We start from the raw sequence: 53,098 nt of genomic DNA, 5'->3' as shown, positions 1-53,098 counted from the left end.
CGGTGGTGACCCGCACCCGGCGGATGCTGGCGCGCGGCGGGCTCTTGGGGCTGGACGCGCGGGCCGAGGGCGTGCTGGGCTGGGTGGGCCGCCTGCGCCTGCTCGCGGCGGTGCTGGGGCTCGCGGCGCTCGGGCTGGCCGCCTTCCAGTTCGCCGAGGGCCCGCGCCTGACGGGCCTGTGGACCCTGATCGTCGGGGGGGTGGGGGCCCTGGCCCTGCTCGCCTTCGCGGAGGTCACCGAACTCGTCGTGGCCCTCGCGCGGGCCGTGGCGGTCGGGGTCGGCGAGGGAACGGCAGACCCGGAGGGCGCCGCCCGCGACCCGGATGCCTGACCGGGCCGGGAGCGCCCGCACCCTCGTCGCCGGGGCGGTGTCCATCCCCTCCCCGTCCGGAGAGGAGGCGGAGGTGGCGGCCTTCCTGACGGGCTGGATGGCCGCCCACGGCTTCGAGGCGCACGTGGACGCGGCGGGCAACGCCGTGGGCGAACGCGGCGAGGGGCCCCTTACCGTGATGCTTTTGGGGCACATCGACACGGTGCCGGGGGACATCCCGGTGCGGGTGGAGGGGGACGTGCTCCACGGGCGCGGCAGCGTGGACGCCAAGGGGAGTTTCTGCGCCTTCGTGGCGGCGGTGGCGGCCCTGCCGCAGGAGGCGCTCGCCGGGGCCCGCTTCGTGTGCGTCGGCGCGACCGAGGAGGAGGCGCCGAGCAGCCGGGGTGCGCGCCACGTCCTGGGGCGCGACCGCCCGGACCTCGTGCTCATCGGCGAGCCGAGCGGCTGGGCGGGGCTGACGCTGGGGTACAAGGGGCGCCTGGTGGTCCGGGTGCGGGTGCGCAAGGACAACTTCCACACCGCGGGCGAGGGCACGAGCGCCGCCGACGACCTCACGGAGGCGTGGTTCCGGGTGCGCGGGTGGGCCGCCGGGGAGGGGGGAGAGGGGGTCTTCGACGCCGTGCAGGCGACCATCCAGGACCTCCGGGCGGGCAGCGACGGCCTCGCCCAGGTCGCCGAGGGGACCTTCGGGCTGCGCCTGCCCCCCCGTGTGTCGCCGGGGGCCGCCGAGGAGGCCATTCGCGGGCTCCTCGTCGACCTGCCCGGGCCCGGAAGCGCGACGCTCACCTTTACGGGGCACGAGCCCGCCGTGCGGCATCCCCGGGACAACGCCCTCACCCGCGCGCTGCGGGTCGCCATCCGCGCGCAGGGGGGCACGCCCGTCTTCAAGGTCAAGACCGGCACGAGCGACATGAACGTGGTGGCGCGGGCCTGGCCGGTGCCCACCGTCGCCTACGGGCCGGGGGACAGCGCCCTGGACCACACCCCCCACGAACACCTCGACCTGCGCGAGTACGACCGCGCGGTCGCCGTGCTCACGCAGGCGCTGACCCGGCTCGCGGCGGGCCCGCCCCGGCCCTGAGGAACGTGCTTTAAGGGTCGCGCGGGCCGTTCACATGCACGGGCCTCCCCCCGGTGGGGCATAGTCCGGGAGGAGGACACGGGCCTCCCCGCACGGCGCCCCGCTGGCCCCCCCGTTGGCCGGGCGCGCGGCACGCTTTTTTCCAGCCCCGGAGACCTATGGACCCCGTGACGATCCTGCTCATCTTGTTCGCCCTCGCGCTCGTGCTCTTCGCCACCGAGTGGCTGCCCGTGGACGTGACCGCCCTGCTGCTGCTGGGCTCGCTGCTCGTGCTCGGGCTCCTGACCCCCAGGGAGGCCTTTGCGGGCTTCGGAAGCGACACCGTGATCACGCTCGCGGGACTGTTCACCCTGACGCGGGTGCTGCTCCGCGCGGGCGTGATCGAGTGGGTGGGCGTGGCCCTGAGCCGCCGCGCCCGGAACGCGGGGGGCATGATCCGGGGGATGCTCGGCGCGGTGGCGGGCGTGAGTGCCTTCACGAGCAACACCGCCACGACCGCCGTCTTCCTGCCCGTGGTCGCGGGGCTGGCGCGGCGGGCGGGGGTCGCGCCGAGCCGGGTGCTGATGCCCCTGGCCTTTGCCAGCATCCTGGGGGGGACGATCACCGTGATCGGCACGAGCACCAACCTCGTGATCTCCGGGGCGCTCCCCGCCACCGGGCTCAGGCCGCTGGGCTTTTTCGAGCTGGCGTGGGTGGGGGTGCCCGTCGCCGCAGCCGGGCTGCTCTACCTCTTCTTCGTGGCGCCCCGGCTGCTGCCCGCCCGGGACGCCGCGCTCGAAGAGTCCCTGCGCGCCTACCTCGCCGACCTGACGGTGGCGCCCGGCAGCCTGCTCGCGGGGCAGACCCTGCGCGAGACCGGCCTGGGCCGCGACCACGGCCTGACCGTCGTGGCCGTGCGCCGGGGGGGCGAGACCCACTACGCGCCCGGCCCCGACTTCCGCATCGAGGAGGGCGACACCCTCGCCGTGGAGGGCCCGCCCCACCGCATCCTGACGGGCAAGGGCACCCTGGGGGTCTTCAGCAAGAGCGAGCAAAAGCTCCAGGTCGAGGGGGCCGTGCCCGTGCGCCTCGTCGAGGCGGTCGTGATGCCCGGCAGCCCCCTCACCGGGCGGACCCTGCGCGAGTCGCGCTTCCGGGAGCGCTACGGCCTTTCCGTCCTCGCCCTGCACCGCCGCGCCCGCACCATCGAGCGCCTCGCCAGGGTGCGCGTGGGGGTCGGGGACGTGCTCATGATTCAGGGCCCCGCCGAGCGGGTCGCGGCCCTCGGCGACCACCTCACGGTCCTCGGCGACCTGACCGAAGCGCAGCGCGACCTGCGCAAGGCCCCCCTCGCCCTGCTGCTCTTCGGCGGGGCGGTGCTCGGCGGCGGCCTGGGGCTGCTGCCCCTGAGCGTGGCGGTGCTGCTCGCGGTCGCCCTCGCTTTCGCGCTGCGGCTCGTCACCCCCGAGGAGGCGTACCGCGCCGTCGAGTGGCCCGTCATCGTCCTCGTCGCCTGCATGCTCGCCTTCGGCACCGCCTTTCAGGACACCGGGGCGGCCCGGGTGCTCACAGGCGCGATCTCAGGGCTGCTCGCGCCGCTCGGTCCCTACGGCCTGCTCGCCGCCCTCTTCGCGGTGACGGTGGCCCTCACCCAGCCCATGAGCAACCAGGCCGCCGCCCTCGTCATGCTGCCCCTCGCCATCGGCACCGCCCAGGCGCTCGGCCACGACCCCCGGCCCTTTGTTATCGGCATCACCATCGCCGCGAGCAACTCCTTCATTACGCCCCTGGAACCCTCCTGCATGCTCGTCTACGGGCCGGGCCGCTACCGCTTTCTGGACTTCGTGCGGGTCGGCCTGGGCCTGACGGTCGTGACCTTCGCCGTGGCGATGCTGGTGATTCCGCGGGTGTGGCCGTTTTGAAGGGAGCCGTCGGGAGTCAGTTTTCAGCAAAAGGATCTTGCTGACGCCTGAAAGCTAGATAAACAGCGGCGCGTCCGGGTCGTCCGGCAGGGGGCGGTCCTTGCGGGCGAGCAGGGCGGCAGTCGTGCCGATGCCGATGGCGGCGCCCACGGCGACGATCACCAGGGCCCAGGTCAGCATCAGTTGGTGGCGGTCCACACTCATGCCCGCAGCATAACAGCCGTGCTCGGCCCCCGCCCGCGCTCAGTCGGCGGGAACGCCGGGGGGGTCCGCCGCGGCGGCGGGCGGCGTGATCCGGCGCGGCAGCCGCCCCCACAGGGCGAGCAGCGCCACCCCGCCGAGGGCGCTGAGGGTCACCAGCCCCCAGCGCGGCCCCAGCGGGCCCTCCCGGCCAATCAGGGTGCTGGCGAGCAGGGCGCCGGGCGGGCCCATCCCCACCAGCACGAAGGAGTACAGGCTCATCACCCGCCCGCGCAGGTGATCCGGGATCGTGAGCTGCACGGTGCTGTTCGCGCTGACGAGCAGCGTGAGCATCCCGAAGCCGCACGCCGCGAGCACGGGCGCGGCGAGGGCGGGTCCCGGCGTGAAGGCGAGCGCCACCGCCGAGGCGAGCAGGATGACGGCGCCGACCCGCAGGTTGCGCGCCGGGTTGGGCTTGCTCGCCTGCCACAGCGCCCCCGCCATCGCCCCCACCCCGAAGGCGGCGCTGAGGGTCCCGAAGGCCGCCTCCCGCGCCCCGAACACCACCCGCGCGTAGTAGGGAATGATCACGTTGAAGTTGATGACGGTGAGGCTCAGCAGCCCCACGAGCAGCATCACGTTCCGCACGGCGGGGGTGGCCCGCACGTAGCGCAGCCCCTCGCGCACGTCGTCGGCCACGCTGCCGTGCTGGCCGATCTCGCGCGGCGGGAAGGGGAGCGTGGCGAGCACGAACAGCACCGCGAAAAAGGACCCCACGTTGAGGTAAAAAGGCAGCGCCAGCCGCGAGAGCCGGTCCGGATCACCGCCCGCGAGCAGGCTCACCCCGAGTGCCGCGACCACCCCGAAGAGGGCCTGCCCAATGGTGCGCGACACGTTGAACGACAGGCTGTTGAGGGCCACCGCGTTGGGCACGTCGCCCCGGGGCACGAAGTCCACCACCATGCTCTGCCGGGCGGGCATGTCGAAGGCGTTCGCGGTGCCGCTCACGAAGGCAAGCACCATCACCAGCCCCAGCGAGACGACCCCCAGGTGGGTGGTCACCGCGAGCGCCGTCGCCGTCGAGAGGAGCACGAGCTGGGTGGTGATCAGGACCCGCCGCCTGGGCACCCGGTCGATCACCGCCCCCGCGAAGAGAGAAAGCAGCAGGCTGGGCAAGAACTGCGCGACCGTCACGTATCCCAGCGCCGCGCTGCTGCCCCCCGAGAGTTCGAGCACGAGGTACTGCTGCGCGGTCGCCTGCATCCACGACCCCACGAGCGAGAGCAGTTGCGACAACCAGTAGCGGCGGTAGTGGGGGTGGCGCAGCGCGCTGAAGGTCCGGGCACGCCACGCGGAGGCACGCGCGAACACCCCCCCAGGATAGGCGCGGGGGAGTGTGCCCCGTCGAAGTTCGCCCCCCATGATGGAAACGCCAATGGGCGATGAGAGGCTGGTCCAGACGGCGCCCCGTCCCGGCGGAGCGAGGCGCACCCCCCGCCCGCCTGAGGCCAGTGGGTCTCGTCCCCTTCCTTTAACGGGGCTCTCCTCATTGGAAGGGGGCGGCCTTCGACCCGCCGCAGAGAGTCGGCGCCCCTCCGTGTGGCAGAGAGGGGACCTGGGAATGTCGGCCCCTGTCAAGAGTCAGGACGGCGCGGGTCACCTCACAGCACGCCCGAAGACACCGCTAAAAAGTCGAAAACTCCACAGGAACGCCCTCGGCGGGGGTTGGCAAGTCGAGTGTGACCATGTTACGGTGCCGATGTTTCGATTCTTTTGGGGGGCCTCTCATGTGAGGCGTTCCTGACTCCGGCGCCGGACGGTGGTGCCGGACGGTCCCGCCCGTGTGTCTTCCGCGCCCTGCGAGTCCTGTGCATGTCCATGTCTGCCCGATGCCTGCTCCCGCTGACCCTGCTCACCCTCGCCTCCTGGGCGGGAGCAGCGATCACGACCGCGGGGGCCGGACCCCTGCCGCCCGCCGCCTCGGCTCCCGGTGAGGCGCCCCTGACCGTCACCGTGCAGCCCGGGGACACCGCCTTTGGGCTGGCCCGCGCCCACGGCCTGAGCGTCGAGGTCCTGCTCGCCCTGAACGGCCTGAGCGGTCCCGAGCTGCGCGCCGGGCAGGTGCTGCGCGTGCGGGAGGTCCCGCCGTACACCGTGCAGCCGGGCGAGACGCTCTATTCCCTCGCCCGCCGCTTCGGCGTGAGCGTAGACGTCCTGCTCGCCGCGAACACCCTGCCCACCGACACGGTGCTGCGGGCCGGGCAGGTTCTCCTGGTGCCCGCGCCGGGGCCCGGCGTTCCGGCCCCCGTGGTGGCGGTTCAGGCTCCTGTGCCCGTCGCCCCGCCGCTCCCCGCCGTCCCGGTGGCCCCGGCGCCCGACGTGCTCGTCCCCGAACCCCTGCCCGCCGACGCCGTGGCCGTGCCTCCGCCGGGCGACTGGCGCGGGGCGGCCCTGGCGCTCCTGGGGGTGCCCTACGTGTACGGGGGCACGACCCCAACCGGGCTCGATTGCAGCGGGCTGGTGCTTCAGGTCTTCGCGCCGCTGGGGTTGAGCCTGCCGCGGCGCAGCGCCGATCAGGCCCAGGTGGGCGAGCCGGTCTCTCCCGGGGAGCTGCAACCCGGCGACCTCGTTTTCTTCGACACCGAGGGGCGCGGGGCCGTCACCCACGTCGGCATCTACCTCGGCGAGGACGAGTTCGTGAACGCCAACTCGTACCGCGGGCAGGTCGTCGTGGACCGCCTCCTCTCCGACCGCTACTGGGCTCCCCGGCTCGTCGGCGCCCGGCGCGTGCTGTCGCCCACCACGTACGCCGCGGGCCGCTAGCGCGAGGGCCGACCCACGGGCGCGGGCCCGCGGTCCCGTCTGTTCTAGGCCTCGTCCTCTTCGGGGGAGTCGTCGAGGAGGGCGCGGTACTCGTCGATGTGTTCGCCCTCGCCGAGTTCGCGGGCGATCTTCTCGATGGCGAGCCGGACGACCTCGCTCTTGCTGATGAGACGCTCGGGGCTCGACAGCTCGTACGCCGTGCGGGTGAGCAGGGCGTCTTGCTCCTCGCTGATCACCACCTGCAAGCGTTTGCGTTCCTTTTTGGGCATCCCTCTCCCTGTCAGCGTGGCGGCTTGGTCTCCCGGGCAGCGTAGCACGGGCCATGAGTACCCACAACATCTGCCTCATGTCGCTCGGATGAGTACCCCCGGCCCCTCGCCTCACGCGCGCCACATCGTGTCAGGGTTAAGCGGACGTATGGTTCTGCGTAGACGTACAGTGAGCATCATGTGTAACATGCACTCTGCCCAGGCGGAGTGCGCCCGGGTCCCCTTCATGCCACCCCCCCGCGCCACGCGCGCGACCGAAAGGACCGCCATGCACCTGACCCCGCTGCACCTCCGAGGAGGCCGGACGCTTTCCGGCGACGTCGCCATTCAGCCCAGCAAGAACGCGGCGCTGCCGATTATCGTGGCGAGCCTCCTGAGCAGCGAACCCGTCACCCTGCATGGCGTCGCGCGCCTGAGCGACGTCTACACCATCCTCGACCTCGCGCACCACGTCGGCGCCCGGCACGCCTGGGTGGGGCCGCACAGCCTGACCCTGCACACGCCTGAGATCGTCAGCACCGTCGCGCCCTACAGCCTCGTCTCCAAGATGCGCGCGAGCTTCATCATTCTGGGAGCGATTCTGGCGCGGGCCGGCGAGGCGACCGTGAGTATGCCGGGGGGCTGCGCGTGGGGGCCGCGCCCGGTCGATCAGCATGTCAAGGCGCTGCGGGCCCTGGGCGCCGAGATCAGCGAGGACGGCGGCAACTTCTCGGCGGCGCGGCGCGGCAGCCTGGGCGGCACCTTTCTCTTCGAGCTGCTGACGGTGGGGGGCACGCACAACGCCATCCTGGCCTCGGTCCTGGGGGACGGCGTGGTGACGCTGGAAAACGCCAGCATCGACACCGACGTGGTGGACCTGATCAATTTTCTCAACAGCCTCGGCGCGCAGATCGAGGGGGCGGGCACGAACACGCTCACCATCCGCGGCGTCCCGGCGCTGCGCGGTGGGGAATACAAGATCATCCCCGACCGCATCGAGGCGGGCACCTTCATGATCGCCGCCGCCGCCACCCGCAGCCGCCTGACCCTGACGAACGTGCGGCCCGATCACCTGCGCGCGGTGAGTGCCAAGCTCGGCGAGATGGGCGTGGACATCCTGGAAAGCCAGGACCGGTTGATCGTGGACGCCCGTGACCGCGAGCTGCGGCCCGTCAACATCACGACCCAGAGCTTCCCCGGCTTCCCCACCGACGTGCAGCCGCAGATGAGCGCCCTGCTCGCCACCGTTCCCGGCACGAGCGTCGTGCAAGACCCGGTGTACCCGGACCGCCTGACCCACGTGGCCGAGTTGCAGCGCATGGGCGCGAACATCACCGTCAGCGGCTACACGCAGGTGATTCAAGGCGGCGAGCTGCACGCCGCGCCCGTCAAGGCCGCCGACCTGCGCGCCGGGGCCGCCCTCTTCATCGCCGCGCTCACCACCGAGGGCGAGACGGTGATCGACGGGGTGCAGTACCTCAACCGCGGCTACGAGCGCCTGGCCGAGCGCCTGCGCTCCATCGGCGCGAACGCCTGGCAGCCCCAGCCCGTGCTGGCAAACGCGATGGACTGAGGGAGGAGATAAGGCGGGCGCCTACTTCCGGGGAGGAGGTGGGCGCGTTCTTTTGGAGAGGATAGGAATGACTTCGCCCAGCGCCTTGGAAGCTGTTCACGACCGTACGACGTTTCTCGCGTTCGTGGCCGCTCTGCTCGAAGAGGTGGGCCAGGATAGGGGAGGGCGGGAAATCAACACCCGAACTGAGGCGTTTCTCGAAGCCGCCCTGGCCGCGACCGTCGACCGAGAGGAAGGAACGGACTTGCTTGACCAGCCTACATGGCGAGGGTTTGCGACGTTTCTCTACCTCGGTCTGATCGACGAGTAGCCCTTATACCTCCCCGCCCCACCCCTGCCCGTGCTCGTTCCACGCCGCCTCGATTCGCTCCAACATCTCGGCGGGCAGCGGTCCTTTCTCCAAGGCTGCCGCGTTCCTCTCCAGGTTTTCCACCCGCGCGGTGCCGACAATGGCGCTGCTCACCCCCGGGGCGAAGGCGGAGAAGCGCAGGGCGAACTCGTTCCAGTCGAGGTCGCCGGGGTCAAGCCGCAACGTCTGCAACCGCTCCCAGTACACCTCGGCGTACTGGCCCACCGGGCGCCCCGTGAACTGCCACGCGGCGTTGGCGATGGGGCGTTTGGCGATCAACCCCAGGCCGCGCGCCGCCGCGCCGGGCAGGACGTGGTGGAGGCTCCACTGGTCGGTGACGTTCACGCTCGTCTGGAGGCTGCCGAAGCGGCCCGATCCTGCCGCCCACGCCAGCGCCTCGTTCTCGCCGCTGTAGGCCGCCACGCGAATGAGTCCCGCCTCCCGCGCCCGGCCCAGTTCGGCGAGCAGGTCGTCCCGGCGCAGGGTGTCCAGGGGGCAGGAGTGCAGGTGGAAGATGTCGATGCGGTCGGTGCGCATTACTCGCAGGGCCCGCTCGATGCCCCGGCGAATGGTCTCGGGCGTCCAGTCCTCCACGCCCTCCACCCCGTACCCGCCCTTGGTGCTGAGGACGAACTCGTCTCGCCGGTGGGCGAGGTGGCGTCCGATCCGCTCCTCGCTCAGGCCGTAGCCGCGCGCCGTGTCGATCAGGGTGACGCCGAGGTCGAGGGCGCGGTGAAGCAGCCGCTCCGCCTCCGCTTCGGGCAACGCCTGGGCACCCACCTGCCCGGCGCCCAGGCCGAGGACGCCGACCCTCAGGCCCGTGGTTCCAAACTCCCGCTGTCGCATGGGGCGTACCATACCGCCATGACGGACCCCGGGCCGACCTTCTGGGAGATGAGCGAGGAGGAATACCTGCGGACGGAGCCGGACAGCCCGGTCAAACGGGAGTTCTTCGGGGGGTACGTGTACCCGCTGCATGGGCCGACGCTGGCTCAGGCGGGGGCGAGTGCCGGGCATGGCGAGGTGATCGTGAGCCTCACGCTCGCTCTGGCCCCCGTCGCGCGTCGCCAAGGTTGCCGCCTCTTCTCGGCGGACATGCGCGTCTACGCCACTCCCCCAACCGGGCAACGGGCCTACTTCTACCCCGATGTCGTGGTGACCTGCGAGGCCATCACCAGCGAGGCCACGAGTGTCCGTGAGCCCTGCCTCATCGTGGAAGTCCTCAGCGCGGGCACGGGCTTTATCGACCGGACGACCAAGCTGCTCGCCTACACCAGTCTGCCCAGCCTCCGGACCTACCTGATGGTGGACCCGACCCGGCGTCTGGTCCGCGCGCTCGAACGTCGGGCGGAGGGCTGGACCGACCGAGAGCTGTCGGGCACGGGAGAGGTGGCCCTCCCCTGCCTGAGCACCACCCTCACCCTCGACGACATCTACGCGGGCGTCCTCGACCGTTAGCGTCAGGCCAGCTCCGCCCGCGCCTCCTGCTCGCGCCGGAACTGGAGTTCGTAGAGCCCCCGGTACAGCCCGCCCACCGCCATCAGCTCGGCGTGGGTGCCGTCCGCCACGACCTCCCCCGCGTCCATCACCAGGATGCGGTCGGCGGTGCGAATGGTGCTCAGCCGGTGCGCGATCACGAAGGTGGTGCGGCCCCGCATCAGCCGTTCGAGCGCGGACTGCACCAGCGCCTCGGACTCGTTGTCCAGCGCGCTCGTCGCCTCGTCGAGAATCAGGATGCGGGGGTCTTTGAGCAGCGCGCGCGCGATGGCGACCCGCTGGCGCTGCCCGCCGCTGAGCTTGACCCCCCGCTCGCCGACCAGCGTGGCGTACCCGTCCGGGAAGGCGGCGATGAAGTCGTGCGCGTTCGCGGCGCGGGCGGCGGCCTCGACCTCCCCCGGGCCCGCGTCCGGGCGCCCGTAGCGGATGTTCTCCTCGACCGAGCCCGAAAAGAGCAGCGTCTCCTGGGGGACGAGGCCCACCTGGGCGCGCAGGTCGTCGAGCGCGTACTCCCGCACGTCCCGCCCGTCCACCCGCAACTCGCCCGCCGTCACGTCCCAGAACCGCGGGATCAGGCTCACCAGCGTCGTCTTGCCCGCCCCGCTGGGCCCCACGAGCGCGACGACCTGTCCGGCGGGCACGTCGAAGCTCACGTCCTGTAAAACGGGCGCGTCCCCGTAGCCAAACCCCACCCGGTCGAAGGTCACGCGGCCCTGCGCGCGGGCGAGGGGAAGGGGAGAGGCGGGCGCGGGGAGGTCGCTGCGCTCGTCGAGCAGCTCGAAGATGCGGCCCGAGGCCCCCAGCGCCTCCTGGAACTGGTTGAAGATTCCCGTCAGCGCGGCGACCGTGCCTCCGACCTGGAGGGCGTAGATCAGGAAGGTGACGAGGTTGCCGGGCGTGAGGTCCCCCGCCATGACCTGCCGCCCGCCGAACCACAGCAGCGCGGCGAGCGACCCGAAGGTCAGGAAGCTCATCGTGCCGCCCATCAGCGCCTGGAGGCGGGCCCGCTTGAGCGCGGCGCGGAAGCTGGCGAGGACGCCCCGCCCGTACCGCCCCCGCTCTACGTCCTCCGCCGTGAAGCTCTGCACCACCCGCACCCCGCTGATCGCCTCCTCGGCGCTCGCGTTCGCCCCGGCCACCGCGTCTTGCACCTCGCGGCTGACCCGGCGGATCCGCCGCCCGATGAAGACCGCCGTTCCGATCACGAGCGGAATCACGGCGAGCGTAAAGAGGCTCAGGCGTGGGCTCGTCGTGACGAGCAGGATGACGGCCCCGACGAGGCTGACCGTCTGGGCGGCGAGCTGCGCGAGGGCCGTGCTTGTCACCGCCTGAACCGTGCCCACGTCGGCGGTGAGGCGGCTGGTGAGGTCCCCGGTCTTGTGGTCGGCGAAAAAGCGCGGCGAGAGCGTGAGCAGGTGGGAGAAGAGGGCCCGCCGCAGGTCCGCCACCACCCCCGCCCCCACCCGGGCGAGCAGGTACGACTGCGCCGCCGCGAAGAGGGACGAGAGGGCGAAGATGCCGAGGAGGGCGATCACCGTCCGGTCGAGCGGCCCGGTGTCCGCGCTGCCCACCCGCAGGAAGGAGGCGTCGATCAGGCGCCCGAACAGCAGCGGGAAGATCAGGTTCAGGCCGCTCGACACCAGGGTCGCCAGCACCCCGACGACGAAGATGCCCCGGTAGGGCCGCGCGAAGGCCAGCAGCCGCGCGAGTTGCCGGGGGTCACGTCTCACGCGCGGGGAGGACGGGTCGCGGGCCGCCGGGGTCATGCGTGAGGGTCGGGAGAGCATGCGGGTAGGGTACGCCCGGGGCGTGAAGGGGATTTGCGCCCGAGTGGCTTTTGGCCGCCGGGGCTCAGCCCACTGAGGCACGAAGAAAGCGCCCCGTGAGGAGCGCGCGTGACTGAGGTGCGAGGATCAGGTTTGTCCAGCTCACAGAAGGGTGGGGGTTCCGGTTTGGCGCAGGCGAGCCTTGAAAGAAGGGGCGCCGTCATAACCAACCGCAAAATCCACACCGCCGACTTCGGATACCATCCGCACCCCGAGCCTCAAGGTTTCGCTCCTGCGTAACCGGATGCACGCTGAGCACGGGAAGATTCAAAGACGGCGCCAGGAGAAAGACGACCGCGACCCTGGTCCGGGTGACCTCTCGGTCTCAACCGTTTCCCTCCAGGTCCAGCTTTACGTCCTTGCCGGGGGGCGTCTTGCCACCGCTGGCGAGCGTCCGGGCGAAAGCCACGACCTTGCCGATGCCGCTGGCCGGGCCGTCCCAGTATTCGGCCCGCTGCGGCGTGATCTTGATCAGGGTCAGGTTGGGGTCGTCCACGCCGTCGGGAAAAAAGGCCTTGAGGGGCGGCTTCCAGAGGTCCCGCATCTTTTCCCGGTCGTCCACCTGCTCGGCGGTGCCCGACACATCGACCCACAGGTTCTTGTCGGGGTCGTTGTAGCCCAGGTGGACCTGCGGATTGGCCTGAATGTCGGTCACCTTGTGGCTGTCCCGGTAGGTGAAAAACCACAGGTCGCCGTCGAACTCGGCCTCCTGGGTCGCCATCGGCCTGCCGTGCAGGCTGCCGTCCTGGGAGACAGTCGTGAACGTGGCGAAGCGCACCCCCTTGATCTTCTCGGCGAGCAGTTGGGCGGCCTCCTGCGGATCGGTCACATGTTGCGGCTCGGTCATGTCGCCTCCTTCCCGGGCAGTGTAGGCGGGAGGGGACGGAAGCATTTTGAGCGGAGGTTAGGCCTCCCGTGCCCGTCCTCTCACGCGCGCCACTTCCCCCCGACCCTCTGCCATCATCCCGGCATGGAACAGTTCGCCCAGTTCAAGGTGGGCGCCCAGCGCGTCTACGGCATGCTCCACGTCCCCGAAGGCGAGCGGCCTGCCTCCGGGTGGCCCTCCGCCGTCATCCTCCACGGCTTCACCGGCAACCGGGGTGGCGACCACCGCCTGCTGCCGCTGCTCTCGCGCTTTCTTGCGGCCCGGGGCGTGGCGTCCCTGCGCTTCGACTTCCGGGGAAGCGGCGAGTCGGAGGGGGAATTCAGCGAGATGACGGTCGCCCGCGAGGTTGAGGACGTGGAGGCGGCCTTCGACTACGTGCGCGGGCTGCCGATGCTCGACCCCGAGCGGGTGATGCTGCTGGGCTTCTCGATGGGCGGTCTCGTCGCTGCCCTCGCCGCCGAGCGGGTGCGGCCCCACCGCCTCGCCCTGTGGGCCCCCGCCCTCCCGGAGCTGTGGCTGCCCCTCCTGCGCGGCGGCTACGCCCCGCCCGTGATTCTGGATTACGGCGGCTGGCCCGTCGGGCGCGAGTTCCTGCTGGAGATGCCCCGCCTGAGGCCCCTGGAGGCGGCGGCCCGCTGGGGAGGCGTGGCCCGCGTCTTCCACGGCGACGCCGATCAGGTCTGCCCGCCCGCCTTCGGGGTCCGCTACGCCCAGGCCCTCGGCTGCGACGCCATCGCCATCCCCGGCGCGGGCCACACCTTCGACTCGCTGGACGCGGTGGAGATGTTGTACCGGGAGACGGCGCGCTTCCTGACGGGGGGGTAGGGGTGTTCGAGTTTCACGGGTGGTTCGCCCTTCGAAATTCGACCTCTGAGGAAGACGATCAGGCGATGTGGGGCATCGTGGTCCGTCTTCGGGAGCGCATCAGGAGGCTGGGGTGGGAATCCTCCGCCTCCGCAGAAGTCCGGCCCATGAACGGGACGTACTTTCTGTTCGTCCACGGCAACCTCAACCGCAGGGGGTTTTACGGTCCAGAGTTGGATGATCTGCTCGCCTCGGTTGCGGCGGAGGCGCCCGGCTCATATGGGGTGATGTACTGGCGCGACTCGGAACGGGGCGACGATAACTTCACTGTCAGGGTGATGGCACGAGGGCGACTCGTAGACCACCCTGATCCTTTCCTCTCACCTGTCGTCCCCACCGTCGAGGACGCCTGGGAACCTGGCATGGAGTAAACGAGGTCGAGCCTCAGGGCCGCGTATCCAAATCCGTCCCGAATTGCTGATTCATAAACACGGCCAGTTCCCGGGCAAACCGCTCGTGCGCGAAGCTGCTCGGGTGCACGCCGTCGAGGCTGAACGACCGCCCGAAGGGGGACGACGCCGTGGGGATCAGGGGCCGCCCCGGCAGCGTGCCCAGCACCCGGGTCACGTCGAAGACGGGCACGCCCCGGGCGGCGGCGGTCTCGCGGATGGCGGCGTTGTAGCCCTCCACGGTCCGCTGCGACTGCGCGTACTCGGCGGCGGTCAGCGCCTCGGGGGAGGTGCAGGAGAGAGGATTTTCCCGGCTGGCCCGGCCCACGACGATGCTCCCAAAGTACACGTCCTGCCCCCGGCAACTGTCGTCCACCAGCCCGGCGAGGCGCAGTTGCCGCACCGGGATCAGGGCGGGCACCCGCGTCACGTCGGGCACCGTCATCACGACGAGGTAACGGGCGCCCCCCGCCAGCAGCCGGTCCACCAATGCCGTGTAGTCGGCGCGGAAGCTCTCCAGCGGCGTGGACTGGTCGGGCCGCCCGCGCAGGGTGGGCAGGAGCACGTCGTTGTTGCCGATCCACACGGTGACGAAGAGGGGCTTCCTCGCCAGCGCCGCCTGAAGCTGGGTGGTGTTCGGGCCTAGGATCGCCCGGTAGAGTTCGGCGTCGTACAGTTGCGGGTCGGGGTCGGTCACCTGCGTGTCGGTGCTGCGCAGAACGTCGCCCACCTTCGCGCCGGGCACGGCCACCACCGGGGACACGACGCCCGGCTGGCGAAGGGCGCAGTTTCTCTGCCCCGTCACGCCCACCGGGGGAGGGCAGCCCGGGTCCTGCACCTCGGGCATGGGCACGTTCAGCCCCGCCCGCTCGCCCAGCAGCCGGGGGTAGGCGGCCCGCTGCGACTCCGCCGTCAGCCCGCCCGACTGAAATCCGGCGGTGATGCTGTCCCCCACCGCCACATAGCGGGTAAAGGGCACAGCGTCCGGGCGCGGTGTGTGGGCCGTCTGCCTCGGGGCACAGGCCGCGAGCAGCAGCAGGGCGAGGGGCAGGAGTCGTTTCATGGCACCACCTTTTGGGCGAGGAGGGACGGGTCGAACGCTCCGCGGGGAAGAGTCTGCCGCTCTGCTGCCAGGTCTTCTCTCGGAGGTTATCCTTCCCCGGCGCTCTCCGACTGCACGCAGGAAGACACCCGCCACGGCAAAGGGCGCGGGAATACCACGTCCCACGCCCCTCGCCTGTGCCCTACAGCGCCAGGTACGCCTCCCTGACCTTCGGATCGGCGAGCAGGGCCGCCCCCGTCCCCGTGTTCACCACCTGCCCGTTTTCCAGGACATAGGCGCGGCCAGCGAGCTTGAGGCTCAGCCCCACGTTCTGTTCGACGAGCAAGACGCTCACGCCTTCCTGATTAACGGCTTTCAAGGCCTCGAAGACCGTCTGGGTCATCAGCGGCGAGAGGCCCAGGGAGGGCTCGTCCACCACCAGGACGCTCGGGCGGGCCATCAGCGCGCGGCCCACCGCCACCATCTGCTGCTCGCCACCGGAAAGGGTGCCCGCCAGTTGCCCCTGCCGTTCGCGTAACCGGGGAAAGAGGGTGTAGACGTGTTCCAACGTCTGCGCCTGCGCGGCGCGGGCCTCGGCACGCATCGCTGCCCCGAGTTCCAGGTTCTCGCGCACGGTCATCAGGGGGAAGAGTTCGCGGCCCTCGGGGACGTGCCCCAGCCCCAGCCCGACGATGCCGCTCGGCGCTGAGCGGGTGATGTCCTGTCCGCCGAGGAGGATACGACCCCCGGTCGGTTTCACCACCCCGCTGACCGCGCGCAGGGTGGTCGTCTTGCCCGCCCCGTTCGCCCCGATCACGGCGACGAACTCGCCGGGCTCGACCCGCAGGCTCACCCCCCACAGCACCTGCACCTTGCCGTACCCGGCAGTGAGGTTCTCGATCACGAGTTCCTGGCCCTGAGTGCGAGAGGACGTTGGATTGGCTTGGGTCGCCGTCATGCGTGGAGTCCCTCCTCGGTGCCCAGGTAGGCGGCAACGACCTGCGGATTCGCCGTCACCTCGCGGTAGGTGCCCTGGGCCAGCACCCGCCCCTGGTCCATCACGACCACCCGGTCGGCGAGGTCGCGCACCACGGGCATGATGTGTTCGATGAAGAGGACGCTGATGCCGCTGTCCCTCACGCTCCGCACGAGAGAGACGGCCTCCTGCGCCTCGGCGGGGCGGAGGCCGGCCATCACCTCGTCGAGCAGCAGGACGCGGGGCTGGGTGGCGAGGGCGCGGGCCACCTCCAGCCGCTTGTCCTGAAGGAGGGTGAGCTCGTGCGCGGCCTTGTCGGCGTGCGCGGCGAGCCCGGTGCGGTCCAGCAGGTCGTAGGCCCGCTCGCGCGCCTCGGGCAGTCGCATTCCCCGCTTGCCGAAGAGCGCCCCCACCGTCACGTTCTCGTAAACCGTCATCTCGGGAAAGGGCCGCACGATCTGGAAGGCGCGGCCCAGCCCGGCGTGGCAGCGGGCCTCCATGCTCTCCTGCGTCACGTCCCGCCCGAGGAGGTGCAGCCGCCCGCTCGTAGGCCGGTACACCCCGGAGAGCAAGTTCAGCAGCGTCGTCTTGCCCGCCCCGTTCGGCCCGATCACGGCCAGAATCTCGCCCGCGTACTGGCTGAAGCTCACGTCCTGCACGGCGAGCAGCCCGCCGAACCGCTTGCTGAGCCCCTCGGCCCGCAGCACGACCTCCGTTCTGGGCAGGACGGGTTGACTGGGCGTCACGGCGGTCACAGGTCCCCCCCGTGCTTGCCCTTCCTCAGCAGCCCCATCAGCCCGCGCGGCAGCCACAGGATCGAGAGCATCAGCACCAGGCCGTACACGACGAGGTAGCCGTTCTTGATGGAGTTGTGCAGGATTTCCTCGGCCACCCGCAGCACCGTCGCCCCCAGGATCGGCCCGAGGGTGGTGTAGAGCCCCCCGAAGATGCTCGTCGTGAGCGGCGCGATGGAGTTGGCGAGGCTGAAGGTCTCCAGCGGGTTGATGAAAAAGGTCTTCCCGGCGAACAGGACCCCGCCCAGCGCCGCCAGGAACGAGGAGATGAAGAAGGCGAGCAGCTTGTACCGCACGATGCTGACGCCCAGCACCCGCGCCGTCTCCTCCCCCTGCCGGATCGCGGCGAAGGCGTGGTGCAGCCGGGTAAACCGCACGGCGAGGCTCACGAGGGCAGTGAGGAGCAAGACGGCAACGGCCAGGAAGTACTGCGCCCGCGCATTGCCGCCGAGGAGCGCCGGAACGAGCAGCCCGTTCGCGCCTCCCGCCACCGACTCCGGCAGGTTCTGAATGATCGTCCGCACGACCTCCGTGAAGGCGAGCGTGGCGATGGCGAAGTACATCCCGCTCAGGCGCATGGTCACCGCACCCAGGATCAGGCTGAGAAGGGCGGCGATCAGGGCCGCGAGGGGCATCGCCAGGAACCAGGGCATCACCTTGACCAGCAGCGCGAAGCCGTAGGCGCCCAGCCCGTAGAAGGCGGCGTGCGCGAGGCTGACCTGCCCGCTGCGCGCGAGGATGTCCCACGACAGCGCCAGCACACCCGCCACGACCGTGAAAAAGGCGATCTGGAGCAAATACTCCGCCCGCGCCCCCAGCGGCAGGAAGGGAAAGGCGAGCGCGAGCAGGAAAAAGAGGGCCAGCGGCACGAGCGCCCGCCCGGTGAAGTCGGGCCTGCGCGTGACCGTGCGCGGCAGTTCGGCGGCCCGGCTCACCTGGAGCCCCGGAACGAACGGAAGACCAGCGTGGCGAAGATGAGGAGGAAGAACACCGCGTCGCTCCACCCGCCGCCGCCCGGCACGTAGGTCTGCACCAGCGCCTCCGACACGCCGAGGACCACCGACGCCCACAGCACGCCCGTGAGGTTGCCCAGCCCCGCCATGACGATGATCGCAAAGGCTTTCAGGGCGAACACCAGCCCCACCGTCGGTGAGGCGAAGAGCAGCACGGCGACGAGCACGCCCGCCACCGCCGCCAGCCCGCACGAGACCCCGAAGGCGATCAGGTACACCCGGTCCACGTCGATCCCGATGAGCTGCGAGCCCCGGCGGTTTTGCGCCACCGCCCGCATCTGGCGGCCCAGGGTCGTGCGGTAGAGCACCGCGTACAGCCCGGCCAGGATCGCCGCCGCGAATCCGAACGCGATGAGCTTGGGTCCGCCGACGCTGAGTTCCCCGAGGCTGATCGAGCTGCCCTGGTATCCCGTGGTGACCGTGCGGGTGTTGCCGCCGAGCAGCATCAGCGCGAGGTTTTGCAGCAGGATGCCCAGCCCGAAGGTCAGGAGCATCTGGTTGAGTTCGGGAGCGAGCAGGACGTGCCGGATGCTCACCCGGTAGGTCAGGGCGCCCACCGCGAAGACGGCGACGGCGGCCAGCGGCAGGGAGACGAGGGGATCGACGCCCAGGTACGTGCTCAGCCCCCAGGTTAAAAATGCGCCCAGCATCAGGAACTCGCCGTGCGCGAAGTTCACGATCCCGACCACGCCCACCGCCAGGGCCAGCCCCGACGCGACGAGCGCGTAGATGCCGCTTTGCAGCAGGCCGTTGAGGAGGGTCTGGAAAAAGAGGTCCATAGGGGAGGCTCCGTTGAAGTGGTGAGCCGCCTCGCGGGGGGAGACGGCTCGGGGGACGGTCAGCTCTCAGCTTTCAGCAAAAACTTAGGGGGCGGAGGCGTGGGCCTTCTCGGGCTGATGGCTGACGGCTGACCGCTGAGGGTTTACTTGTTCCACACCATCGGCTTCTGCGCGAACTTGATGGGGTAGACCGGCACGCGGCTGTCTCCCTGGAACTGGAAGTGCAGCCAGTTTCCGGCCTTGAAGCCCTGGTACTGGGTCTTGTTGCTCTTGGAGAAGGTCAGCGGGCCGAAGGGGGTGGGCGTGTTCGTCGCGGCGAGGGCGGCGGCCACCTTGTCCTTGTCGGTGCCCCCCGCCCCATTGATCGCGGCGGCGAGCGTCTTAAGGTTCACGTAGGCGAGGGGCGCGAAGTATTCCTCGGTCACGTTGCCGAACTTCTTGCGGTAGGCGGCGACGAACTTGCGGCTCTCGGCCTGCGGGCTGGAGGGGAGCCACAGGCTCAGGCCCGCGATGTTGTCGGCAAGCTGGTTTTTTTCGAAGCCCACCGGCCACGAGGGCGGCGTGCCGTAGACCAGCCCGACTTGCAGGTTCTGCTGCTTGATCTCGGTGGCGAGGGGCAGCGCGTCGGTGTCGTAGCCCACCCAGTAGAAGATGTCGGGCCTGGCCGCCTTCGCCTTGGAGATGATCGGCCCGAAGTTGCCGCTGCCCGTCTTGAACTTTTCGGTCATCACGACGTTGAAGCCCGCCTTCTTGAAGGCCGCCACGGTGTCGTTGATGCCCGCCGAGCCGAAGGGGCCGTCCTCGTAGGCGATGGCGATGTTCCGCGCCTTCTTCTGCGTCTTGAGCGTCTTGAAGTAGCCCAGGATCGCCTCGAAGTTGTAATAGGACCAGGGGTGGTAGTGGAAGAAATATTTGTGGTCCGCGAAGGCGTCCTCGACGGGCACCGCCGCCGCGCCGATCCAGGCCATGAAGGTGCCGTACTGCTTGGCCGGGCCGCTGATGGCGATGCTCGTGGCGCTGCTCACGCCCCCCGCCATAAAGTCCACCTTGTCCACGGTCACGAGCTTGACGAACTCGGGCACGGCCTTGGCGGGCGAGGAGCCGTCGTCGGCGAACTCCAGCTCCAGGGGCTTGCCGAGCACGCCGCCCGCCCGGTTGATCTCGTCCAGCGCGAGGAGGTAGCCGTTCCTCGCCGCCTGCCCGGAGACGCTGCCCGATCCCGAGAGGGGAAGCAGCACGCCCACCTTCACCGCGCCCGCGCCGGAAAGCGCGAGCAGAACGCCCGTCAGAAGCATCTTTTTCATGTTCGCCTCGGAGTGTAGGGGAGGGGCGTCACACGGGCGTTACAGCAGAAGGAGGAAGGCAGAAGGCTGAAATAAGGCGGGGGCTCCAGCAAAGGCCATCCTGGGCCATCTGCCTTCGACCTTCCGCCATCTGCCTGCGTCCCTGTGACCGCCCCGTAACGCCCCCCGCCTACCCTCTTCGGTAATGCGACAAGACGAAGAGGGCCGGGAAGGCGGGGCGCCGCCGGGGGCATTCACGCTGGAGGTGACGGCCCCGCTCGCGGGTGAGGCGGTGCCCGTGCGGCTGGGCGTGCAGACCTGGGGAAGGCTGGGCGCGGCGCGGGACAACGCCGTCCTCGTGTGCCACTACTACACGGGCACGTCCCAGGCGGCGGGGGTGGGCGCGGACGGGGTGTCCGGCTGGTGGGATTCCCTGATCGGGTCGGGGCGCGCGGTGGACACGGACCGCTTTTTCGTGGTGGCGATGAACACCCTCTCCAACGTCCAGGCCCTCGACCCCCGGGTGGTGACCACCGGGCCGGACACCGGGCACCCACAGGGCGGCGCGTGGGGGGCCCGCTTCCCGGCCTGGACCTTCGCCGACCTCCACGCCCTGCAACTCGCGCTGCTGCGCCACCTCGGCGCGGAGCGGTGGCACGCGGTGATCGGCCCCAGCTTCGGGGGGATGCAGGCCCTCCAGTGGGCGGCCCGGTCGCCGGACCTCGCGCCCCGGGTGGCCGCCGTGGGGACGAGTCCCTGCGCGGGGCCGGTGCTGCGCGGGGCCTTCGGGCCGCTGCTGCGCGACGTGGCCGCTTCCGGCGGACTCACCGGGGCGCTGCGGCTGATCTCCCTCTTCGGGCTGGGGGCTGACGCCCTGGAGCGCACCTTCCGGGAAGCCGACTTCGAGGCGTACCTGAGAACGCGGGCCGGAACGGCGAGCCTCGCGCACATCCTCGACATTGCGCGGGTGGTGGAGACGCACGACCTCTCCGACGTGGCCCCGCGCCCCGACCTCTTCGCCCGCTGGCGGAACGCGGGCCTGCGGCTCCTGACCGTGAACATCCGGGGTGACCTCTTCTTTCCCTTCCATGAGATGCGCGCCTTCGCGGGGGCGAGCCGGGCGGCGGGCGTGCCCCACACCCACCTGGAGTTCGACTCGGCGCACGGGCACCTGGGCTGCGTGGCGGACACGGCGCCCTTCGCCCCCCTGCTGCGCGGGCTGCTGGAGGACACCCTGCCCCTCGTGCCGCTCCCGCCCGAACCGCTCGGCGCCGGGGACGTGCCCCATGCCTGAGCCGGAAGGGACCCTCGTCGCCCTGCACGGCAACTTCGCCTCGGCGGCGTGGTGGGAGGACCTGAGCACCCACCCCCCGGCGGGTTGGCGCGCCCTCGCCCCCGACCTGCCGGGCTTTGCCGGAACCGCCCATGTGGGCGAGGTCGGCGTCGGGGCGTATGCGGACTGGCTGAGCGGGTGGCTGCGGGAGCGGGAGGTCACCCGGCCCGTGCTGCTGGGGCACAGCCTGGGCGGGGCGGTCGCGCTGGAGGTTGCCGCCCGTGAGCCGGAGTCCCTTTCCGGGCTGGTCCTCGCGGCGAGTGCCCCCCTCACCGGGCTCGTCACGCCGGAGGAGAATTACCCGGTGCTCGACCTCCTGCGGACGAACGCGGCCCTGCGCGAGGTCAGCCTGGGGGCGCTCTTTCCCTCCGCCCGGCCCGCCAACTTCGCGCGGCTGGTGGAGGACGGCGGGCGGATGGCGGACACGCACTATGCCGGAAACGCCCGCGCCCTCGCCGCGTGGAGCGTGGACCCCGCGCGGCTCGGGGGGCTGCCCGTCCTCGTGCTCGGCGGGGAGCTCGACCCCCTCGTCACCCCCGAGATGGTGCGGGCGCAGGCGGCGGCGCTGGGGCGGGGGGCCCTCATCCTCCCGGGGCGCGGGCACGGCTTTCCGCAGGAGGACCCGGGGGCGTTTCGCGGTCACCTGGAGGCCTTTTTGAGGACATTGCCGGGGGTTGGCCTTACAGTGGAGGCTCGATGAACAAGGTGTATGCGAGCGCGGCGCGGGCGCTGCGGGACGTGGTGCGAGACGGCCAGACGGTCGCGGTGGGCGGCTTCGGCCTGTGCGGCATCCCCGAGCAGCTCATCCTCGCCCTGCGTGACAGCGGCGTTCGCGAACTGACCGCCGTGAGCAACAACGCGGGCGTGGACGATTTCGGCCTGGGCCTGCTGCTCCAGACCCGCCAGATTCGCAAGATGATCTCGTCGTACGTCGGCGAGAACAAGGAGTTCGAGCGCCAGTACCTCAGCGGCGAACTCGAACTCGAATTCACCCCGCAGGGCACCCTGGCCGAACGGATGCGCGCGGGCGGCGCCGGGATTCCCGGCTTCTACACGAAGACGGGCGTCGGCACCCTCGTCGCCGAGGGCAAGGAGCACAAGGACTTTGGCGGCGAGACGTACATCCTGGAGCGCGGCATCGTCGCGGACCTGAGTCTCGTCAAGGCGTGGAAGGCCGACCGGGCGGGCAACCTCGTCTACCGCAAGACCGCGCGCAACTTCAACCCGATGGCGGCCACCTGCGGCAAGGTCACCGTCGCCGAGGTCGAGGTGGTGGTGGAAGTCGGCGAACTCGACCCCGACGAGGTGGACACGCCCGGCATCTTCGTGCAGCGGGTGGTCGTGAACCCGCACCCCGAGAAGCGCATCGAACAGCGCACCGTGCGCAAGGTCGAGGCCCCGGCGACGCCCGCCGCCACCGGGGAGGAGGTCTGACATGGGTGGCCTCAACCTCGGGGGCGGCCCCTCTCCTACGGAGCTGTACCAGGCGTTTCTCTTGTCGGAGACTGTGCGTCTCTGGAGGTTGTGATGCCCTGGACCCGAGATGAGATGGCCCGCCGGGCCGCGCAGGAATTGCGGGACGGCTACTACGTGAACCTCGGCATCGGCCTGCCCACCCTGGTCGCCAACCACATCCCGGAAGGGGTGAGCGTGTGGTTGCAATCCGAAAACGGGCTGCTCGGCATCGGCCCTTTTCCCACCGAGGACGAGGTGGACCCCGACCTGATCAATGCGGGCAAGCAGACGGTGACGGCGCTGCCGGGAGCGAGCTTTTTCAGCAGCGCCGACTCGTTTGCCATGATCCGCGGCGGGCACGTCAATCTCGCCATCCTGGGCGCGATGCAGGTGAGTGAAACGGGCGACCTGGCGAACTGGATGATTCCCGGCAAGATGGTCAAGGGCATGGGCGGGGCGATGGACCTCGTGGCGGGGGTGCAGCGCGTCGTGGTGCTGATGGAACACGTGGCGAAGGGGGACGCGCACAAGATTTTGCGCGAGTGCACCCTGCCGCTGACCGGGCAAGGGGTGGTGGACCGCATCATCACCGACCTCGGCGTGCTCGACGTGACGCCGGACGGGCTGAGACTGGTCGAACTCGCCCCCGGCGTGACGCCCGACGAGATGCGGGCCAAGACCGGGGCGGAGCTTCGGGGCTGATCCCGGCAGGGACCGGCCCGTCCTTTCATCCGGTCAGCGAGGAACGGGGGAGACGCCTGCCACCACGGGCCCGTCCGGTTTCAGGGTGACCCCCGCCACCAGCCCCGCCGGGCCGCCGCCCGGCACGTCCAGGGTGAAGTCCCGCAGCACGAGCGCGGCGATGATCGTGGCCTCCATCAGGGCGAGGTGGTTGCCGATGCACATCCGCGCGCCCGCCCCGAAGGGCATGAAGGCGTCCGGCGTGCGCCCGCCGCCCAGCCACCGCTCGGGCCGGAAGGCGTCGGGCTCGGACCAGTAGCGCGCGTTCCGTTGCAGCAACAGGATATTGACGCTGACGTTGGTCCCCTCGGGAAGGGGCACGCCCGCCACCGTGACGGGCCCCGTGGCCTGCCGGGGCACCAGCCACGCGGGCGGGTACAGGCGCAACGTCTCCTGAAGGCACGCGTTCAGGAGCGGCAGGGTGCGTGCGTCGGCGGCGGTGGGCGCGCGGTCGCCCAACACTTCCCGCACCTCGGCCTGCACCCGCCCGCGGACCCCCGGGTGACGGGACAACGCCAGGAACAGGAAGGTCAGCAGCGTGGCGGTGGTCTCGTGCCCGGCCAGGAAGAGGGTCATCACCTCGTCGCGCAGCTCGGCGTCGCTCAGGCCGCTTCCCCCCTCCTCGTCGCGGGCCGAGAGAAGCATTCCCAGCAGGTCGTCCCCCGCGGCGCCCGAGGCCCGGCGCTCGCGGATGATGCGGTGCACCACGGCGTCGAGGGCCCGCGCCGCCGCCCGCTCGCGCCACAGGGCCGGGGTGGGCAGGCGCCAGTCCACGGGCGACCGGACGCGGTTCGTCGTGCTCGTCAGGAGGGGCGGCAGTTCGCGCTCGACCACCCGCAGGTCACGCTCCTCCAGCGCCGCCCCGAACAGCACCGCCGCCACCGCCCGCAGCGTGACGTGCATCATCTCGGAGGCCACGTCCACCTCGCCGCCCGGGCCCGAAGCCTCCCCCAGCCGGGCGAGCAGGGGCCGGGTCGCCTGCGCGATGTCCCCCGCCATCCCCTCCAGCGCCGCGCGGTGGAAGGCGGGCTGCATCAGGCGGCGGTGCGACCGCCACACCTCGCCCTCGGCGGTGAGGAGGCCGCTTCCCAGAAAATCCTCCATCTTCTGGATGCCGCGCCCCTTGCGGAAGTGGCCCGCCTTGGTCACCAGCACCTCGCGCGCCGCCCCCGGCTCGGCCACCACGAGGACGTCGCGCGGCCCGAAGCGCAGGCGGAACACGTCCCCGTAGGCGGCGCGGCTGTGGCGGAGGAAGCCCACTGCGTCCCGCCTGAGCTCCGGCAGATTGCCCAGCACTCCGTGTCCCCGCGGCCCCTGCGGCCAGCCTGTGAGCGGTGTCATCGCCTCATTATTCTCCTTCCGGGTGGGCGGAACCGGAGGGCGGCCCCCAAGCGAAGGTCGAGCCCGGGGCGTCCACCCCAGGCTCGACGGGATCAGGCTGGGGCAGGCGACCTACGACCGCACCAGCTCGCGCGGGGTGTCCAGGCCCAGCAGCAGCTCCTCGCTGAGGGTCTTCTCGCGGGCGACGGCGTAGATCATCAGGCCGTAGAAGACCTTGGCGCAGATGTCGGCGACCGAGTGCCCGACCTGCCCGAGCACGAAGGCGGGGGCGCCCGTGAGGCCCAGCAGCGGGAGGGCGTACACCAGGGGGTGCAGGCTCCACGAGGCGACCAGCAAGACGCGCAGCCGGGAGAACAGCCCCCGCACGCGCGGGGTCTCGAAGCTCAGCACGCCGCGCAGCTCGCTCCACAGCACGAACAGGATGTACGCGAAGGGCACGCACGAGGCCGCGCCCCACACGGCCCGCAGCGTCATCTCGCGCTGCACCTCGCCGACGTACCCCAGGGCGATCATCAACACCGCCGCGACGGCGAGCCGCGCGACCAGGCTGGCACTCTTGCGCCGCCCGATGTCGAGCACCAGCATCAGCGCGGCCAGGATCAGGGGGACCGTGCCCAGCCAGTCGGCGTAGCGCGAGGCGTCGTTGAAGGGCTGGCCCGTGGGCACGTACGCGCCGCCCTGGAGAACGTAGGCTGCCCTCCAGCCGCCCAGGATCTGCCAGTAGTGGTAGCCCGCCATGCCGACGGCGGCGGCCATCAGGCTCAGCGCGAGCCGGTAGGCACTCGCCACCTGCGAGCGCAGCAGCACGAACAGCAGCGCCGCGCCGCCCATGAAGGCGGTCGTGAGGTTCAGGGCGTTGAGGATCAGCAGGTGCTGACCCGGGGTCAGGGGCAAGAGGTCGTTCATTCGCTCTCCGCGCGCGGGGCGCCGTGGGACAGGAGGGTGGAGGGGTCTTGCCGCGAGGCGGAGCCCGCCACGCGCCGCAGGTGTTCGGCGAGGACCTGCCGCAGCTCGCCCGGCTCGGTGGAGGCGTGCTGGTCGCGCAGCAGGGCGAGCAGCCGGGGGGCGCGCTCGTCGAGTTCCTCGTGCAGCTCGCGCTCGAAGGCCCGCCACAGCTCCTCGGCAGTGACGGGCCGGGGCGGCAGGGCGTCCACCACGGGGGCGACCACCGGGTCGGGCGCGGGCGACTCGTCGGCGTACAGCAGCGCGGGCAGGGGCCGGGGCGCCCAGGCGAGCACCGTCTTGCGGTACCCCGCCGTGCTGTCGGGCAGGGCGGCCCTGGGCGAAGCGCCGCCGCTCAGGTGCCAGATGTGGTGGTGCGTCGCGCCCCGCTCCAGCAGCACCACACCCTCGAACCCCCGCGCCCCGAGGTCCGTGAGCAGCGTGGGCTCGTGGGCGGGCATGGGCTGGGCGAGTGTTACGACCCGCCCGTCCACCGAGGCCAGGGCGAGCGCGGCGGAGTCGTCCCCCAGCGCGAAGACGTGGACCGTGCCGTGGCGGGCCGAGTGCAGGATCGTCCGGGCCGCCTCGGTCGGCGCGAGGCTGCCGTACACGGCGTGCACCAGGCGCCCGTGGTGCAGCAGCAGGTAGCCCCGGGCGCCCCCGGGCAGGTCCACCTCGAACAGCCCCGTGAAACGCTGCGCCCGGCGCTGGGCAAAGGTGGCGGCAAAGGTCGAACTCGGCAGATACTCCCCCGCCGTCCGGCGCCGGGTCAGCAGCCGAAACACGTGGGTCACGGGGGAGGACACGTCCGCGGTCACGTCCGTCTCCCCGGAGCCGTCTTCTCCGGGCGGAGGCCACGGCGGCGCCACAACCGACTTCCGTTCGTCTCAGGTGCGCTCGTCATACCCCCTTGTAGAAGGGTGGTCATCACAAAAACCTTTACCCGCGAAGGTAAGGTAGCCGCGCCCACAAAAAGCGGACGTCGCAGACCTCGGCGTCAAGGATCGGCCCGGGTCCAGGCGCCCTTCCGGAGACGTAACCTCAACCCTTCCCTCTCCCCAAACTAACGAACGCTTGTTAGACTCTGGCCACCGATGACGTCCTCCCAGTCTCCTGCCCAGGTTTCCGGCGCCGCCCCCGTGTGGGCGGACGCGCTCGCCCGCCTCGCCGCCGATCAGGCCCGGGTGAGGGCGGGGGGCGGGGCCAAGGCGCAGGCGCGCCAGCACGAGCGGGGCCGCCTGACCGCCCGCGAGCGCGTCCAGCGGCTGGTGGACGCGGGGACCGTGTTCGACGAGCTGATGACCTTCGCCGGGTGGGAGATGTACGGGGAGGTGGGCGGCTGCCCGGGCGGCGGCACGGTCACGGGCATCGGCCAGATTCACGGTCGCCCGTGGATGATCGTCGCCAACGACGCGACGGTGAAGGCGGGGGCCTTTTTCCCGATCACCGCCAAAAAGGTCATCCGGGCGCAGACCATCGCGCTGGAAAACCACCTCCCGGTCGTCTACCTCGTGGACTCGGCGGGCGTGTACCTGCCCATGCAGGACGAGATTTTCCCCGACCAGGACGACTTCGGGCGCGTGTTCTACCTCAACGCCCGGATGAGCGCGAAGGGCATTCCCCAGATTGCCGCCATCATGGGCAACTGCGTGGCGGGGGGGGCGTACCTCCCCGTCATGTGCGACACCCTGATCATGACGGAGGGCTCGGGCCTGTATCTCGCGGGACCGGCGCTCGTGAGGGCGGCCATCGGGCAGGTCGTGGACTCGGAGGAGCTGGGCGGCGCGGCCATGCACGCCGGAATCGCGGGAACCGTGGACTACCGCGAGCCGGACGACGACGCGGCCCTGGCGCGGGTGCGCTCGCTCGCCGACCTGTACGCTCAGGGGGAGGTCGCCCCCTGGGCGCGGCGCCGGGCCGAGGTGCGCCGCGCCCCTGAGCGTGACCTCACCGAACTCGTCGGCTTCGACGGTTCCAGGACCTACGACGTGCGGGACCTGATCACGTCCATGACCGACGGCGGCGAGTTCCACGAATTCAAGGCCGAGTACGGTGAGACCCTCGTCTGCGGCTTCGCCCGGCTGGGCGGCTACCCGGTGGGGTTCGTGGCGAACCAGCGCACGGTGATCAAGAAGAAGCTCAAGGCGGGCGGCGAACCCGGCCTGCGCACCCGCATCGAGGTCGGCGGCGTGATCTACGGCGACTCCGCCGACAAGGCGGCCCGCTTCATCCTCGACGCGAACCAGGCGGGCGTGCCCCTCGTCTTCCTCTCCGACGTGACCGGCTTCATGGTGGGCCGCGACAGTGAGCAGGAGGGCATCATCCGCCGGGGCGCCAAGCTGGTCAACGCAGTGTCCAACTCCGTCGTCCCCAAGATCACCGTGATCACGGGCGGTTCCTTCGGGGCCGGGAACTACGCGATGAACGGCAAGGCGTACTCGCCCCGCTTCCTCTTCGCGTGGCCCAGCGCCAAGTACGCCGTCATGAGCGGCAACGCGGCGGCCAAGACGCTCCTCGACATCCAACTCGCCGCCCTGAAACGCGCGGGGCACGAGCCCGACGACGAGGAATTGCAGGCCCTTTTCGAGCAGGTCAAGGCCAAGTACGCCGCCGAACTCGACCCCCGCTACGCCGCCGCCCGGTTGTGGGTGGACGAGATCATTCCGCCGAACGATACCCGTGACCGCCTGATCCGCGCTCTGGAAGCCTGCGCGCAGAATCCGGTGCAAGAAGAGTTCAAAGTGGGCGTGTTTCAGGTGTAAACGCCCTTCTCCCTCTCCCCTTGCGGGACCTGCAAAGCTGCGAAGCAGAGAGGGCGCCCGCGAAGCAACGGGAGAGGGGGCGTGTGACCACCCCTACTGCTGACAAGATGCCCTGTCTCACCTTCCAGCCGCGCCGCATGTCGTTTGCGTTCCCCCCTCTGCTTCGCAGCTCCACGAGTCCCAGCCTCCCACCTCAAGGGGGAGGAGCAAAAAAAGGCCCTTCGTCCCCCTCTCCCGGAGGTTCTACCCATGACGAGCACCCTCGACCGTCCCGCCAACCCCAACGTCTCGCCCATGAACGACGACCAGCGCACCATCGTCTCGGCCCTGCGGAGCTTCCTGAAGGACCGGGTGGAGCCGGGCACTGCCGAGCGCGACCAGACGGGCGAGTTTCCCTTCGAGATCGTGCGCGAACTCGGCGACATGGGCATCATGGGCGCGCAGACGCCCGAGGAGTACGGCGGCTCGGGGCTCGACACCGCCACCTTCGCCATGATCATCGAGGAGATCGCGGCGGTGGACGGCTCGCTGTGCCTGACGGTTGCCAGCCACAACTCGCTGTGCCAGGGCCACATCCTGATCGGGGGCACCGAGACGCAAAAGCGCAAGTTCCTCCCCGACCTGGCGAGCGCGCAGAAGCTCGGCGCCTGGGGCCTGACCGAGCCCGCCAGCGGGTCCGACAGCGGCGGCCTTCAGACGCGGGCGGTGGAGCAGGCCGACGGTTCGTGGATTCTGAACGGCTCGAAGAACTTCATCACCCAGGGCAGCGTGGGGGGCACCTACGTGATCCTGGCGCGCACCGACGCCGCGCGGCCCGGTAGGGGCAAGAACGACGGCATCAGCGCCTTTGTCTTCAACCGCGACGAGGTGACGGGCTTTTCCATCGGGCGCAAGGAGGACAAGCTCGGCCTGCGGAGCAGCGACACGGCGCAGCTCATCTTCGAGGACGTGCATCTGCCCGCTGACGCGTTGCTGGGTGAGCGCGGGAACGCCTTCAAGGACGTGATGCGGGTGCTCGACGGCGGGCGGGTCGGCATCGCCGCGATGGGGCTGGGGCTGGGACGCGCCGCCTTCGAGTTCGCCGCGCGCTATACCGCCGGGCGCGAGCAGTTCGGCAAACCCATCGCGCACAACCAGGACATCGCCTTCCGGCTCGCCGACATGGACACCCAGCTTGAGGCTGCCCGGCTGCTGATCCGCAAGGCCGCCGACCTCAAGGACGCGGGGCAGAACTTCACGGCGGCGGTCGCCCGCGCCAAGCTCTACGCCACCACGGTCGGCGTCCACGCCTGCGACGAGGCGATCCAGATGCTCGGCGGCTACGGCTACATCAAGGAGTACCCGGTGGAGCGCTACTGGCGGGATAATCGTCTGACCCGCATCGGGGAAGGGACCGACGAAGTGCAGCGGCTGGTGATCAGCCGGGACGTGCTGGGGCGGTTCGCGGAGTAAGAGTTGGAGGAAAGGCGGGCGGCGTGGTGGAGGCCGCTCGCCTCTTTCTTTTGGAGGGTGACCCTGCCGGTCAGGACTCCGCCTCCCGCCCCTGGAACGCCCGCCGCGCCTCCATGATCCCCTCCCGGTGCTCCTCGGCCCACAGCCAGACCCCGCAGAAGGCGGCGCTCAGGCTGCGGCCCATATCCGTGAGTTCGTACTCGACCCGGGGCGGGATGACTGGAAACACTGTGCGGACCACCAAGCCGTCCGCCTCCATCTGCCGCACCGTCTTCGTCAGCATCTTCTGGCTGATGTCGCCGACCAGCTCGCCCAGGCGGGTGAAGCGCAGCCGCCCGTGTTCCTCCAGGGTCTCCAGCACGAGCATCGTCCACTTGTCGGCCACCCGCCCGATGATCTCGCGCACCAGGGCGTCCAGTTCGGGGTCGGTCTGCTGAGGAGGGGCCGTGCCTTCCCGCGTCAAGCTGCTCATCGCATTACTCTCCTTCGGGTAAGTATAGAACTTTTGGGTGCCTACTTCCCAAAGGGAAGTGCCACGCCTATCCTCCGAATCAGGAGGAAGGACCATGCAAATGACCGGCAACACCATCCTGATCACCGGTGGGGGCTCAGGGATTGGCCGCGCGCTCGCCGAGGCATTTCATGCCCGGGGCAATCGGGTCATCATCGCGGGCCGCCGCCAGCAGGTGCTGGACGAAGTGACGGCGGCGAATCCTGGAATGAAATCCGCCGTCCTCGACATCGAGGACCCGGAGGCGATTCGCCGCTTTGCCCAACGGCTCCAGGCCGAGTTTCCGGCCCTAAACGTGGTCATCCACAACGCGGGCATCATGCGCGCCGAGTCGGTGCGGGGCGGGGCGCTGGAGGACGCCGAGGCGACCGTGGCGACGAACCTGCTCGGGCCGATCCGCCTGACGGCGGCGCTTCTGCCCTTGCTGCTGGGCCAGCCACGCGCGGCGCTCCTCACGGTGTCGTCCGGCCTGGCGTTCCTGCCCCTGGCCGCGACCCCCACCTACAGCGCGACGAAGGCGGCCATCCACTCCTACACCCAGTCGCTGCGCCATCAGCTCCGGGACACGCCCGTACAGGTCATCGAACTCGTTCCGCCGTACGTGCAGACCGAGCTGATGGGTCCGGAGCAGGCCAGCGATCCCCATGCCATGCCGCTTCGGGACTTCATCGACGAGACGATGCACCTGCTGGAGACCTCACCGGACGCGACCGAGATTCTGGTCGAGCGGGTCAAACCGCTGCGATTCGCCGAAGTGAACGGGAACTACGACGCGGTGTTCGGCCAGATGAACGGCTCGGCTCACTGACGCTCAGGCCTGAGTTGAGGGTCAGGGCCTCCAGACCGCCCCACCCGCTCGACCAGCAGCCCGAAAAACCCGTCCGCGTCCACCTCCGTCATCACCTCGGCGTTGGGTGCCCTGCCGGTCACGCCCCACACGTCCGCCACCGTTCGCCCCCGGCTGGGGCCGTCGGTCAGGTCCATTTCGACGTGCGTAGGCCGGGTCTTGAACAGGTCCGGGCGCAGCAGCCACGCCACGGTCAGGGGGTCGTGGAGGGCGCCGCCGTCCCAGCCGTAGCGGACGCGGTGGTGCTCGGCGAAGAATTCGAGCAGCACGGCCACGAATTCGCCGACCTCGGTGCCCAGCCTTCGGAAGGCCGCCACGCGCGCCGGGTGGGCAATCGCCTGGTGCGAGGCGTTCAGGCCGATCATGGTGAGGGGCACGCCGGAAGCGAAGACGATGTGCGCCGCGTGCGGGTCGGCCAGCGCGTTGAACTCGGCGGCGGGGGTCCAGTTGCCGGTGTCGGTCGAGCCGCCCATCCAGACGATCCGCCGGATCAGGGGCACGATGTCCGGGGCGAGGCGCAGGGCCAGGGCGACATTCGTCAAGGGGCCGGTCGGCACCAGGGTCACGTCGCCGGGATGCTCGCGCACGGCGCGGATGATGAACTGGGCGGCGTGTCCCGGCTCCACGTCCCGGCCCGGGGTGGGCAGGTGGGGGCCACCCAGCCCGCTCTCCCCGTGCACGAGTTCGGCGCTGATGGGCTCGGCCACGAGGGGGCGGTCGGCGCCCCGGTAGACCGGCACGTCCGCGCGGGCGAGTTCGCGCACGACGAGGGTGTTGCGGGTCGTCCTGTCCAGGCCGACGTTGCCGAAGACGGTGGTGAGCCCCAGCACCCGCAGCTCGGGGCTCGCCAGCGCGAGCAGGATGTTCACGGCGTCGTCGTGGCCGGGGTCGCCGTCGAGGATGACGTTCAGGGGCATGGGGCAGTCTGGCACGGGGTGAATCGGGGGGGCGCCTCCATCCCGGCACAGGTCCGTCCCGGCGCAGGGCCACGCCCTCCCCCCACCCCCGTACGTTTGTCCCGGACTGTAGGCCCGAGCGTGAAGTCAACGTAAGATTCTGCGCATCTGCCCCACGTTCATGTCACTACACTGGGTCCATGAAGGGCCTGCGTGAATTCATCGACTGGCTCCGGGAGGCCCTGGGGGGCTCGCCCCAGCCTCAGCCGGTGCCTATTCCCGTCCGCGTCCGCGACCGCCGCTGACGGGCCTCTCCTCCCGAACCGACTTTCGATGCTCACCCCAGGGTGGGTGTTTTTTTGGCTCCGAGTTGGTGACACAGGGTCGCCGTCCAGGTGGGCACGCGCGCTATGCTGCCCCCCGTGCCCGGCCCGTCCGAACCCGTCTCCGAACACGGCATGGAGGAACTGCGCCCCCTGATCGCCGACCGACCGGCAGGGGAGCGCGAGCGCGTCGAGCAGGCCTACGGGTTCGCGCGGGACGCCCACGCGGGCGTGAGGCGCAGGAGCGGCGAGCCCTACATCACCCACCCCGTCGCCGTCGCCACCATCCTCGCGGGGCTCGGCATGGACACCGACAGCCTCCTCGCCGGGCTGCTCCACGACACGGTGGAGGACGTGGAGGGCGTGACCTTCGAGGAGATCGAGCGCCGCTTCGGCCCCGACGTGCGCCGCATCGTGGAGGGCGAGACCAAGGTCAGCAAGCTCTCCAAGCAGGGGAGCCAGGCCGCCCAGGTCAGCGACGCGGGCCGCGACGTGCAGGCCGAGAACCTGCGCCAGATGCTGATCGCCATGACCGGCGACATCCGCATTATCGTGGTCAAGCTCGCCGACCGCCTGCACAACATGCGGACCCTGGGCAGCATGAAGCCCGAAAAGCAGGTGCGGATCGCCCGCGAGACGATGGAAATCTTCGCGCCGCTCGCGCACCGCCTCGGCATCGGGCAGATCAAGTGGGAGCTCGAAGACCTCAGCTTCCAGTACCTCCAGCCCGACGCCTACGAGTACCTCCAGACCCGGCTGCGGACCCGTCAGGACGAGCGCCAGGCCCTCATCGAGCAGGCGGTGGGGCAACTGCGCGAGGCGCTCGAAGACGACCTCGAACTCCCCGAGTGGGTCAGCGACATCGACATCGCGGGGCGCAGCAAGCACCTCTGGAGCATTCACAACAAGATGCAGAAGGAGGGCAAGGCGCTCGAGCAGATCTTCGACCTCCTCGCCATCCGGGTGATCCTGACGCCCCGCGAACTCACCGTCCCCCCCGGCACCGACGAGAAACGCCGCGAGCGGGCCGAGGAGACGCGCGAAAAACGCATCTGCTACCACACCGTCTCCATCGTGCACTCGATGTGGACGCCGTTGCCGGGACGTTTCAAGGACTACATCGCGGTTCCGAAGCCCAACGGCTACCAGAGCCTGCACACGACCGTCATCAGCCAGAGCGGGCAGCCCATCGAGGTGCAGATTCGCAGCCTGCGGATGCACGAAATCGCCGAGTACGGGGTGGCCGCCCACTGGATGTACAAGCAGGGGAGCCAGCTCGCCCAGCGCGACCGCGAGAACTGGATCGCGCAGCTCCGAGAACTCCAGAACGAGATCAACGACGCCTCCGACTACCTCGACGCGGTGAAGACCGACATCCTCTCGCAGCGGGTGCGGGTCTTCACGCCCAAGGGGCTGGCGATCTCGCTCCCGGCGGGGAGCACGCCCGTGGACTTCGCGTACCACATCCACACCCGCATCGGCGAGACGACCGTGGGCGCGCGGGTGAACGGGAGCATCGTGCCTCTGAGCCACAAGCTCGGCAACGGCGACATGGTGGAGATCGTGACGAGCAAGAACGGCCACCCCAGCAAGGACTGGCTGAACTTCACGGTCACGCGCAGCGCCCGCGCCAAGATCCGGCACCACTTCCGCCAGCAGGAACGCGCCGAGGCGCTGCAACACGGCCACGACCTGCTGGAGCGGTACCTGCGCAAGCGGCAGCTCCCGGTGCGCCAGCTCATGCGGACCAAACTGCTGGAGGACGTGACGAGCCGCCTGGTGGGCACCCGCAACCCGGACGACCTGTACCTCGCGCTGCACGCCGGGAAACTCACGCCGGGGGCGGTGGGTCGGGTCCTGGCCCCCAGCCTCGCGCAGGAGCAGTCGGCGGCGACCGAGCGGCGCGGCCCGCCCCCGCCGAAGGCCGCCGAGCCAGGAGGCGTGTACGTCGAGGGTTTCTCGACCGCCACCAAGCTCTCGCACTGCTGCAACCCGATCCGGGGCGACCAGATCATGGGCTACCTGACGCGGGGGCGCGGCGTCAGCGTCCACCGCATCGACTGCCCCAACATGATCCGGCTCCTCAAGGACGAGCCCGAGCGCTGCATCGCCGCGAGCTGGGACGCGGGCACGCCGGGGAGCACCATCGTGGACCTCGACGTGGTGGCCTCCGACCGCGCCGGGCTCCTCGCCGACGTGCTGGGCGTGCTGGCGAACGAGAAGCGCAGCCCGATGAAGATCGAGGCGGGCGTGAGCGCGGACAGCACCGCCCACATCCACCTGCGGCTCGCCGTGGACGGTAACGCCGACCTGGAGGCCGTGCGTGACGCGATCATGCGGGTGCCGGGCGTGACCGACATCCTCCGCAAGGGCAACGGGCGGGTGCGGAGCGGGGCGAGCGCGTAGGGGGCTCACCCCCCTGATCCTCCAACGAATCCTCCGGAAGGCCCGAGGGAAGGGGAGTGCTAGGCTCGACCCATGAGGCCCACCGCCGTGCTGGGCGCCATCCTGGCGCTTTCTCCCGCCGCCCTCGCGCAGGACGTGCTCACCCTGAACCCGAAGCCCGGTGTGACGTTGAACTACGTCTCCACCGTGGAGAGCCGCACCGAACTCGTGGACGTGCGGCTGGAACCCACGCCGGGCCGGGCGGTCTCGGCGCAGACCCGGCAGAGCTTCGAGCAGGCGCGGGCGCAGCTCAGGCAGCAGTTGGGGTCGGCGGGCATCCAGCGGGTGAACGTCACCCAGTCGCTCCGTGTGCTGCCGCGCCTGAACGACGGGAGCGTGGTCGTGCGGTACACCCAAAGCCTTCCCCTCCCTGACGGCACGACCCAGCGCCTCGTCTTCCGGCAGATCACGGCGCCGGGGGGCAAAACGCGGCTGGTGCTGGACGAGGTGAGCGGCGATCCTGGGCTCCGCGCGGTCCTGGAGAAGGTGTTGCAGTCCCAGCAGACGCAGGACTTCGCCAGCCAGGGCATCCAGAACCTCTACGGGCAGCCGCTGACGGTCGGGCGGGCGCGGACACAGCGCCTCAAGCTCGACTTCGCGCAGCTTCTCGGCTCGCTGAGCGGGTTGTTGCCGCAGGGAGCACGGCTGGGAGTGGCGGGCACCCTGACACTCGACAACACGACGACCTACCGGGGGCGCGGCGCGGGGGGCAACTTTACCTTCGACGTGGCGACGCGGCTCGCCCAGCCCGGCACCGTGCGCTACACCGTGGACGGGCAGTCGTTCGAGCTGGGAATGAGGCGCCTGAACGTCACGGGCCGGAGCGCCTACCGCCCCGACGGGTTGCAGGCGGGCACGAACGCCACCACCGAGCAGGAGTTGCGCCTCACCCTGCCCTTCGAGGAGGGCGCCCGCCTCGCCCTGACGCTGCGGGTGACGCAGAAGGTGAACGCGACCGTGCGTTGAGGGGACCCCCGCCGGGGGAAGGGCCTTTCCCACACCCTTTCCTTCGCCGTGCCTCACGCTGGCCCTCTAGCCTTCGCGCATGACCCGCCGTGTCCTCTCCCTGTGTGCCGCCCTCCTCGCCGTCCACGCGGGCGCGCAGACGCTCGTGCCCCTCGACTCGCGCCCGGCGACGCGGGTGCTGCCCGCCCTGATCGCGGAGGTCGGGGGAGGGACGGTGCAGGTGCCGGGGGCCGACCTTCTCGGCAACGCCCAGCGCGGGGCGGACCCGGCGGCGCTGGCGGCGTGGCTCGGCGCCCAGCCCACGAACGAGCCCCTGGTCGTCGCCCTCGACGCCTTCGCCTACGGCGGCCTGGTGCAGTCGCGCACGAGCCCGCTGAGCGCCGAGGAGGCCCTGGCCCGCTTGGAACCCGTACGGGCGTGGGGGGGGCGGACGGGGCAGCCCGTCTACGCCTTCATCACCCTGCCGCGCGAGCCCGACGCCACGAACCGGGAACGCAACCTCGCGGTCGTGCGGCAGACGGTCGAGTGGGCGCGGCAGGGCGTGTTCAAGGAACTGCACGTGACCTGGGACGACGCCCTGCCCGGCAGCCCCGCTCCCGCCGAGGGCGCGGCCCTGGCCCAGGAGGCTCCCGCCAACGTGCTCGTCTACCCCGGCGCGGACGAGGTGCTCGCCATGCTCGCCGCCCGCGCCCTCGCGCCGACCGAGAAGACCGTGCGCGTCGAGTACAGCGACCCGGCGAAGGCGCGGCAGGTCATCCGCTACGAGGGCATCCCCCTCACCCAGAGCGCCGAGAACCACGCGCGGGCGAGCAGCTTCCGGGTGGTGACGGAGGGTCCCGCCGACCTGACCCTCTACGTCTACAACGGTGGGGACCCGCGTCAGGCTGCCGTGCGAGTGAGCAGCCTTCTGCGGCGCGGCCCGGTCGCCGTGGCGGACGTGGCGCAGGTCAACCTCGGCAATACCCGGCTGTGGTCGGACCTCGCCACCCTGCGGCAGCACGCGAACCTGCGGTCCCTGGCGGCCTGGGGCACGCCGGGCAACAACCTCGGCACGGCCCTCGCGCACGCCCGCCTCGCGCTGGAGGGGGCCGACCCCGTCCGGCAGGACGCCCTGCTCGCCCGCGAGTTCGCCAACGACGTGATCTACAGCGCGGAGGTGCGCGCGGCCCTGCGCCAGGCGATCCCCGAGGCGGAGCTGAACACGCCCGCCGGGCAGGCCAAACTGCTCGAACTCGCCCGGGACTACTTCCCGCTGCGGGTGGGCCTGACCTACACCCTCGACGACGCGACGCTGCCGTGGGGCCGCTCCTTCGAGTGGGACTTCGACCTCAAGCCGCGCTGATGGGTGGGAGGGCGTTGCTATTAAGGGTAGGACGTCGCGTTGGGGAGGCAGTGAATTAAAGGAATACAAGTTAAAAGATATTAATCAGGAAGATATAACCCTTCTGTCATAACAGAGGAACCTGTCTCTGTGAATGAATGTAAAATGGCACATGTTTTTCTGATCGCCGAAATCATTCTTGACACGTCTTTTGAACTGACATCGCGTCTACCTTTATGTACGACGCCGTTGCGAGTCTCTATTGCCTCGCGACAAATTGATACAAGACTTTTCGGCAGGCTATTCTCATCAAACAAGAGTGGTATCAAATAAGTAAAGGTGGTGGAAAAGCCCAGATGATTGTATCGAGATTTTAATTCGCTAAGCTCAATACGCTCACTTACATTACTGGTAAGCAGTAATTTGTTAGGCTTGTTGCAGAAGCCATTGACACTAACCTCCAAGGCAGCCACGCCTTCAATAATTGCATTGCGGCGGTGTCCCGCTACCGCCAAACTTTCAGCGTTTGACAACAATTCAGATGTAAGACTGGGTCTGCTTCCGTCTTTCACGAAAGATATGACTTTTGGCCAGTCTCGCTCTTCTATATATCTTTCACTCCCACCTATAGATCCTCCTCTCAAGATATGGGCAGCATTTACAAAATAATCTTGCCACTCACTAGTTGAGTTCATCAGCTTTATCTTAGCCTTGTAACTCACTACCTTGTGTATAAGTTCGTCAGGATTCTGACTATGCTCCCTAAGCCAGTACTGTCCCTTCTCTACCCTCGCATAGCGTATGATTCTGTTTACTACTTCTTGAGCTTCTTTAATAATGTTTTCGATAAAAGAGATGTACTCTCTGCCCTTATCTGAGGATGCATCAACAGTATGTATAGTTGGACCAAACATTAAGTCGAACACATTTTGTGAAACATCCGTTAGATATGCGTCTACATAGAAAAATTCAACTCTCGGGTTGACGAATTTCCTCACTTTCTCCCATGTGATTCCTCCTATAGAGGGAAATGCGCTTATATCCGTATGGACCTCAAACTTAACCCCATTCTTATAAATAGAAAATTTCGCCTCTGGTTTTATGGGTAACCAATGTGTAAAAAATATTGACGTACGTTCTCTCTCACTGCCAGAAGATGTTGGTATTTTAAGTCTTAAAATTACATCATTGAGAGAAAGCTGGCCGACCGTATTCTTCGTGTGGTGATCGTTAGACATTTCTATACCCCCTGTTTCCGCCTTGCTACTCGACCCGGGGCGACAACTCCGCCGCCGGACGCTTCTCCACGCTGAGCAAGAGCGCCGCCCCAATCACCAACGCCGCCCCGAAGAGCGCGGTGGGTGAGAGGCGTTCCTCGAACAGCACGGCGGCCAGCACGGCGGCCACGACCGGCTCCAGGCTGGCGATCACGCTCGCGCGGGTGGCGGGGAGGTGCCTCAGGCCCGCGCCGTACGCGAGGTAGGCGAGGTACGTGCTGAAAACGGCGATGGCCCAGAGAGAGCCCCACGCCCCAGTCGTCTTGGCGCCGAAGCTTACGAAGGGAAGCAGGCACAGCGCCCCGAACGGCAGGGCGACCGCGAGGAGAGCGGGGGGCGAGTACCGCCCGAAAAACGCCTTGCCGTACAGGTAATACAGGCTATAGGTGAAGCCCGCGACGAGGCCCCACCCCAGCGCCGCCCCCGTGACGTTCACGCCCTGCCCGCCGCCCAGGCTGATGAGGGCGATGCCGCCGAGCGTTCCGGCGACCGCCGCCACCTCCCTGACCCCCAGCCGCTCGCGCAGCACCGCCCAGCCGAAGAGCGCCACGAAGGCGGGAGCGGTGTAGAGCAGCACGCTGGCGAGGCTCGCGCCGCCCGATTGCACGGCGAGCTGGTAGGCCCCGTAAAAGACGCTCACGCCGAGCACTCCGAACCCGGCGGTGACGAGGAGGTCCCGCCCGCGTGGCAGGGGCGCGCGCGTGACGGCGGCGTGGAGCGCGAAGAGCCCGCCCGCGAGCACCGCCCGCCAGAAGGCGACCTCGAGCGGGGAGACGCCCGCCGCCTGCGCGTTCTTGCCGAAGATGCCGAGGAGGCCCCACAGCACCGCCGCGGCCAGGATCAGCAGGGGGGCGGGGACCCTCACGGGCGCCGCCAGACGGCCACGGTGGCGATTCCCACGGTGAGGAGACCGAGCCCACCCAGGCCCAGGAGGAGCAGGGTGCGCGGGTCACGCGTGGTCCCGACGGGCGCGAGCGTGCCCTGGGTGAAGGGCGCCGGGTCCCCGGACGGCAGCAGCACGTCGACCGGCACCGGGGCGTCCGCCCGGCCCGCTTGCAGGGCGGTGGGGCCGGGGGTGGTCACGGGCCGCAGCACCCCGTCGGGCGTGAGGGGCGAGTACACGCTGCTCGTGACCCAGTAGCCGTAGTCGCCGGGGGGAACGGCGGCGTCGATCACGAGACCCGTGCCCTCCACCCGCACGGTCGGCGCTGTGAGCGTGGTGGGGGGGCCCCCGTCCTCCGGCGCCCTTCGCAGGCTGGCCCCGAAGCCCGTCACGCGCACGTGGTAGGTCCAGCCGCCCGTGCCGGTCACGTTCAGGCGCAGGTGGTCGAGGGTCCGCACGCCGCCCACGCCCGTCTTCACGAAAATGTCGGTCACGCCCGCCGAGAAGCCGCTGGGCGCTCCCCAGGGGTTTTCGATGCGGCCCAGCTCCACGGTGAAGCGCATCTCCTGGCCCTGAGGCTCGGCCCGGAAGCCCCGGAGGTCGAGGGCGTCTTCGCTCACCGCCGGGCGGGTGGGGAGCAGGTAACCTCCGTCGCCGCGCGCGTCTCCGGCTGGGTCGGGGAAGGACACGAGCGCGGCGGTGAGGAGGAGCAGCGACACGGGCGCGAGTATAACGTGGCGTTTCTGAAGCTCCTGAAGGGGTGTCGGGGAGCGGGCTAGATGGCGGGGAGGGGCAGGGGGACTTGCGACGGTTAGCCCCCACCCCCCAGCCCCCTCCACCCAGAGGGGGCAACGTCTCCGCCGCGCGGGGCGGCCCGCGCGTTGACGCTCAGTTCTTGACGTGTCTCTCCTCTGGGTGGAGGGGGAGCGGCGCTGCGCTGGGCAAGGGCATACGGGCGGCGTGGGTGAGCGGGTTATCCCAGGCGGAATGTCTGATCTTGTCGCGTCTTGGTCGCACGCCCACCGTCTCGCTGCGCGAGCCGACGTGGTGGTGGGCCTGGAGCGTTCACTCTCTGCCACTGCTGGGGCGTCCAGCTAGACGTTTTAAAAAACAAAAGCTCTCGCTCTTTTAGCTCCTCCCCCTTGAGGGGGGAGGCTGAGAGGGGGTGAACTGCAACCGCCCCCAGCGCCCTCCCCGCCCCACATTCATCCCGCAGAAACAACAAGCACCACGCGGGCCGCCCTCCCCCTCACGCCGCCCGCGCCCGCGAGATCAGCGCCAGGAGCGCCTGGGCCAGGGCCGCCGGGTCGTGGCGGGCGGTGGGGCCCGTTTGGAGGAGGGGCGCGGTGCGCACGCGGCCCCGCAAGTCGCGGCTGGCGCCGTCGAGGCCCAGCACCTGGGCGCCCTCGGCGGCGTAACGCTCCCGCACGTCCGGGGGAATGGGGGCGCTGTTCATCAATACCCAGTTGGGGGCGCGGCCCAGGTGGGCGGTGATGGCGAGCACGTGGTCTTCGAGGGTGAGTCCCGTCGTCTCGCCGGGCTCGCTCATCAGGCTGGCGACGTACACGATGGGGGCGCCCGACTCGCGCAGGGCCCGCGCGATGTCCGGCACGAGCAGGGCGGGGATGATCGAGGTGAACAGACTCCCCGGTCCCAGGACAATCAGTTCGGCCTCGCGCACGGCGCCCAGCACGTCGGGAAGCGCGGGCAGCCCGGGGGGTTCGAGCCGCACGTCGAGGATGCGCGCCGAGCCCACCTGGCCGCTGAGCCGACTCTCGCCGCGCACCTCGCGCCCGTCGGAAAGCCGCGCGACGAGGGTGGCGGGCTGCGTCGTGGCGGGGAAGACCTGCCCGCGCACCCGCAGCACCTCGTGGATGTCGCGCATCGCGCCTTGCAGGCCGCCCTGTTCCTCGGAGAGGGTGGCGAGCAGCAGGTTTCCGAAGGTGTGCCCCTCCAGCCCCTCGCCGCGCCCGAAGCGGTGCAGCAGCAGCCGGGCGAGGACCGGGCTGTCGCTGAGCGCCGCGTAGCAGTCGGTGAGGTCGCCGGGCGCGATCATGTCGAGGGCCCGGCGCAGCCGTCCGCTCGATCCGCCGTCGTCCGCCACCGTGACGACCGCCGTGATGTTGCCGGTGTGGACCTTGAGCCCCATCAGCAGGTTCGACAGGCCCGTGCCGCCCCCCACCGCCACGATGCGGGGCCCGCGCGACAGGGTGCGGTGCGAGTAGATCACGTCGAGGGCCGTTTCGGGGGCGGTGCCCGTCGAGCGCAGCATCGAGCGGTTGAGCATCATGATGCTCAGGAGGGCGCCCCCGAGCGCGAGTCCCATCACCGTGATGCCGACCACGTAGAGGGGCAGCACCTCGGGCTTGGTGAGGGCATTGAGCCACAGAATCCAGCGGGTCGCCACGAAGTGCAGCGGCCCCGTCCAGGTGAAGTGCAAGAAGCCCACCGCCCCGATCAGGGTGCACCCCACGAAGAGGATCAGCCAGCGTTTGACCCCCAGCCCCGGTTCCATCCACATCCGGGCCCGGCGGGTGGCCCGGCGCGCGGCCTCACCCCGCGTGCCCGCCGACTCGCTCATCCCCCCTCTCCCACTTGCATGTCGCGGTGGTCGGTCACCTGCGCGCCTTGGTCGGCGAGGTCCCCCGCCAGCCGCGAGGCCACCGCCACCGAGCGGTGCTGCCCCCCCGTGCAGCCGATGGCGACCGTGTACCCGTGCCGCCCTGACGCCCGCGCCCGCTCGGCGGCGATCCGCACGAAGTCACGTACCTCCCCGTAGAAGGCTTCCGACGCTGCGTCCCCGAAGACATACCGCGCCACGTCGGGTTCCAGCCCGGTCTTGGGGCTCAGCTCGGGCACGTAGTAGGGGTTGGGCAGCGAGCGCACGTCGATCACGAGGTCGGCGTCGCGCGGGGGGGCGTTCTTGAAGCCGAAGCTCATCAGCCGCAGGGCGAAGTCGTGCTCCAGCCGGAAGGTGTGCAGCACCCGCTCGGAGAGTTCCCGCGCGCTCAGCGCCGTCGTGTCGATCACCGTGTCCGCGATGGCGCGCAGCGGCGCGAGGAGGTCGCGCTCGCGGGCGAAGTCCACCATCAGGGTCTCGCCCAGGGGGTGCTCGCGGCGGGTCAGGTTGTAGCGGCGCAGCAAGACTTCCGCGTTCGCCTCCAGAAAAAGGACCCGCAGGTCCTCGCGGCGGCGGGCCAGCCGGGCGTAGCTCGACTCCAGCGCCCCCAGGAAGTGCCGGGTCCGCGCGTCGGTGCTGATCGCCACCCGCTCCAGCCCCCGCGCCGTCACGAGGTCGTGCATCGCCCCCCACAGCTCGGGCGGCAGGTTGTCGGTGATGAAAAAGCCCGCGTCCTCCAGTGTCCTCAGCGCGGTGCTCTTCCCGCTTCCCGACAATCCCGACACGACCACAAACGGCATGGGGACAGTCTACCCTGGCGCCCGTGCTCCCGATTTCCCGGTGGTGGAGGCGGGAGCCCGTTGCCCTAGCCAAGTCCCGCGCCGCCGGGCCCGGCAGGCTTACCCTGACCCCATGACCGCCTCCCTCCCCGCCCGGACCGCAGCGGCGCCCGCCGAGGCGCAGGCCACCCCCCTGCGCGTCCTGATCTGCGACGAGATGAACCCCGGCCCCCTGGAGCACGCCGGGTTCGAGATCAGCTACGAGGGTAACCTCCCCCGCGAGGAGACCCTGCGCCGCCTCCCCGGGTACGACGCCCTGATCACCCGCAGCCGCACGAAGGTGGACCGCGGGCTGCTGGAGGCCGCGGGCGAGCGCCTGAGGGTCATCGGGCGCGGCGGCGTCGGCGTGGACAACATCGACCTGGAGGCGTGCAGTCGGAGAGGCATCCTCGTCCTCAACGCGCCCGAGAGCAACAACGTCTCGGCGGCGGAGCTGGCCGTCATGCACCTGATGGCCGCCGCGCGGGGCCTGACCCGTTCGGACCGCCTGACCCGCGCGGGCGAGTGGGACCGCAAGTTCCTCGGCGTCGAACTCAAGGACAAGACGCTCGGCATCGTGGGCCTGGGCCGCATCGGGAGCATCGTCGCCGACCGGGCGCAGGGCCTGAGGATGAACGTGGTCGCCTTCGACCCCTACGTCCCCGAGAACAAGTTCGAGCGCCTGGGGGTCGCGCGGGCCGCTGGTCTCGACGACCTGCTCGCCCAGGTGGACTTCCTGACCGTCCACACGCCGCTGACCGAGGAGACGCAGGGGATGATCGGCGCCCGCGAACTCGCCCTGCTCAGGCCCGGCGCCATCGTCGTGAACGCGGCGCGCGGCGGCATCGTGGAGGAGGGGGCGCTCGTGGAGGCCCTCAAGTCCGGCCACCTCTTCGGGGCGGGCGTGGACGTGTTCGTGGACGAGCCGCCCACCCCGGAGCATGTCTTCCTGAACGCACCGAATCTCGGCATCACGGCGCACCTGGGGGCGAACACCCGCGAGGCGCAGGAACGGGTGGGGGCGGAGATCGTTGGGCGGGTGCTCGCGGCCCTGCACGGCGACGTGAGCCGGGGGGCGGTGAATGCCCCGGCGCTCGACGCGAAGACGCTGGAGCTGCTCGGCGGCTACCTCGACCTCGGCGAGAAGCTGGGGCGCATCCTCGCGCAACTGCTGCCCGGCGCACACGACCTCGAAATTACCTTCCGGGGCGAGTTCCCCGCCGACCCCGCGCCCGTGGTGACCGCCGCCCTCGTCGGGTATCTGAGCGGCAGCACCGACGAGCGCCCGAACATGATCAACGCCCGCGCCCTGGCAAAGGAGCGCGGCCTGAACCTCGCCGTGCGGGAGGAGGGCGACAGCCCCGACTACCAGACCGAGGTCATCGTGCGGGTCACGAGCGGCGTGGGGGGCGAGAAGCGGCGCACCCGCACGGTGGGGGGCACCGTCTTCGGTCGCAGCCCGCGCCTCACCCGCCTGCGGGACTTCCGGGTCGAACTCGCGCCGGAGGGCTTCATCCTGATCGCCTCCAACCAGGACCGCCCCGGCGCGGTCGCCAAGCTCTCCAACCTGCTCGGCACCTGGGGGGTGAACATCGCCGGAATGGCCCTCGGGCGCGCGGAGAAGGGCGGGCAGGCCCTCTTCACCCTCACCCTCGACGACGGCCTGACCCCCGAGCAGCTCCAGGCGATCCGCGACCTCGACGTGATCGAGTCGGCGTTCCTGGTCAGGGTATAGAGGCGGGGGCGGGCCGTCCCACGCCTTACCATGAGGCATGAGCGACCCCGCCCTCCAGGTGATCAGCGTCGAGGAGTACCTGCGGACGGAGCAGGAGAGTCCGGTCAAGCGGGAGTACGTAGATGGATTCGTCTACCCCCTGCACGGCGCGACGCGTGCTCAAGCCGGGACGAGCAAGGCGCATATGCGGATCACCCTGAACTTCGTGCTGGCGTTGGACACGAAGGCGACCCGTGCCGGATGCCGACTCTACGCCGCCGATATGAAATTACGGATCGAGGGGAAGAATTCTTTCTACTACCCCGATGTCATGGTCGCCTGCGGGCAGGACAACGGCGAGGAGTACTACGAGACGGACCCCTGCCTGCTCGTGGAGGTCCTCTCCAAGCGCACCGCCGCCATCGACCGGCACGCCAAGTATCACGCGTACACGTCGATCCCCAGCCTCCAGATGTACCTGATCGTCTCCCAGAGCGAGCGGCGCATCCTGGCCTATCAGCGGGCGGGGGACGGCTGGCGGCTCACCCAATACGGCGGCACGGGCAGTATTTCCCTCGCCTGCCTAGGGCACACCCTCACGCTGGACGAGGTGTACCGGGGGGTCATCGATCCCGCGGGCTCGGCGGCCACCGGGTCCGGAACTCCCCCTCAAGCCTGAGCGGGACCCCTCAGACGCTCAGTTGCACGATCAGCCGCTCCAGCGTCGCCCCGGGGTCCAGCCCCCGTTTCATCGCCACGTCGGCGTCGAGGATGCGGGCGAGGTGGCCGCGCACCTTGTCCTCGCTGAGTTTCCGGGCCACGTCGAGCGCCTTCTTCGCCGGGTAGGGCTTGACGCCGAGCCTCTGGGCAGCAATGGCCTCGCTCACCCGCCCCTCCTCCTGGGTCAGGGCCACGCAGCGCGCGACGAGGCTGTACTGCCACACGACCGCCCCGAGCAGCTTGAAGGGGTCCTCTCCCGACGCGAGGAGGCGGCGAAGCTGGGTGACGGCCTCGCCGGGGCGCCCGGTCGTCGCGGCCCCCAGCAGCGCGAAGGAGTCGCCGGGCGGCTCGCGGCCCACGACCCGCCGCACGAGGTCGGCGCCGTGCGGCGGATCGAGGAGCGTGAGCTTGTTCAGCTCCCCCGCGATGCCCGTCAGGTCCGGCCCGAAGACCTCGGCGAGGTAGAGGGCGGCCTCGCGGTCGAGCTTGAGGCCCAGCCGCTTCGCCCGCTGCGTGACCCACCCCGCCACGTCCCCGGTCTTCTGCGGGACGGGGGCAGGGTGGTGCTCGCCGCGCGACTCGTAGAGTTTGACCCGGGTGGCGGGCGGGCTCTCGTCGAGCACGGCCACGGTGACGGGCGCGGAGGCGAGGAGGTCGAGCAGCGCCTTGTCGGGCTTGGCGCCCGCGAGGTCCACGACCACGCCGCCGTCCCCGAAGAGGCTGGGGGCGAGGAGGGGGGCGACCGCCTGAGGGGTGACCTCCTCACCCGCGAGGCGGGGCAGGTCGCGCACGTTGAGGCCGCGCGAGGCGAGGGTTTCCCGGAGCGTCTCCTCCGCCAGGAAGCGGTTGCCGCTGAAGGCGACTAGGGGCACGCGGCGGCCTCCAGCGAGCGCCGCACCCCCTCCAGGGCGGCGAGCATCTCCCCGGCGGTGGCGGGCCGCGCCTCCGGGTCACGCTCCAGGGCGGCGCGCAGGACGGGGTGCACCTCGGCGGGGCCGGGCAGGGGCGCGCAGTCCTCGCTCAGGCCGACGAGCCAGCCCAGCGCGTCCTCGAAGGGGGGAAAGCCCGCCAGGCAGTCGAACAACAGGACGCCCACCGAATACAGGTCGCTGCGGGGGTCGCCGCGCACGCCCCGGAACTGCTCGGGCGCCATGAAGTGCGGGGTGCCCATGCGGGTGCCGTCGTGGATGTCGCTTCCCAGCGCGCGGGAGTGGCTCATGCCGAAATCCACGAGACGCACCGCGTCGCCCCGCGCCCGCGTGTCCAGCAGCAGCACGTTCTCGGGCTTGAGGTCGTGGTGGGTCACGCCGCGCGCGTGCAGGTGCTCGACGGCGCGCAGCAGGCCGCTCGCCACGCACAGCGCCGCCTCCGGGGGGAGCGGGCCTTCTTGCACCACCTCGCGCAGGGTGCGGCCCGGCACGAAGGGAAAGATCAGTTGGCGCGGCGTGCGCGCGAGCGGCGACACGACGAGCGGGTGATCGAGGCTGGAAGCGATCTCGCCCTCGTGCGCGAAGCGCAGGGCGGCCTCGGGTTCGGCGGTGAGCAGCGTCTTGACGAAGACGGGCTGGCCCCGCCACTCCCCGACCACACTCTGGACGCCGCCGCGTGTGGCGAGGACGCGGCGGCGCTCGATGGGTTGGGCGACACGGAAGTCCTGCACCCGGTCATTTTAAACTCAGTCTTCCTACAGTTCTGTCACACCGTGTCCCTGTGAGGGGAAGCGGCCCCGCCCGGCCTCCCCCGTCCCCCACCTCACCCGCGCGAAATCCGCCGCCCTGGTGCGCTGTTTCACGCTGGGTGGTCGGCCCCTGACCCGTCACACCCGGTCGAGGGCCTCGTGGGGTCCGGGCGGCAGCTCGACGCGGATGGGGTCGCCCGGGCGGACCTCGCCCCCCGCGAGGACGATGCCCATGATCCCCGCCCGGCGGACGACGCGGCCCTCCCCGTCTCGGCTCAGCACGGCGGCGAGCAGGCCGGGCCCAAAGGCCTCGATCTGGGCGCAGGGGTTGCGCAGCCCCGTCACCTCGACGACCGCCGCCCCGCCGAGGTGCAGCCGCGTGCCCCGGGGCAGGCCGAGGAGCTCCACGCCCCGGGTGGTGACGTTCTCGCCCATCTGCCCGGCGAAGACGGCAAAGCCTCGCACTTGCAACTCGTCGTGCAGTTCGGCGTGAAGGAGATGGACCTGCCGCAGGTTGGGCTGCGTGGGGTCGGCGGCCACCCGCGAGCGGTGCCGGACCGTGTGGCCCAGGTGCGCGTCTCCCTCCACGCCGAGCCCGGCGAGCAGGCGGACGCTCTCCCGGTTCGCCTTGCTGAAGGTGTGCTCCGCGCTCACGCTGACGGCGGTGACGGTGGCGGTCATGCGCTCATCGTAGGCCCCGCCGGGCAAGGGAAGAGGGGGCGGGCGCCTCGTTCGGCCCCACCCCCTCCCCGGTCCTTCCTCCGGCTCAGCTCACGCGGACGCTGTTCACGAGGTTGCGGACGACGGTCTCGTTGCGGCTGTAGTCGGCGGTCCGGGCCGCGATGGTCACGACGAGGGTGCGGCCCTGGAGGCTGGTGACGAGGAGTTCGCGCCGCACGTCGTCGCCCTGGCCGGGGGTGGTGAAGATGAACTGCGCCCAGGGGGTGCCGCCCATCTGCACGAGGTTCGCCCGCAGGGTCTTGACGTTGGGCACCTGCGCGCGGATCACGGCGGGAAACTGGGTCACGAGGTCGGCCACCTGCGCGGGCGCGAGCTTCCCTTCGCGCCACTCGAAGGCCACGGTGACCTTGCGGTCCTCGGTGAGAAACACGGCGTCCGGGCGCCCCGCCGCCGAGGGGAAGGCCTTGGCGATCCCGGCGTCGCTCAGCGTCAGGAGGCGGGCGTTGGGTTCGAGCGTGACGGGCAGCGACTGGAGCTTGACGGGTGCGGCGAGCGCGCTGGACAGCAGGCCAGCGGCCAGCAGGGAGAGCAGGGCCTTCTTCATGGGGTCTCACGTTACCCGCCTGCCCCTTCGGTGCCATGAAGGGCGCGTGAGGAGCGTGCGGGAAGAGGTCATGTGGAGATCAGCCTGTGGAAGAGCGTGGGCCGGGTCCCGCTACCATGCGCCCATGACGGATTCCGGGCAGGCCCCCGACACGACCTTTCCCCAGGGCTTCCGCGCGGCGGCGATGAGCGCGGGCATCAAGCCCAGCGGCAGGACGGACCTGAGCTGCGTGGTGAGCGACGCCGATTGCACTTGGGCCTTCGCGGGCACCCGCAGCACGACGGCGGCGGCCTGCGTGGGGCGCAACCGCGAGCTGTACCGGGAGGGGAGGCCCGTGCGGGCGCTGCTCGTCAACGCCGGGAACGCCAACGCCGCGACCGGGGCGCGGGGCGTGCGCGACAACGCTGACATGGCGGGGGCGCTCGGCAGCGTGCTGAACGTGGACCCGGGCGCGGTGCTCACCGCGAGCACGGGCATCATCGGCCACCCCCTCCCGATGGACCGGGTGCTGAGCGGCGTGGAGCACCTGCCGGGGGAACTGGGCGCGGCGGCGGGTCCCTTCGCGGCGGCGATCATGACGACGGACACCCGGCCCAAGCTGGCGTCGGCGACGCTCAGCACGGGAGCGCGCATCGTCGGCACCGCCAAGGGCAGCGGCATGATCCACCCCGACATGGCGACCATGTTCGCTTTCGCCTTCACGGACGCGCGGGTGGAGGAGGGCGTGCTGCGGGGGGCCTTCCCGGGCATCGTGAACCGGACCTTCAACGCGGTGACGGTGGACGGCGACACGAGCACGAACGACATGGCGGTGGTGCTGGCGAACGGCCTCGCCGGGGAGGTGGACCCGGCGGAGTTCCTGGCCGCCCTGGAGGGCGTCATGCGGGAGCTGGCCCGGATGATCGCCGCCGACGGGGAGGGGGCCACCAAGCTCCTCACCGTCCGGGTGTCGGGGGCCCGCACGGAGGCCGAGGCGCTGACCGCCGCCCGCACCTGTTGCGTGAGCCCCCTGCTCAAGAGTGCCGTCCACGGCAACGATCCCAACTGGGGCCGGGTGATCATGGCGGTGGGCCGCAGCGGCGCGGCGGTGAACATCGAGCGCATGACGGTCAGGGTGCAGGGCCATGCCGTCTTCGCGGGCAAGCCCCTGTCCTACGACGACGCGGCGGTGAGCGCCAGCATGAGGGCGCAGGAGGTCGTCTTCGAGGTGGACCTCGGGGTGGGGGAGGCCGCCGGCGAGGCGTGGGGCTGCGACCTGAGCGCCGAGTACGTGAGCATCAACGCGGACTACACGACCTGAGGGGGCTCAGCCGCCGCGCGCCTTGAGGAATTGGCCGATCCACGGCACCTGATCGGAGAGGAGGCGGCCCCCCACCGCGAAGTCGCGCGGCGGGTAGGAGTGGAAGCGGAGGTTGATGCCGTCCACGTCCCCCGGCCCCACCCCGAACAATCGCGCGAGGACGGGGGTCAGGTGGCGGGCCACCCGCCGCTGCCTGCGGGCACCCATGTTCCAGTCGGAGAGTTCGACCGTGAGGTCCACCCGGCCCCGCTCGCGGGGGGTGCGCCCGCCGATGTAGAGGTCCTCGTCGCGGGACTCGGCGAAGTGGACGGTCGTGCGCTCGCGCAGCTCCTCGCGGCTGGGGCCGCCGCGCGGCGAGAAGAAGAGGAGGTTGACCGCCTCGGTGAGCGCCCGGGCCACCTCCGCCTTGCGCTCGGCGGAAAGGGGCGCACAGGTAACGCGCAGGTAGGGCATGGGGTCAGTGTAGGTGCCCTCCCCATCTCCTCCTTGAGGCTTTGCTGAGGCGGCGTCCAGGGGGCGCGAGAGGGGATAGCGTGGGCCATGACGAGCCCCACCCTCCCCGCCTCTGCGCTGGCCCGCCCGCTCGACTTCTCGCTGCCGTCGAACCGCCTCGTGGTGGCGGGCGCCGCCGTGAGCATCCTCGCTGCCCGGCTCTCCGGCCACTCCTGGACTTCGGCGCTCGGCGTGGGCGCGGCGGGTTTCCTGGGGTGGTCGGCGGCGCGCGAACTCGACCCCGATCACCCCGACACGGCGGGGGCGGCATTGCCGCTGGCGGCCCTCGCGGCGCTGGCGGGGGGTCCCCCGAACGTGCTCGCGGGCCTCTCCGTCCTGAGCGGGCTGCGGGTCCTCGCGGCCACGGTGGGACAGGCGCCGACCCCGCTCGACGTGGTGGCCCTCGCCGGGCAGGCGGGGCTCTCGGCGCTGACGGGGGAGTGGGTGGCGGCCCTGGTGCCGGGCGCGGCGCTCGCGCTGTCGTCCACCCGGGCCGACGCCTTTCGGGGGTCGGAAAGGGACGCCGGGCTCGTCGCCCTGGCCGCCCTGCTGCCGGGGGTGCGCCGGGGGCAGGGCCGCGGCCCGCTCGCCGACGGGCTGGCCCTCGCCGCGTTGGGCGTGTCGGGCGTGCTGTCCAGGCCCGAGGCGGTGGCGACCGAGTGCGACCGCGCCCCGACCCTCGTTCCTGCCGAACGGGTGCGTCTCACGCGGCTCCTCGCGCTGGGGACCCTGGGTGCGGGCCTGGTCACCCGCGAGACCCGCACACTCGCGCCCCTCGCCTCGGCGGCGCTGGCGGTGGGGCTGAGGCGGGCCTTGCCCCGCGCCCGGACGGGTCAGGGGTGAGGGGGAGCCGGGGGGAGCCTCGCCCTCCTCACCCACGGGGTGCGTAAGCTGGAGCATGACTGGACTTCCCCGGCAACTGACCCTGCTCGCGGCGACCGTCCTCACGCTGGTGATGAATTACCTCAGCAACGCGCTGCCGCTGTTCGGCAACAGCAACCGCGAGGTCAGCGACAGCCTGCCGAACGCCTTCACGCCCGCCGGGCTCACCTTCTCGGTGTGGGGGGTGATCTTTCTGGGGCTGATCGTCTTCGCGGTGTACCAGGCCCTCCCGGCGCAGCGCGGCCCGCGCCTCGACCGCCTCTTCTGGCCTTTTTTGCTGGCGAACGGGCTCAATGTGGCGTGGCTGCTCGCCTTCCAGAGCCTGAACTTCGGCCCCAGCGTGCTCATCATGCTCGCCCTGCTCGGCAGCCTGATCTGGCTGTACCTGGGGGTGCGCGAAGTGGAGCCGCTCGGCGCCGAGCCCCTCACGCTCGCGCTGCCCACCAGCCTCTACCTCGCCTGGATCAGCGTGGCGACCATCGCCAACATCACGGCGTTTCTCGTCAGCCAGGGGGTGACGGACGGCCTCGCGGGGCTGGGCGGCCCGGCGTGGTCGGCGGTGCTGGTGATCATCGCGGGGCTGCTGGGCGTGTTCTTCCTGGTGCGCTTCCGGGATTACGCCTTCGCCGGGGTCTTGCTGTGGTCCTTTTACGGGGTGTACGCCGCGCGGCCCGAGGTGAACACGGTCGTCCTCGGCGTGGCGCTCGCCGCCGCCCTCGTGCTGCTGGGCATCGTGCTCGCGGCGCGGCGACCCAGAGCGGCGCTGTAGGGCACCCGACGAAAGGGGAGAGGCCGCCTTCAGCCTCCCCCCGACCGGAACAGGGATTTACTTGCTCGTCGTGTTGCTGGGGGTGGGGGAGCCCGTCGCGGGGGTGGGCGCGGCGACGAGCGCCGGGGTCGTCTGGATGTTCAGGCGCAGGAGCTGGGCGTCGAGGTACTTCTGGGCGGCGTCGCGGGCGAGCTGCTCGCGGATGGTGGGGGCGACCTCCGCGAGGGGAGCGAGGCCCGCCGCGTTGCGCTGCGTGACGAGGAGGACGTGCCAGCCGTACTCGGTCTGCGCGATCTGGGGCTGATTCAGGGGGCCGCTGAAGGCCGCCTTGTCGAAGGCCGCCACCGTGTCGCCGGGCGCGATGCAGCCGAGGTCACCGCCCTCCGCCGCGCTGCCGGGGTCCTGGCTGCGTTCCTGCGCGAGCTTGGCGAAGTCCGCCCCCGCCCCCAGGTCCCTCAGGACGGTCTGGGCCTCGGCCTGGGTCTTGACGAGGATGTGGCGCACGCAGGCCTGCGCCGGGCGGTTGAACGACTGTTTGTTCAGGTTGTAAAAGCTCGTGACGAGGGCGTCCCCGAACCGGAGGCGGGTCTTGATGCCCTCCAGGTACGCGGAGACGACGGTCTGCCGCTCCAGGTCCGCGCGCAGCTCGGCCTCGCTGTCGTAGCCCGTCGCCTTCAGGGCCTCGGTGAATTCGGCGTCGGAGTCAAAGCCCTTCTTCGCCTCGGCGAGCTGCTCGTCGATCTGGGCGGGGGTGACCTTGGTGTCCCGGCGGGCGAGCTGGTACACGGCCCGGTCGCGGGCGTACTGCTTCAGGAATTCCCCGCGCGCCTCGGCGAACTCGGGCAGGATGTCGGTCGTGAAGGGCACCCCCTGCGAGTTCAGCACCCGCGCCACCGCCACCCGGAAGGCCTTTTCGTAGTCGCCCAGCGTAAATCTCTCGCTGCCCACCACCGCGACGACCGCCTGGGCATTCGCGGCGGGGGCCGCCGTGCCCTGCGCGGGCGCGGTCCGGGCCGGAGCGGCAGGCGTGGTCTGAGCCGGAGTGGTCTGCGCCGGAGCTGCCTGGGTCGGCGCGGGAGCCGGGGCCGTCTGCGTGGGGGCGGGCGGGGTGGTCTGGGCCAGGGCCGCGCCGCCGAGCAGCAGGGCGAGCGTCAGGATGCTTTGTTTCATCCGCCCACTCTAGCGTCCCCCGCCGCCGGAAATCCGTCGTCAGGGCCGGGCGGCGGGGGCGCGGCTCTCCCCGTCCTGACGACTTCCCCGCCCCTGCTACAATCCCCCCCGATGCGCCTGACCCTCGCCCCGGCCACCGATGCCCGCGTCTACGACGACGCGGTGCGCTCGCTTCCCCTCACCTCCGCCCTGCAAGGCTGGGGGTACGGGGAGGCGCGGCGGGTGCTCGGTCAGGTGCCCGTTCGCTACCTGATCCAGCGCAGCGGGCAGACGGTCGGTGCCGTGCAACTCCTGCGCAAGCGGCTCGTGCCTGGGCTCA

At 70.5% G+C, this 53,098-nt stretch carries 53 protein-coding genes (1 of these 53 cut by a window edge); 25 read left to right on the top strand and 28 right to left on the bottom strand.

Annotated elements, in window-relative coordinates:
• The 3 genes from A7B18_RS21965 to A7B18_RS11120 form a co-directional block, all read left to right on the top strand.
• Positions 1 to 332: hypothetical protein (locus A7B18_RS21965; protein ID WP_219722118.1), on the top strand; the 332-nt coding region annotated here is incomplete at its 5' end.
• Positions 325 to 1,413: a [LysW]-lysine hydrolase gene (locus tag A7B18_RS11125; protein WP_102126765.1), complete on the top strand. Its 1,089-nt coding sequence runs from the start codon at positions 325 to 327 to the stop codon at positions 1,411 to 1,413. The genes A7B18_RS21965 and A7B18_RS11125, both read left to right, overlap by 8 nt.
• Before the next feature lie 158 nt (positions 1,414 to 1,571).
• The gene (locus A7B18_RS11120; RefSeq protein WP_102126764.1) at positions 1,572 to 3,314 is read left to right on the top strand and encodes an SLC13 family permease; all 1,743 of its coding nucleotides are present in this window, start codon (positions 1,572 to 1,574) and stop codon (positions 3,312 to 3,314) included.
• Between the two features lie 54 nt (positions 3,315 to 3,368).
• On the opposite strand, the gene A7B18_RS21960 is transcribed toward A7B18_RS11120, so the two are convergent.
• A complete protein-coding gene (locus tag A7B18_RS21960) occupies positions 3,369 to 3,518 on the bottom strand; it encodes a hypothetical protein (protein ID WP_180970113.1) in 150 nt (49 codons plus the stop codon).
• A gap of 39 nt (positions 3,519 to 3,557) precedes the next feature.
• A complete protein-coding gene (locus A7B18_RS11115; RefSeq protein WP_180970112.1) occupies positions 3,558 to 4,865 on the bottom strand; it encodes an MFS transporter in 1,308 nt (435 codons plus the stop codon).
• A 507-nt stretch (positions 4,866 to 5,372) separates the two neighbouring features.
• Here A7B18_RS11115 and A7B18_RS11110 point away from each other — a divergent pair.
• Entirely contained in the window at positions 5,373 to 6,317 is a 945-nt protein-coding gene (locus tag A7B18_RS11110; RefSeq protein WP_245872837.1) for a C40 family peptidase, read from the top strand.
• 44 nt (positions 6,318 to 6,361) lie between these two features.
• Here A7B18_RS11110 and A7B18_RS11105 read toward each other — a convergent pair whose 3' ends face one another.
• Complete coding sequence (locus A7B18_RS11105; protein WP_102126761.1) at positions 6,362 to 6,586, bottom strand: transcriptional regulator; 225 nt, start codon at positions 6,584 to 6,586, stop codon at positions 6,362 to 6,364.
• A gap of 268 nt (positions 6,587 to 6,854) precedes the next feature.
• On the opposite strand from A7B18_RS11105, the gene murA reads away from it, so the two are divergent.
• Positions 6,855 to 8,138: a UDP-N-acetylglucosamine 1-carboxyvinyltransferase gene (gene murA, locus A7B18_RS11100; protein WP_102126760.1), complete on the top strand. Its 1,284-nt coding sequence runs from the start codon at positions 6,855 to 6,857 to the stop codon at positions 8,136 to 8,138.
• 67 nt (positions 8,139 to 8,205) lie between these two features.
• On the top strand, positions 8,206 to 8,448 hold the full coding sequence (locus tag A7B18_RS11095) for a hypothetical protein (protein ID WP_102126759.1): 243 nt from the start codon (positions 8,206 to 8,208) through the stop codon (positions 8,446 to 8,448).
• 3 nt (positions 8,449 to 8,451) lie between these two features.
• On the opposite strand, the gene A7B18_RS11090 is transcribed toward A7B18_RS11095, so the two are convergent.
• A complete protein-coding gene (locus tag A7B18_RS11090) occupies positions 8,452 to 9,333 on the bottom strand; it encodes an aldo/keto reductase (RefSeq protein ID WP_245872836.1) in 882 nt (293 codons plus the stop codon).
• 18 nt (positions 9,334 to 9,351) lie between these two features.
• Here A7B18_RS11090 and A7B18_RS11085 point away from each other — a divergent pair, with 18 nt between their 5' ends.
• Positions 9,352 to 9,945, top strand: coding sequence for a Uma2 family endonuclease (locus A7B18_RS11085; RefSeq protein ID WP_102126757.1), 594 nt, complete (start codon positions 9,352 to 9,354; stop codon positions 9,943 to 9,945).
• Between the two features lie 2 nt (positions 9,946 to 9,947).
• On the opposite strand, the gene A7B18_RS11080 is transcribed toward A7B18_RS11085, so the two are convergent.
• The gene (locus A7B18_RS11080) at positions 9,948 to 11,771 is read right to left on the bottom strand and encodes an ABC transporter ATP-binding protein (protein WP_180970111.1); all 1,824 of its coding nucleotides are present in this window, start codon (positions 11,769 to 11,771) and stop codon (positions 9,948 to 9,950) included.
• Positions 11,772 to 12,135: 364 nt separating this feature from the next.
• A complete protein-coding gene (locus A7B18_RS11075; RefSeq protein ID WP_102126755.1) occupies positions 12,136 to 12,657 on the bottom strand; it encodes a pyridoxamine 5'-phosphate oxidase family protein in 522 nt (173 codons plus the stop codon).
• Positions 12,658 to 12,780: 123 nt separating this feature from the next.
• On the opposite strand from A7B18_RS11075, the gene A7B18_RS11070 reads away from it, so the two are divergent.
• Complete coding sequence (locus A7B18_RS11070; protein WP_102126754.1) at positions 12,781 to 13,521, top strand: alpha/beta hydrolase; 741 nt, start codon at positions 12,781 to 12,783, stop codon at positions 13,519 to 13,521.
• A gap of 2 nt (positions 13,522 to 13,523) precedes the next feature.
• Positions 13,524 to 13,931, top strand: coding sequence for an Imm7 family immunity protein (locus A7B18_RS21955; protein WP_180970110.1), 408 nt, complete (start codon positions 13,524 to 13,526; stop codon positions 13,929 to 13,931).
• Positions 13,932 to 13,944: 13 nt separating this feature from the next.
• Here A7B18_RS21955 and A7B18_RS11060 read toward each other — a convergent pair whose 3' ends face one another.
• From A7B18_RS11060 to A7B18_RS11035, 6 genes are all read right to left on the bottom strand, one after another.
• On the bottom strand, positions 13,945 to 15,012 hold the full coding sequence (locus A7B18_RS11060) for a GDSL-type esterase/lipase family protein (RefSeq protein WP_102126753.1): 1,068 nt from the start codon (positions 15,010 to 15,012) through the stop codon (positions 13,945 to 13,947).
• A gap of 181 nt (positions 15,013 to 15,193) precedes the next feature.
• On the bottom strand, positions 15,194 to 15,949 hold the full coding sequence (locus tag A7B18_RS11055; RefSeq protein ID WP_102126752.1) for an ABC transporter ATP-binding protein: 756 nt from the start codon (positions 15,947 to 15,949) through the stop codon (positions 15,194 to 15,196).
• Entirely contained in the window at positions 15,946 to 16,722 is a 777-nt protein-coding gene (locus A7B18_RS11050) for an ABC transporter ATP-binding protein (RefSeq protein ID WP_245872835.1), read from the bottom strand. Before A7B18_RS11050 ends, A7B18_RS11055 begins: the two co-directional genes overlap by 4 nt.
• The gene (locus A7B18_RS11045; protein WP_245872834.1) at positions 16,719 to 17,696 is read right to left on the bottom strand and encodes a branched-chain amino acid ABC transporter permease; all 978 of its coding nucleotides are present in this window, start codon (positions 17,694 to 17,696) and stop codon (positions 16,719 to 16,721) included. Before A7B18_RS11045 ends, A7B18_RS11050 begins: the two co-directional genes overlap by 4 nt.
• On the bottom strand, positions 17,693 to 18,553 hold the full coding sequence (locus A7B18_RS11040) for a branched-chain amino acid ABC transporter permease (RefSeq protein ID WP_102126751.1): 861 nt from the start codon (positions 18,551 to 18,553) through the stop codon (positions 17,693 to 17,695). The genes A7B18_RS11045 and A7B18_RS11040 overlap by 4 nt, the downstream gene beginning before the upstream one ends.
• Positions 18,554 to 18,696: 143 nt before the next feature.
• The gene (locus A7B18_RS11035; protein WP_102126750.1) at positions 18,697 to 19,857 is read right to left on the bottom strand and encodes an ABC transporter substrate-binding protein; all 1,161 of its coding nucleotides are present in this window, start codon (positions 19,855 to 19,857) and stop codon (positions 18,697 to 18,699) included.
• Between the two features lie 184 nt (positions 19,858 to 20,041).
• Here A7B18_RS11035 and A7B18_RS11030 point away from each other — a divergent pair, with 184 nt between their 5' ends.
• From A7B18_RS11030 to A7B18_RS11015, 4 genes are all read left to right on the top strand, one after another.
• On the top strand, positions 20,042 to 21,130 hold the full coding sequence (locus A7B18_RS11030) for an alpha/beta fold hydrolase (RefSeq protein ID WP_102126749.1): 1,089 nt from the start codon (positions 20,042 to 20,044) through the stop codon (positions 21,128 to 21,130).
• Positions 21,123 to 21,869 (top strand): alpha/beta fold hydrolase, encoded by a 747-nt coding sequence (locus A7B18_RS11025; RefSeq protein WP_102126748.1) that lies wholly within the window; start codon positions 21,123 to 21,125, stop codon positions 21,867 to 21,869. The genes A7B18_RS11030 and A7B18_RS11025 overlap by 8 nt, the downstream gene beginning before the upstream one ends.
• On the top strand, positions 21,866 to 22,603 hold the full coding sequence (locus tag A7B18_RS11020) for a CoA transferase subunit A (RefSeq protein ID WP_102126747.1): 738 nt from the start codon (positions 21,866 to 21,868) through the stop codon (positions 22,601 to 22,603). The genes A7B18_RS11025 and A7B18_RS11020 overlap by 4 nt, the downstream gene beginning before the upstream one ends.
• 93 nt (positions 22,604 to 22,696) lie before the next feature.
• On the top strand, positions 22,697 to 23,326 hold the full coding sequence (locus tag A7B18_RS11015; protein WP_102126746.1) for a CoA transferase subunit B: 630 nt from the start codon (positions 22,697 to 22,699) through the stop codon (positions 23,324 to 23,326).
• Positions 23,327 to 23,359: 33 nt separating this feature from the next.
• Here the strand turns inward: A7B18_RS11015 and A7B18_RS11010 are convergent, their stop codons facing one another.
• From A7B18_RS11010 to A7B18_RS11000, 3 genes are all read right to left on the bottom strand, one after another.
• Positions 23,360 to 24,706: a cytochrome P450 gene (locus A7B18_RS11010; protein WP_102126745.1), complete on the bottom strand. Its 1,347-nt coding sequence runs from the start codon at positions 24,704 to 24,706 to the stop codon at positions 23,360 to 23,362.
• Between the two features lie 111 nt (positions 24,707 to 24,817).
• On the bottom strand, positions 24,818 to 25,612 hold the full coding sequence (locus tag A7B18_RS11005) for a bacteriorhodopsin (protein WP_219722117.1): 795 nt from the start codon (positions 25,610 to 25,612) through the stop codon (positions 24,818 to 24,820).
• Positions 25,609 to 26,466 (bottom strand): hypothetical protein, encoded by an 858-nt coding sequence (locus A7B18_RS11000; protein WP_102126744.1) that lies wholly within the window; start codon positions 26,464 to 26,466, stop codon positions 25,609 to 25,611. Before A7B18_RS11000 ends, A7B18_RS11005 begins: the two co-directional genes overlap by 4 nt.
• Before the next feature lie 276 nt (positions 26,467 to 26,742).
• Here A7B18_RS11000 and A7B18_RS10995 point away from each other — a divergent pair, with 276 nt between their 5' ends.
• Together A7B18_RS10995 and A7B18_RS10990 are read left to right on the top strand one after the other, a co-directional pair.
• A complete protein-coding gene (locus A7B18_RS10995; protein WP_102126743.1) occupies positions 26,743 to 28,410 on the top strand; it encodes an acyl-CoA carboxylase subunit beta in 1,668 nt (555 codons plus the stop codon).
• Between the two features lie 249 nt (positions 28,411 to 28,659).
• Positions 28,660 to 29,862 carry an acyl-CoA dehydrogenase family protein gene (locus tag A7B18_RS10990; RefSeq protein ID WP_102126742.1) on the top strand — a complete coding sequence of 401 codons (1,203 nt, stop codon included), beginning with the start codon at positions 28,660 to 28,662 and terminating at the stop codon, positions 29,860 to 29,862.
• A gap of 70 nt (positions 29,863 to 29,932) precedes the next feature.
• Here the strand turns inward: A7B18_RS10990 and A7B18_RS10985 are convergent, their stop codons facing one another.
• Positions 29,933 to 30,334, bottom strand: a complete 402-nt coding sequence (locus tag A7B18_RS10985; RefSeq protein ID WP_102126741.1) for a winged helix-turn-helix transcriptional regulator — start codon at positions 30,332 to 30,334, stop codon at positions 29,933 to 29,935.
• A gap of 94 nt (positions 30,335 to 30,428) precedes the next feature.
• Here A7B18_RS10985 and A7B18_RS10980 point away from each other — a divergent pair, with 94 nt between their 5' ends.
• The gene (locus tag A7B18_RS10980; RefSeq protein WP_102126740.1) at positions 30,429 to 31,181 is read left to right on the top strand and encodes an SDR family oxidoreductase; all 753 of its coding nucleotides are present in this window, start codon (positions 30,429 to 30,431) and stop codon (positions 31,179 to 31,181) included.
• Here A7B18_RS10980 and A7B18_RS10975 read toward each other — a convergent pair.
• Positions 31,175 to 32,137 carry a nucleoside hydrolase gene (locus A7B18_RS10975; RefSeq protein ID WP_102126739.1) on the bottom strand — a complete coding sequence of 321 codons (963 nt, stop codon included), beginning with the start codon at positions 32,135 to 32,137 and terminating at the stop codon, positions 31,175 to 31,177. The genes A7B18_RS10980 and A7B18_RS10975 overlap by 7 nt on opposite strands.
• 437 nt (positions 32,138 to 32,574) lie before the next feature.
• Here A7B18_RS10975 and A7B18_RS10970 point away from each other — a divergent pair, with 437 nt between their 5' ends.
• The 3 genes from A7B18_RS10970 (at position 32,575) to A7B18_RS10960 (ending at position 37,192) form a co-directional block, all read left to right on the top strand.
• Positions 32,575 to 34,845: a RelA/SpoT family protein gene (locus A7B18_RS10970; RefSeq protein WP_180970115.1), complete on the top strand. Its 2,271-nt coding sequence runs from the start codon at positions 32,575 to 32,577 to the stop codon at positions 34,843 to 34,845.
• A gap of 72 nt (positions 34,846 to 34,917) precedes the next feature.
• A complete protein-coding gene (locus tag A7B18_RS10965) occupies positions 34,918 to 35,850 on the top strand; it encodes a hypothetical protein (RefSeq protein WP_102126737.1) in 933 nt (310 codons plus the stop codon).
• Positions 35,851 to 35,929: 79 nt separating this feature from the next.
• Complete coding sequence (locus A7B18_RS10960) at positions 35,930 to 37,192, top strand: DUF4127 family protein (protein ID WP_102126736.1); 1,263 nt, start codon at positions 35,930 to 35,932, stop codon at positions 37,190 to 37,192.
• A gap of 80 nt (positions 37,193 to 37,272) precedes the next feature.
• Here A7B18_RS10960 and A7B18_RS21430 read toward each other — a convergent pair whose 3' ends face one another.
• The 5 genes from A7B18_RS21430 to rapZ all read right to left on the bottom strand — a co-directional run bounded on the left by A7B18_RS21430 (position 37,273) and on the right by rapZ (position 42,751).
• Positions 37,273 to 38,409 (bottom strand): hypothetical protein, encoded by a 1,137-nt coding sequence (locus A7B18_RS21430; RefSeq protein WP_146009524.1) that lies wholly within the window; start codon positions 38,407 to 38,409, stop codon positions 37,273 to 37,275.
• A gap of 25 nt (positions 38,410 to 38,434) precedes the next feature.
• Positions 38,435 to 39,313, bottom strand: a complete 879-nt coding sequence (locus A7B18_RS10955) for a DMT family transporter (RefSeq protein WP_245872833.1) — start codon at positions 39,311 to 39,313, stop codon at positions 38,435 to 38,437.
• The gene (locus A7B18_RS10950; RefSeq protein WP_245872832.1) at positions 39,310 to 40,050 is read right to left on the bottom strand and encodes a glucodextranase DOMON-like domain-containing protein; all 741 of its coding nucleotides are present in this window, start codon (positions 40,048 to 40,050) and stop codon (positions 39,310 to 39,312) included. Before A7B18_RS10950 ends, A7B18_RS10955 begins: the two co-directional genes overlap by 4 nt.
• A gap of 530 nt (positions 40,051 to 40,580) precedes the next feature.
• Positions 40,581 to 41,912: a gluconeogenesis factor YvcK family protein gene (locus tag A7B18_RS10945; protein WP_245872831.1), complete on the bottom strand. Its 1,332-nt coding sequence runs from the start codon at positions 41,910 to 41,912 to the stop codon at positions 40,581 to 40,583.
• Positions 41,909 to 42,751, bottom strand: a complete 843-nt coding sequence (gene rapZ / locus A7B18_RS10940; RefSeq protein ID WP_102126734.1) for an RNase adapter RapZ — start codon at positions 42,749 to 42,751, stop codon at positions 41,909 to 41,911. The genes A7B18_RS10945 and rapZ overlap by 4 nt, the downstream gene beginning before the upstream one ends.
• Positions 42,752 to 42,863: 112 nt before the next feature.
• On the opposite strand from rapZ, the gene serA reads away from it, so the two are divergent.
• Both serA and A7B18_RS10930 read left to right on the top strand, forming a co-directional pair.
• A complete protein-coding gene (serA, locus tag A7B18_RS10935) occupies positions 42,864 to 44,504 on the top strand; it encodes a phosphoglycerate dehydrogenase (RefSeq protein WP_102126733.1) in 1,641 nt (546 codons plus the stop codon).
• Positions 44,505 to 44,541: 37 nt separating this feature from the next.
• Positions 44,542 to 45,162, top strand: a complete 621-nt coding sequence (locus A7B18_RS10930) for a Uma2 family endonuclease (RefSeq protein WP_102126732.1) — start codon at positions 44,542 to 44,544, stop codon at positions 45,160 to 45,162.
• Positions 45,163 to 45,172: 10 nt separating this feature from the next.
• Here A7B18_RS10930 and holA read toward each other — a convergent pair whose 3' ends face one another.
• From holA to A7B18_RS10910, 4 genes are all read right to left on the bottom strand, one after another.
• A complete protein-coding gene (gene holA, locus A7B18_RS10925) occupies positions 45,173 to 46,075 on the bottom strand; it encodes a DNA polymerase III subunit delta (RefSeq protein WP_102126731.1) in 903 nt (300 codons plus the stop codon).
• A complete protein-coding gene (locus tag A7B18_RS10920; RefSeq protein WP_102126730.1) occupies positions 46,066 to 46,863 on the bottom strand; it encodes a serine/threonine-protein kinase in 798 nt (265 codons plus the stop codon). The genes holA and A7B18_RS10920 overlap by 10 nt, the downstream gene beginning before the upstream one ends.
• 156 nt (positions 46,864 to 47,019) lie before the next feature.
• Positions 47,020 to 47,562 (bottom strand): MOSC domain-containing protein, encoded by a 543-nt coding sequence (locus A7B18_RS10915; RefSeq protein ID WP_102126729.1) that lies wholly within the window; start codon positions 47,560 to 47,562, stop codon positions 47,020 to 47,022.
• Positions 47,563 to 47,647: 85 nt separating this feature from the next.
• The gene (locus tag A7B18_RS10910; RefSeq protein WP_102126728.1) at positions 47,648 to 48,166 is read right to left on the bottom strand and encodes a hypothetical protein; all 519 of its coding nucleotides are present in this window, start codon (positions 48,164 to 48,166) and stop codon (positions 47,648 to 47,650) included.
• 124 nt (positions 48,167 to 48,290) lie between these two features.
• On the opposite strand from A7B18_RS10910, the gene argJ reads away from it, so the two are divergent.
• A complete protein-coding gene (argJ, locus tag A7B18_RS10905) occupies positions 48,291 to 49,466 on the top strand; it encodes a bifunctional glutamate N-acetyltransferase/amino-acid acetyltransferase ArgJ (RefSeq protein ID WP_102126727.1) in 1,176 nt (391 codons plus the stop codon).
• Between the two features lie 6 nt (positions 49,467 to 49,472).
• Here argJ and A7B18_RS10900 read toward each other — a convergent pair whose 3' ends face one another.
• The gene (locus A7B18_RS10900; protein ID WP_102126726.1) at positions 49,473 to 49,919 is read right to left on the bottom strand and encodes a tautomerase family protein; all 447 of its coding nucleotides are present in this window, start codon (positions 49,917 to 49,919) and stop codon (positions 49,473 to 49,475) included.
• A gap of 87 nt (positions 49,920 to 50,006) precedes the next feature.
• Between A7B18_RS10900 and A7B18_RS10895 the strand changes: the two genes are divergently transcribed.
• A complete protein-coding gene (locus tag A7B18_RS10895; protein WP_102126725.1) occupies positions 50,007 to 50,801 on the top strand; it encodes a hypothetical protein in 795 nt (264 codons plus the stop codon).
• Positions 50,802 to 50,856: 55 nt separating this feature from the next.
• Positions 50,857 to 51,609: a TspO/MBR family protein gene (locus A7B18_RS10890; RefSeq protein WP_102126724.1), complete on the top strand. Its 753-nt coding sequence runs from the start codon at positions 50,857 to 50,859 to the stop codon at positions 51,607 to 51,609.
• A gap of 57 nt (positions 51,610 to 51,666) precedes the next feature.
• Here the strand turns inward: A7B18_RS10890 and A7B18_RS10885 are convergent, their stop codons facing one another.
• Positions 51,667 to 52,779 carry a peptidylprolyl isomerase gene (locus tag A7B18_RS10885; protein ID WP_102126723.1) on the bottom strand — a complete coding sequence of 371 codons (1,113 nt, stop codon included), beginning with the start codon at positions 52,777 to 52,779 and terminating at the stop codon, positions 51,667 to 51,669.
• A gap of 111 nt (positions 52,780 to 52,890) precedes the next feature.
• On the opposite strand from A7B18_RS10885, the gene A7B18_RS10880 reads away from it, so the two are divergent.
• On the top strand, positions 52,891 to 53,098 hold the beginning of the coding sequence (locus A7B18_RS10880) for a lipid II:glycine glycyltransferase FemX (protein WP_102126722.1). 857 nt of this gene lie beyond the right edge of the window; only the first 208 of its 1,065 coding nucleotides appear in the window; the start codon lies at positions 52,891 to 52,893; its stop codon lies off the right edge, out of view.

Source organism: Deinococcus planocerae (assembly GCF_002869765.1).
In the GTDB taxonomy this organism is placed as follows: domain Bacteria; phylum Deinococcota; class Deinococci; order Deinococcales; family Deinococcaceae; genus Deinococcus; species Deinococcus planocerae.
The sequence above is the reverse complement of the archived record's forward strand: the minus strand, read 5'-3'. Positions and strand labels throughout refer to the sequence as shown.

Excerpts from the sequence above, each read along its gene's own strand:
- A7B18_RS11125 (WP_102126765.1), top strand. The coding sequence starts at position 325 with ATGCCTGACCGGGCCGGGAGCGCCCGCACCCTCGTCGCCGGGGCGGTG.
- A7B18_RS11120 (WP_102126764.1), top strand. The coding sequence starts at position 1,572 with ATGGACCCCGTGACGATCCTGCTCATCTTGTTCGCCCTCGCGCTCGTG.
- A7B18_RS21960 (WP_180970113.1), bottom strand. The coding sequence starts at position 3,518 with ATGAGTGTGGACCGCCACCAACTGATGCTGACCTGGGCCCTGGTGATC.
- A7B18_RS11110 (WP_245872837.1), top strand. The coding sequence starts at position 5,373 with ATGTCTGCCCGATGCCTGCTCCCGCTGACCCTGCTCACCCTCGCCTCC.
- A7B18_RS11105 (WP_102126761.1), bottom strand. The coding sequence starts at position 6,586 with ATGCCCAAAAAGGAACGCAAACGCTTGCAGGTGGTGATCAGCGAGGAG.
- murA (WP_102126760.1), top strand. The coding sequence starts at position 6,855 with ATGCACCTGACCCCGCTGCACCTCCGAGGAGGCCGGACGCTTTCCGGC.
- A7B18_RS11095 (WP_102126759.1), top strand. The coding sequence starts at position 8,206 with ATGACTTCGCCCAGCGCCTTGGAAGCTGTTCACGACCGTACGACGTTT.
- A7B18_RS11090 (WP_245872836.1), bottom strand. The coding sequence starts at position 9,333 with ATGCGACAGCGGGAGTTTGGAACCACGGGCCTGAGGGTCGGCGTCCTC.
- A7B18_RS11085 (WP_102126757.1), top strand. The coding sequence starts at position 9,352 with ATGACGGACCCCGGGCCGACCTTCTGGGAGATGAGCGAGGAGGAATAC.
- A7B18_RS11080 (WP_180970111.1), bottom strand. The coding sequence starts at position 11,771 with ATGCTCTCCCGACCCTCACGCATGACCCCGGCGGCCCGCGACCCGTCC.
- A7B18_RS11075 (WP_102126755.1), bottom strand. The coding sequence starts at position 12,657 with ATGACCGAGCCGCAACATGTGACCGATCCGCAGGAGGCCGCCCAACTG.
- A7B18_RS11070 (WP_102126754.1), top strand. The coding sequence starts at position 12,781 with ATGGAACAGTTCGCCCAGTTCAAGGTGGGCGCCCAGCGCGTCTACGGC.
- A7B18_RS11060 (WP_102126753.1), bottom strand. The coding sequence starts at position 15,012 with ATGAAACGACTCCTGCCCCTCGCCCTGCTGCTGCTCGCGGCCTGTGCC.
- A7B18_RS11055 (WP_102126752.1), bottom strand. The coding sequence starts at position 15,949 with ATGACGGCGACCCAAGCCAATCCAACGTCCTCTCGCACTCAGGGCCAG.
- A7B18_RS11040 (WP_102126751.1), bottom strand. The coding sequence starts at position 18,553 with ATGGACCTCTTTTTCCAGACCCTCCTCAACGGCCTGCTGCAAAGCGGC.
- A7B18_RS11035 (WP_102126750.1), bottom strand. The coding sequence starts at position 19,857 with ATGAAAAAGATGCTTCTGACGGGCGTTCTGCTCGCGCTTTCCGGCGCG.
- A7B18_RS11030 (WP_102126749.1), top strand. The coding sequence starts at position 20,042 with ATGCGACAAGACGAAGAGGGCCGGGAAGGCGGGGCGCCGCCGGGGGCA.
- A7B18_RS11025 (WP_102126748.1), top strand. The coding sequence starts at position 21,123 with ATGCCTGAGCCGGAAGGGACCCTCGTCGCCCTGCACGGCAACTTCGCC.
- A7B18_RS11020 (WP_102126747.1), top strand. The coding sequence starts at position 21,866 with ATGAACAAGGTGTATGCGAGCGCGGCGCGGGCGCTGCGGGACGTGGTG.
- A7B18_RS11015 (WP_102126746.1), top strand. The coding sequence starts at position 22,697 with ATGCCCTGGACCCGAGATGAGATGGCCCGCCGGGCCGCGCAGGAATTG.
- A7B18_RS11010 (WP_102126745.1), bottom strand. The coding sequence starts at position 24,706 with ATGACACCGCTCACAGGCTGGCCGCAGGGGCCGCGGGGACACGGAGTG.
- A7B18_RS11005 (WP_219722117.1), bottom strand. The coding sequence starts at position 25,612 with ATGAACGACCTCTTGCCCCTGACCCCGGGTCAGCACCTGCTGATCCTC.
- A7B18_RS10995 (WP_102126743.1), top strand. The coding sequence starts at position 26,743 with ATGACGTCCTCCCAGTCTCCTGCCCAGGTTTCCGGCGCCGCCCCCGTG.
- A7B18_RS10990 (WP_102126742.1), top strand. The coding sequence starts at position 28,660 with ATGACGAGCACCCTCGACCGTCCCGCCAACCCCAACGTCTCGCCCATG.
- A7B18_RS10985 (WP_102126741.1), bottom strand. The coding sequence starts at position 30,334 with ATGAGCAGCTTGACGCGGGAAGGCACGGCCCCTCCTCAGCAGACCGAC.
- A7B18_RS10980 (WP_102126740.1), top strand. The coding sequence starts at position 30,429 with ATGCAAATGACCGGCAACACCATCCTGATCACCGGTGGGGGCTCAGGG.
- A7B18_RS10975 (WP_102126739.1), bottom strand. The coding sequence starts at position 32,137 with ATGCCCCTGAACGTCATCCTCGACGGCGACCCCGGCCACGACGACGCC.
- A7B18_RS10970 (WP_180970115.1), top strand. The coding sequence starts at position 32,575 with ATGGAGGAACTGCGCCCCCTGATCGCCGACCGACCGGCAGGGGAGCGC.
- A7B18_RS10965 (WP_102126737.1), top strand. The coding sequence starts at position 34,918 with ATGAGGCCCACCGCCGTGCTGGGCGCCATCCTGGCGCTTTCTCCCGCC.
- A7B18_RS10960 (WP_102126736.1), top strand. The coding sequence starts at position 35,930 with ATGACCCGCCGTGTCCTCTCCCTGTGTGCCGCCCTCCTCGCCGTCCAC.
- A7B18_RS21430 (WP_146009524.1), bottom strand. The coding sequence starts at position 38,409 with ATGTCTAACGATCACCACACGAAGAATACGGTCGGCCAGCTTTCTCTC.
- A7B18_RS10945 (WP_245872831.1), bottom strand. The coding sequence starts at position 41,912 with ATGAGCGAGTCGGCGGGCACGCGGGGTGAGGCCGCGCGCCGGGCCACC.
- rapZ (WP_102126734.1), bottom strand. The coding sequence starts at position 42,751 with ATGCCGTTTGTGGTCGTGTCGGGATTGTCGGGAAGCGGGAAGAGCACC.
- serA (WP_102126733.1), top strand. The coding sequence starts at position 42,864 with ATGACCGCCTCCCTCCCCGCCCGGACCGCAGCGGCGCCCGCCGAGGCG.
- A7B18_RS10930 (WP_102126732.1), top strand. The coding sequence starts at position 44,542 with ATGAGCGACCCCGCCCTCCAGGTGATCAGCGTCGAGGAGTACCTGCGG.
- A7B18_RS10915 (WP_102126729.1), bottom strand. The coding sequence starts at position 47,562 with ATGACCGCCACCGTCACCGCCGTCAGCGTGAGCGCGGAGCACACCTTC.
- A7B18_RS10910 (WP_102126728.1), bottom strand. The coding sequence starts at position 48,166 with ATGAAGAAGGCCCTGCTCTCCCTGCTGGCCGCTGGCCTGCTGTCCAGC.
- argJ (WP_102126727.1), top strand. The coding sequence starts at position 48,291 with ATGACGGATTCCGGGCAGGCCCCCGACACGACCTTTCCCCAGGGCTTC.
- A7B18_RS10900 (WP_102126726.1), bottom strand. The coding sequence starts at position 49,919 with ATGCCCTACCTGCGCGTTACCTGTGCGCCCCTTTCCGCCGAGCGCAAG.
- A7B18_RS10895 (WP_102126725.1), top strand. The coding sequence starts at position 50,007 with ATGACGAGCCCCACCCTCCCCGCCTCTGCGCTGGCCCGCCCGCTCGAC.
- A7B18_RS10890 (WP_102126724.1), top strand. The coding sequence starts at position 50,857 with ATGACTGGACTTCCCCGGCAACTGACCCTGCTCGCGGCGACCGTCCTC.
- A7B18_RS10885 (WP_102126723.1), bottom strand. The coding sequence starts at position 52,779 with ATGAAACAAAGCATCCTGACGCTCGCCCTGCTGCTCGGCGGCGCGGCC.